A 56,345-nucleotide genomic window follows, 5' to 3' on the forward strand; every position below is an offset into this window, starting at 1 on the left:
TGCTCAACGCCTATGCCACGACACCGGAGTTGATGATCCTGGCGCGGGCGCTGCTCGGTGTGGCGGGCGCGACCCTGATGCCCGCCACCCTCGCCCTGATCCGCAACCTCTTCCACGACCCGCGCGAGCGCAGCCTGGCCGTGGGCATCTGGGGCGCGACCGCCTCCGCCGGCACGGCAGTCGGCCCGATCACCGGCGGTTTCCTCCTCGAACACTTCTGGTGGGGCTCGGTCTTCCTGATCAACCTGCCGGTGATGGCGGTCCTGGTCCTGGTCGGCATCCGCACCCTGCCCGAGTCGCGCAACCCGAACCCCGGCCCCTGGGACCTGATCAGCGTCGTCCTGTCGCTGGTCGGCGTGATCGCCGTGGTGTACGCGGTCAAGGAGGCCGCCACGCACGGGTTCACCCGGTCGGTGCTGGCCACGGCACTGCTCGGCGCGACGGCCCTCTGCGGCTTCGTCCACCGTCAGCTCACCATGCCGGCCCCGCTGCTCGACATGCGGCTGTTCCGGCGGCGCGGCTTCAGCGGGGCGGTCCTCGCCGACCTGCTGACCGTGCTCGGCATGTCCGGCCTGGTGTTCTTCCTCTCCCAGTACCTGCAACTCGTCCAGGGCAGGCGCCCGTTCGAGGCGGGCCTGGCCGAACTGCCCGCCGCGGTCGGCGCGGTGGCGGCCGGCCTGGTCGCGGGCCGCGCGGCCCGCCGCCTCTCGGTCCGCGCCGTGGTCTCGGGCGGCCTCGCGGCGGTCGGCCTGGCCCTGGCCGTGCTGACGGCACTCGGCCGGTCCACCGGCTACCCCGTCCTCGGTGCCGCGCTGCTGGTCGTGGGGATCGGCGCGGGCTTCTCCTTCACGGTCACCGCCGACGTGATCCTCTCCAGCGTGCCCAAGGAACAGGCGGGCGCCGCCTCGGCCGTGTCCGAGACGGCGTACGAACTGGGCGCGGCCCTGGGCATAGCCCTGCTCGGCTCCATCGTCACGGGCACCTACCGCGACTTCACCGCCCCGGCCGGCACCCCGGCACAGGCACACGAATCACTGGGCGCGGCTGTGGAGGCGGCAACAAGAATGCCCCCGCACAAGGCGGAGGCACTCCTGAACGCGTCCCGCGACTCCTTCGTCCACGGCCTGCACCTGGCGTCGGGCGCGGGGGCGGCAGTCCTGCTGGCAGCGGCGGTGGTGGCGTGGTTCTTGCTGAAGGGCCAGAAACTGGAAAGTGCGGGGTGAGGAAAGCCCCCCGAAGGGGCGCGGGGCCGTATCGATGTGCCGCTCCGCCGCGTGGGTGCGAGCAACCACGACGGAACGGCACCCGCAAGAGGTCCCGCGCCCCGTACGGCGACTAGGCGGCCTTCGCCTTCGTGGCATACATGTCCACGTACTCCTGCCCGGACAGCCGCATGACCTCGGCCATCACGGAGTCGGTCACGGCCCGCAGCACATACCGGTCCCGGTCCATCCCCTCGTACCGGGAGAACTCCATCGCCTCGCCGAAGCGAACCGTCACCTTGCCGGGCCGCGGAATCCCGGCCCCACCCGGCTGCAGCTTGTCGGTGCCGATCATGGCGAACGGAACCACGGGCGCGCCGGTCATCAGCGTCAGCCGCGCGATACCGGTGCGCCCCCGGTACAGCCGGCCGTCGGGCGACCGCGTGCCCTCGGGGTAGATGCCGAAGACCTTCCCCTCCTCCAGGATCCGCCGCCCGGTCATCAGCGCGGCCACGCCGCCGCTCGCGCCGTCCCGGTCCACCGGGATCATGCCGACGCCGGTGAAGAACCACGCCATCAGCCGGCCCTTGACGCCCTTGCCGGTGACGTACTCGTCCTTGCCGATGAAGAACACCTGCCGCTTGGTGACGATCGGCAGCACGATCGAGTCGATGAAGGTGAGGTGGTTGCCCGCCAGGATGACCGGCCCGTCGCCGGGGATGTGCTCCACGCCTTCCACCTGTGGGCGGAACATCAGGCGCATGATCGGTCCGAGCACTGCCTTGATGAGCGCGAAGCGGGACAACGGGTCCTCCGATGTCGAGGGGTCGATATGAGTCTGTGCAGGTGAGGACATTACTCGCGGCCCCGGGCCGGGCGCACATCGGGTACGGCCGGTTCACCGAGGTCTTACTAATTGTTGACACGGGTTTACCTGCGGTGACGTCTCGGGGGCCCGCCGTAACACCGCTGCGACGATGTGACGGAGATCGCGCGACACCCTCACCCACTCGGCTGCCCGGGCCGGCCGTCGGTGCGACGGACCGTCAGCACCCGCCGCAGACAGGACATGCGGCGTCACCCGGGTGTTCCTGAGAGGGACTCCCTTCGGTCATGTGTACGCCCCTACGATCGGCCCGGACCCAAGAGCGGACGGCAGGAGGGCGCTGATGGGCAGCGACCAGGCGAACGAGAAGACTCAGGGCACCGGGCGGCGGGCGATCCTCGGCGCGGCGGTGTTCGGCGTGAGCGGAGCGGCCCTCGGGCTGCCGGGCACGGCCGAGGCCGCCGAGGCCCGGCCGGCCGGACCGGGCGGCCGGGGCCTGAAGAGCCTGCCGGTGCCGACGATCGTCGGCCACCGGGGTGCCAGCGGCTACCGCCCCGAGCACACCTTCGGCTCGTACAACCTGGCCCTGGACCTGGGCGCCGACGTCGTCGAGGCCGGTGACCTGGTGCCCACCAAGGACGGGCATCTGGTCTGCCGGCACGAGCCGGAGATCGGCGGCACCACGGACGTCGCCTCCCACCCGGAGTTCGCCGACCGCAGGACCACCAAGATGCTGGACGGGGTCGCCACCACCGGCTGGTTCACCGAGGACTTCACGCTCGCCGAGCTGAAGACCCTGCGCGCGGTCGAGCGCATACCGGCCAACCGGCCGCACAACACCCTCTACAACGGGCGCTGGGAGATCCCCACGTTCGAAGAGGTCCTGAAGTGGCAGGACGAGCAGACCCGCAAGCGCGGCAAGCAGGTCTGGATCTACCCCGAGACCAAGCACCCCACGTACTTCCGCAAGCTGGGCCTGGGCCTGGAGGAGCGGGTGGCGAAGCTGCTGCGCAAGTACGGCAAGGACGGCCGGAACTCGCCCGTCATCCTGCAGTCCTTCGAGCCCAGCAGCATCCAGAAGCTGAACCAGCTGGTCGACAACCCGCTCGTCGTGCTGCTCTCTTCGGCGGACAGCCGCCCCTACGACTTCGTCGAGGCGGGCGACCCGCGCACGGTCGCCGACCTGATCACGCCCAAGGGCCTCAGGGAGATCGCCGGCTACGCCCAGGGCATCGGCCCGACCCTGGACCTGGTCATCCCCAAGAACGCGGACGGCACCCTGGGCAGGCCGACGACCCTGGTCTCCGACGCGCACAAGGTGGGCCTGATCCTGCACCCCTACACCATGCGCAACGAGAACCCCTTCCTCCCGGCCGAGTACCGCAAGGGCAGCGCGGCCGACGGCTACGGCGATCCCTTCGGCGCCTTCAGGACGTACTTCGCGACCGGCATCGACGGCGTCTTCACCGACAACGCCGACACCGGCCTGCTCGCCCGCGCGGACTTCCTGGCCGGCTGAGCACGTCAACCGATAGTCCTGTTGTCACCTCGTTCGGGGTGACTGTGCGCCGCCCCGGAAACCTGCTCCCGGGGCGGCGCGTCGTTCCGCATATGACGCACGACCTGGTAACCGCCCTGGGCCCGCTGCTCACCGCCGAGGCCTCGGCCGAGGCATATGCGGCCGGGAGCGAGCCGGGCGACCTGGAACAGGCCGTCTGGCTCCGCCTGCTGGAGCGGCTGGAGACAGAGGGACCGCCGCCGGACCCGCAGGGCTGGCTGCGCAGGGCCGTCCGCGCCGAGGCCCGCCGCAGCCGCCGTACCACGCGCCGGGAACGCCCGTACGGCGCCGAGCCGGCCGACGACGCACGCACCGATCCCGAGCAGCACGCCCTCACGGCCGCCCGGCACCGCGCCCTGCGCGACGCGGTGAGCCGGCTGCCCGGCCGCTGCCCCCGGCTCATCGAGGCCCTGCTGTCCCCGGAGGACCTGACATACCGGGAGATCGCGGGGGAGTTGGGTATCTCACAGGGCAGTCTCGGCCCGGAACGCTCCAGATGTCTGGGATGTCTGCGCCGATTGCTCACGCCGGAGGTTGCGTGCCTCGAAGCGCGGGGATAGGAGTGAGGGACGACAGGTGATCAGGTGAGCGGGAGGCGTGCGCACATGGGCATGAGCGTGACCATCTCGGTGGCGACCGAGCAGGACGCGGAGCAGATCTTCCGGCTCCAGTACCTGTGCTTCCAGAGCGAGGCGGCGCTGTACGGCAACTACCGCATCGACCCGCTCGTCCAAACACTGGACTCCGTCCGCCAGGAGGTCGCCTCCGACTGTGTCTTCGTCGCCCGGCTCGGCGAGGAGGTGGTCGGCTCGGTGCGCGGCAAGGTCGGCGAGGACGGCGCGGCCGCCATCGGCAAGCTCTGCGTCCACCCCCGCCTGCAGGGCCACGGCATCGGCGCCAGGCTGCTGCGCGCGGCCGAAGCGGCTCTGGTGGAGGAGCGGGGCGCCACCAAGTTCCGCCTCTTCACCGGCCACCGCAGCGAGGGCAACCTCCGCCTGTACCGCCGCTCCGGCTACGAGACGGTGGGCCGGTCCAAGGGCACGGACGGGGTCGAGATGATCATCCTGGAAAAGCAGGCGGGCGCTTACGCGGCTACTGCTTGACGGCGGTGCGCTGCGCCCTGCGCAGCCAGTACATCGCGGAGAGCGGCAACAGCACCGGGATGAAGATGTATCCCGCCCCGTAGTACGACCACACGGTCGCGTCCGGAAACGCCGAGCGGTCGACCAGAGTCCACGTACCGACGATCAGCACGCCCGCGAGCTCGGCGGCGCAGCACACCAACGCCGCCCGCCGAGCGGTCTCCCCGCCCCGGATCAGCGTGTACGTGATGAACCCGTACACCACGCCCGCCACCGCCGACAGCGCATAGGCGAGCGGCGCCCGGCCGAACTCCGTGCTGATCTGGTACGCCGAACGCGACACCGCGCCGACCACCATCACGCCGTAGAACCAGACGAGCAGCATGCCCGGCCCGCTGATCAACCGGATCGGCTTCTCCTCCACCGCCGTCACCTCAGCCTCCCCAGATGTCGAAGAGCCGCACTTCCAGTACGGCCAGCACCACTCCGCCGGCGGCGACCGTCACCGAGCCCCACTTGGTCCGCTCGGCCAGGGACATGAACCCCGCCGCCGGAACACACGCGAACGCGCCCAGCAGATACGCCACGAAGATCGTCGTGCCCTGCTCCGGCTTCTCGCCCCGTGCCAGCTGCACGATCCCGACCACCAGCTGGACCACGGCCAGCAGCGACACCACGGCCATGCCGATGAAGTGCCAGTCCTTGGTCGGCTGGTCACGGTAGGCGGCCCAGCCGCACCAGGCGGCGAGCAGCAGCGCGGCGACCCCGGTCACCAGCGTCAGGGCATTGAGCATGCGGTGACCTTATTACGGCCGAAACGGGCGCCGGCCGCCGACCCCGCCCGCAGGCCATGGGGTCTAGACCACACCGCAGGGTCCGGGCATGACGATCTGCGCAACACGCCCATGACCACCGTGGCGTTGGCCACAACCCACCGGGCGGAGGAAGTCGACGCCGGCCTCGTGGTGGAGGACCTGTCGGCCTTGTCCCCACTGGTCACCGAGCGAGGCGTGGAGATCCCCGTCCGCCGTGGAGCGCCCGAACGGGGCTGTCCGCCACTGTCCACTATCCGGACGGCGGCGACCGGTCAGGACCATACGTCTGCTTTACTGATCGCATGACCACGACGAGCTGCCGCACCCTTGCGACCGAGGCGACCATGACGCCCGGTGCTCGTTGTATGTGTCGCCTGATGTGTCGAATGTGCGCCTTCTAGAGGGCCCCCGCATCAGCTGAGCCTCGCGCCCCGAAGCGAGAGCCGTGGCATGTCCGTGCGCCGCAGTCCGTACGAGACGCACATCCACTTCCCATGCCTGAACCGCATGCACCCGTGCCCGGGCACACCCACGCCCGCGCACTCGACAGTGACGGAAATCCTGTGATCACCACCTCGGGCCTGACCAAGGTCTACCGCTCCCGCGGCCGTGACGTCACCGCCCTCGACGGCGTCGATCTCCACGTCCGCGAAGGCGAGGTCTACGGCGTCATCGGCCAGTCCGGCGCCGGCAAGTCCTCCCTCATCCGCTGCGTCAACCTGCTGGAGCGCCCCACCTCCGGCACCGTGACCGTCGCCGGACAGGACCTCACCGCCCTCGCCGGCCGCGGCACGCGCGCCGGCAAGGAGCTGCGCCGGGCGCGCAGCCGCATCGGCATGGTCTTCCAGCACTTCAACCTGCTCGCCTCGCGGACCGTGCAGGACAACGTCGAGCTGCCGCTGGAGATCCTCGGCACGTCCGGCAAGGAGCGCTCGCGCAAGGCGCTGGAGCTCCTCGACCTGGTCGGCCTCGCCGACAAGGCCAGGGCCTACCCGGCCCAGCTCTCCGGCGGGCAGAAGCAGCGCGTCGGCATCGCCCGCGCCCTCGCCGGCGACCCCAAGGTGCTGCTCTCCGACGAGGCCACCAGCGCCCTCGACCCGGAGACCACCCGCTCCATCCTCCAGCTGCTGCGCGACCTGAACCGGCAGCTGGGCCTGACCGTCCTGCTCATCACCCACGAGATGGACGTCGTGAAGTCGGTCTGCGACTCCGCCGCCCTGATGGAGAAGGGCCGGATCGTGGAGTCCGGCACGGTCAGCGAGCTGCTGGCCACCCCCGGCTCGGAGCTGGCCGCCGCACTGTTCCCGGTGAGCGGCGAGCGCACGGGCGCCGACCGGACCGTCGTCGACGTCACCTTCCACGGTGAGGCCGCCACCCAGCCGGTCATCTCCCAGCTCGCGCGCACCTACAACATCGACATCTCGATCCTCGGCGCCGCCATCGACACCGTCGGCGGCCTGCAGGTCGGCCGGATGCGCATCGAGCTGCCCGGCCGTTACGAGGACAACGTGGTGCCGATCGGGTTCCTGCGCGAACAGGGCCTGCAGATCGACGTGGTGGGCCAGGAGGCTCTGCTGGTGAAGGAAGGTGCCAAGTGACCTGGTCCGAGATGCAGCCGCTGCTGTCCCAGGCGTGTACCGAGACGTTCCGGATGGTGCTGTGGTCCACCCTGATCGCCGTCGCCGTCGGCCTGCCGCTCGGCATCCTCCTCGTCCTCACGGACCGGGGCGGCCTGCTGCAGAACGTCGTCGCCAACAAGGTGATCGGCCAGATCGTGAACATCGGCCGGTCCATGCCGTTCATCATCCTGATGGTCGCGCTGATGAGCTTCACGCGCTGGGTCACCGGGACGACCATCGGTACGACCGCCGCGATCGTGCCGCTCGCCATCGGCGGCATCCCGTTCTTCGCCCGGCTGGTCGAGACGGCTGTCCGCGAAGTGGACAACGGTCTCGTCGAGGCCGTGCAGTCCATGGGCGGCAACACCTGGACCATCGTCCGCAAGGTCCTCGTCCCCGAGGCCCTGCCCTCGCTGATCGCCAGCACCACCACCACGGTCATCGCGCTCATCGGCTACTCCGCCATGGCCGGCACGGTCGGCGGCGGCGGCCTCGGCGACCTCGCCGTCCGCTACGGCTACCAGCGCTTCGAGACCGAGCTGATGTGGATCACCGTCGCGATCCTCGCCGTCGTGATCTCCCTCATCCAGTTCGCCGGCGACTTCGCGGCCCGCTCCCTGCACAGCCGCGGCGGCCGCTCCGGCCCGGCGCCGAAGCTCCGCCTGCTGAAGGCCGAGGAGCCTGCCGCGGCCGACGTCGGCAAGGCCGCGTAGGCCGCGGCGCTTTCGAGACTCCCCGTTCACCCGTACACGGGGTCGCACCACCCTTAAGGAAAGGCACTTTTCGTGCGTAACACCGCCAAGCTCACCACCGCCGTCCTCGCCGCTGGAGCCCTCACCCTCGGGCTGACCGCCTGCGGCTCCGGCAGCTCCTCCGCCTCCCACGACTACAGCGGCCCGCTGGTCGTCGCCGCGAGCCCGACCCCGCACGCCGAGATCCTGAACTTCGTCAAGAAGAACCTGGCGAAGAAGGCGGGCCTCGACCTGGAGGTCAAGGAGTTCACGGACTACATCACGCCGAACACGGCGACCGAGGACGGCTCGGTGGACGCCAACTACTTCCAGAACCAGCCGTACCTGGACGACTTCAACAACAAGCGCGGCACCCACATCGTGCCCGTCGTCACGGTGCACCTGGAGCCGCTCGGCCTGTACTCCCACAAGGTCAAGAAGGCCGACGCGCTGAAGAGCGGTGCGACCATCGCCGTCCCGAACGACGCCGTCAACGAGGCCCGCGCCCTGAAGCTGCTGGCCGCCAACGGGCTCATCACCCTGAAGTCCGGCGTCGGCAACGAGGCCACCCCGCAGGACATCACCAAGAACCCCAAGCACCTGCAGTTCAAGGAGGTCGAGGCGGCCCAGACCCCGCGCTCCCTGGACGACGTGGACGCGGCCGTGGTGAACGGCAACTACGCCATCTCGGCCGGTCTGAAGCCCGCCACGCAGGCTGTCCTGCTGGAGTCCGCCAAGAACAACCCGTACGCCAACTTCCTGGCCGTGAAGAAGGGCAACGAGAAGGACCCGCGAGTCGAGAAGCTCGCCAAGCTCCTCACCTCGCCCGAGGTCAAGAAGTTCATCGAGGACAAGTACCAGGGCTCGGTCATCCCGTCCTTCTGAGCCGACTCGCACACTGCCGGGGTCCACTCCCTCACCGGGGGTGGACCCCGTCGTGCGGTTCAGTGGTTTCATGCTGCATGCTGGGCAGTTCAGCAGGCCCTGAAGGTTTTTCAGAAGTTACGGAGCGGCGCATGACTGGCACCTTTCCCAACATCTCCATCAGCACGGAGCGGTTGGTCCTGCGCCCCTTCGAGGAGTCGGACATCGAGGCCTTCGCCGAGATGATGAACGACGAGCTGGTCACCACCTGGACCTCCGTCCCCCAGCCCTACACCGAGGCCGACGCCCGGGCCTGGATCACGCAGATCGCCCCGGCCGAACGCGCCGGGGGCCGCGGCATCGTCTTCGCGGTCGACGAGTTCCTCACCCAGCGCCTCGTCGGCATCGTCCATCTTCGGAACACCGACTGGCGGGTGCGCTCGGCGGAGATCGCCTACGTCGTCGCGCCATGGGCCCGCGGCGAGGGCTACGCCTCGGAGGCAGCCCTGGCCACCGCGCAGTGGCTGTTCCACGACCAGAAGTTCGAACGCCTGGAGCTGCGCACCGCCGCCGACAACACCGCCTCCCAGCAGGTCGCCCAGAAGATCGGCTGCATCAGCGAAGGCGTCCTGCGGGGCGCCTGGATAGCGCGCAGCAGAACGGCCGACGGCACATGGAACGACGTCCGCACCGACGTCATCGTCTGGAGCCTGCTGCCGGAAGACCTGGCCGGGAGCGGCGAGCAGCTGGCCGACACCGGCGGTTTCACGCCGTACTCCGACTGGAACTGAGCCCCCCGGCCCCACCAGGTACGCTCAGGGAGCCCGCTATGGGCCCGCACCCCTGACGACCTGCGAAGACCTGGAGAGACGACGATGGCCGACCGGGTCACGGTGATCGGCTGGGACGGCTCGCCGCTGACCGACGCGGCACGCGCCGCCCTCGGCGCCGCCACGCTCGTGGCGGGCGCGGCCCACCACCTGGCGCTGCCCGAGGTCCCGCCCGCCGCAGAACGCGTCCGCCTGGGCAGCGTCGCGCTCGCCGCCCGCCGGATCGCCGCGCACCGCGGCACCGCCGTCGTGTTCGCCGACGGCGACCCCGGCTTCTTCGGCGTCGTACGCACCCTGCGCGCCCCGGAGTTCGGCCTGGAGGTCGAGGTCGTCCCCGCCGTCTCCTCCGTGGCCGCCGCCTTCGCCCGCGCCGGCATGCCCTGGGACGACGCCCAGGTGGTCGTCGCCCACCCGCGCACCCTGCGCCGGGCCGTGAACGTCTGCCGCGCCCACACCAAGGTCGCCGTCCTCACCGCACCCGGCGCCGGACCCGCCGAACTCGGACTCCTGCTGGAGGGCGTCCACCGGACCTTCGTCATCTGCGAGGAACTGGGCACCGAACGCGAGCAGGTCACCGTCGTCACCTCCGACAAGGCCGCCGACCACACCTGGCGCGACCCCAACGTGGTGATCGTCATCGGCGGACCCGTGGCAGCCGGTGACAGCGGCGGCTGGATCGCCGGGCGCGACCCGGGCGCCGGCCCGCGCGGCTGGGTGCAGCCCGACGCGTCGTACGGCGACGGACCCGGTGGCGGTCTCGGCGAGGGCGAGACGGAGCTGCTGCGCGCCGCCCAACTGGCCCGCCTCGGACCCCGGGTCGGCGACCTGGTCTGGGACATCGGCTGCGGCTCCGGCGCGTTCGCCGCCGAGGCCGCGCGCGCCGGAGCCGCCGTCATCGCCGTCGACCGGGACCCGGGGGCCTGCGCCCGGACCGACGCGGCCGCACGCCGGTACGGCGTCCAGCTCCACGTGGTCCAGGGCACCGCCCCGCACGTCCTGGAGAACCTGCCCGAACCGGACGTCGTCCGGGTCGGCGGCGGGGGAGCGGCCGTGGTCTCCGCGGTCGCCGACCGGCGCCCGCAGCGCATCGCCACGCACGCCGCCACGCGCGACGCGGCCGAACTCGTCGGACGCGACCTGACCGAGCACGGATACCGGGTCGAGTGCGCGCTGGTGCAGTCCGTCGAACTCGACACCCGCGCCTGGACCGAGACCGAGCGGAGCGTCGCGTTCCTGCTCACCGGGGTACTCCCGGATCGCGCCCCGTGATCCTGTTGTCGTACTGCGCGCGGTAGGCTGGCCGATCGTTGTGCCACACCGGGCGGCCCGGAACTTCGTTCGCCAATGTCCGGAAAGCACGCCCGTTTTGGGGTGGGTGTGGTACTGCGGAACCGGAGGACGCGCAACGTGGCGCAGTCCACAGCGGGCTGTCGCGGATCATGCTGTCGCGACGGCGTGACGGCCGGGACAATGCCACTGAATGGCTTTGTCGCCTTTTCCGGCGGGTCGTTCGTGCCGCTGGGCACGGACGCTCGTTCTTCACTACGGGCGGTCGGTGCGCCGTTCCGGGTGAGCTGGTCGTAGGAGCACTAAACCGATGGGCGAGGGGTACGCATGACCGACACCGGCCAGGTCCCGGCCGAGGGGCAGCCGGAGAGCGCAGGCATGGTGGAGCAGCCGGGCGTCGCCGCGCACGGTGCGTACACCTACCTCTCCGAGGCACCCGCCGAGGACGAAGACCTGCTGCTGCCGGGTGCCCAGGGCGCGTGGGGCAACGAGGTTGCGCCACCCGCTCCGGAACCGGTCGTCGAGGCCGTCCACGAGCCGGGCCCGCACGAGACGGCCGGCCGCGACAGCGGCTCCGTCGACCTCAGCGGCGTCCGCCTGCCGGACCCGGCGCCGGCGTCCGTGCCGCCGTCGCCGGTCTTCGCGGCCCCGCAGGAGCAGCCGGCCGCCCCGCAGCCGCCGCGCCGTCCGCTGCACCTCGGCCCGCCGATCCCCGACGCCTCCGCCAGCCCGGTCCGCTCCCTCGCCGACCGCGGCCCGGCCGGAGCGCCGGTACGGCAGCCCGGTCCGCCCACGACCGGCCCCGAGTACTTCGACGCCCAGCCGCTGCGCGAGATGGCACCGCAGAGCGCGGCTCCCTGGGGAGCGCCGCCCGCCGCCGCGGTGGCCGAGGCCGAAGCACCGGCACCGGCCGCGGTGGCCCAGGTCGGCACACAGGCACCGGCTGCCGAAACGGTTGACCCGGCCGCGGCCGCCGCGGACGCCGCCGACCGGACCGACCCGTCCGGCGCCGCCCAGGCCGCCGTCGCCCGCCTCGCAACCCAGGCGACCGCACCGGCACCGGGCGCAGCGCACGTGGTCCACGGCCACGACGGCGTACAGCCGGTGCATGCCCACGACGGTGTGTACGCGGCTCCTGCGGGGACGGTGCCCGAGGGCGTCCAGCCGCTGGTCGCGGGGCACGGGCCAGGGGGCGCTTTCGACCCTGCCGCGGCCGCAGGCCCCGAGGGTGTGCCCTCGTCTGTTCCCGGCCAGGGTGCCGAGGGTGTCCAGCAGCTCTCCGGCGAGGCGGGCGAGGCCGGTCAGGGCTTGGCCGGTGCGCAGCACGCGGACGCTGCGGGCGCCGTGGACAGTACCGCCGGTACCGGCGCGCCCGTGGCACAGGCGGAGGCCGGCCCGGCTGCCGAGGGTGCCGTGGTGACGCCCGAGGCCGAGCAGGCCGCCGCCGTGGAGCCCGACGCGCCAGCCGATCCGGCTGCGGCTGCCCCGGTCGCCGACGCCGCCCCCGCGCCGGGGACGGCGAACCCTGCCGATCCGGGTGCGGCTCATGCGGCCCAGGCCCCGGCCCAGTTCCAGGCGGTGCCGGGCGAGCCCGTGCCCGGTCAGGTGTCCGACGACGCTCGGGCGGCCACCGGCGCCGAGCCGTTCACGCCCGCTCAGCCGTCGGCTCCCGCTGGGCCCGGCGAGGCCTCGGAGCAGGGCGGGGGCGCGCCCCTCACCGACGCCGGACAGGCCGCCACGGCTGCCGCGGGGACGGTCGCCGCGCACGGCGCCGCCGAGCCGGCGGACCCCGCTCCCGCCCAGCAGGTGCCGGGCGCGGTTCAGTTCGCCCAGGAGATGGTCCCCGCCCAGGGCGAGGCCGTCGCCGCCCCGGCACAGCCGGACTCCAACAGCCCCGTCCAGGCGGACCCGAACGGTCCCGTTGCCGTGGAGCCGCAGCCGGGCATGGTGGTCGAGGGCCGGCCCCAAGTGACGGAGGGTCAGCCCTCCGCCGCCCAGGAGGCGTCCCCCGCCGATGCCGCACCGGCGCCCGAGCCCGCGGCCGTGCCCGAGCCCGGGGCTGCGGCCCACGCTCCGGAGACCACGCAGGCAGCGGCCCCCGCACCCTCCCCGGCGCAGGACGCCGCACCGGCAGCCGCCGCAGCTGACGGCACCGGCGCGCCGGAGCCGCAGCCCCACCCGGCGCAGGGCCCCCAGCTGGCGGAACCCGTCGCGGCCACGGCCGAGCCAGCGCCGGGCCCGGCCCGGCCCGCCGTCGTACCGCAGCCGCAGGCCCAGGAAGAGCCGATCGCCCAGGACACGGTCCAGCAGGTCGCTCAGGTCGCTGCCGCCGCAGGGACGACCCCCGCGCACGTCCTGGACGCGCCCGCCGGACCGCAGACGCAGCCCGCCGAGCCCTTCGCCGCGCCGGCCGCCGAGGGCGCACCGGTGGCGGCCGCCGCCGAGGCCGGGGCCACGGCGGGCGACCCCGCCGACGGTTCCCCCGCGCACCCGGACACCGCCGAGCGGGCCGAGCCGCTGCCGTCCAACGTTCCGCTCCAGGCGCACCCGGCGCAGCCGCTCGGGCAGTTCGTGCCGGTCGAGGGCCAGGTGCCCACGACCCCGCACCTGGCGCCCACCCCGCCGCAGCCCCTGGTCCTCCCCATCGAGGACGCGCAGGAGCCGGTGGCCATGGTGCCCGCGCCGCGCGAGGGCGAGCCCGCACCCGCGTCGGCCTCCGACGTCGTACAGCACGCGGAGGACCTGCAGACCAGGGCCGCCGACCCGGAAGAAGAGAGCACGGCCGCCGTGGCGGAAGCACCACAGTCCACCGGCCCGGCCGCGCCGGGCTACGACGACGCCGAGCGCGAGGCCGTCCTGAAGGTCATGCGCGAGCGCCGCGACATCCGCAACGGCTTCCGCAGCGACCCGATCCCGCACGAGGTGCTGCTCCGCGTCCTGGAGGCCGCCCACACGGCGCCCTCCGTGGGGCACTCGCAGCCCTGGGACTTCGTCGTCATCCGCTCCGCCGACACCCGGCGGACCATGCACGAACTGGCGATGCGTCAGCGTGAGGCCTACGCCAAGTCGCTGCCGAAGGGCCGGGCCAAGCAGTTCAAGGAACTGAAGATCGAGGCCATCCTCGACACGCCGGTCAACATCGTCGTCACCGCCGACCCCACCCGCGGCGGCCGGCACACCCTCGGCCGGCACACCCAGCCGCAGATGGCGCCGTACTCCGCCGCTCTCGCCGTCGAGAACCTCTGGCTCGCCGCCCGCGCCGAAGGCCTCGGCGTCGGCTGGGTCAGCTTCTTCGACGAGCGCGAGATGGTCCGCGCGCTCGGCCTGCCCGAGCACCTGGAGGTCATCGCCTACCTGTGCGTCGGGTATGTCGACGAGTTCCCGGACGAGCCCGAGCTGATGCAGGCCGGCTGGTCCAAGCGACGCCCCCTGTCCTGGGTGGTGCACGAGGAGACGTACGGCCGCCGCGCCCTGCCCGGAGAGGAACCCCACGACCTGCTTGCCGAGACCGTCGCACAGATCCGCCCGCTCGACGCCAAGGCCCTCGGCGAGGCCTGGGAGCGCCAGAAGCGCATGACCAAGCCGGCCGGTGCGCTCGGCATGCTGGAGATCATCTCCGCGCAGCTGTCCGGCCTGTCCCGGCAGTGCCCGCCGCCGATCCCGGAACCCGCCGCCGTCGCCATCTTCGCGGGCGACCACGGCGTGCACGCCCAGGGCGTCACCCCCTGGCCGCAGGAGGTCACCGCCCAGATGGTGGCCAACTTCCTGGGCGGGGGAGCGGTCTGCAACGCCTTCGCGAGCCAGGTCGGCGCCGAGGTGTGCGTCGTGGACGTCGGTGTCGCCGCCGACCTCCCGGCCACGCCCGGCCTGCTGCCCCGCAAGATCCGCGGCGGCACGTCCGACATGACCACCGGCCCGGCGATGACCCGCGAGGAGGCCAAGGCGGCCATCGAGGTCGGCATCGAGACCGCCCGCGATCTGGTGGCGGCCGGCAACAAGGCGCTGCTCACCGGTGAGATGGGCATCGCCAACACCACGGCCTCGGCCGCCCTCATCTCGGTCTTCACGGGCGCCGACCCGGCCGAGGTGACCGGCCGCGGCACGGGCATCAACGACGAGACCCTGGCCCGCAAGACCGAGGTCGTCCGCCGCGCCCTGGAACTCCACCAGCCGGACCCGGCCGACCCGGTCGGCGTCCTCGCGGCCATCGGCGGCTTCGAGCACGCGGCCATCGTCGGCCTGCTCCTCGGCGGCGCCTCGCTGCGTACGCCGGTGATCCTGGACGGCGTCAGCGCCGGCGCCGCGGCCCTGGTCGCCCGCGCGATCGCCCCCGAGGTGCTGGCGGCCTGCATCGCGGGCCACCGCAGCGCCGAGCCCGGCCACGTGGCCGCCCTGAACAAGCTGGGCCTGCGCCCGCTGGTCGACCTCGACCTGCGCCTGGGCGAGGGCACGGGCGCGCTGCTCGCGCTTCCGCTGGTGCAGAGCACGGCACGGGCGATGCACGAGGTGGCGACCTTCGATTCGGCGGGCGTCACCGAGAAGTAGGCGTCACGGCACGGGTGGTCCGGTGTTCAGCTGCCGGACCACCCGGTGCCCTCTGCCCTGCGCATAGCTAAAATCGCACGTCAGGGCCGCTCCGAAGGTGCAGCGCGCCCCCACCGCACAGCTGCACGAGGAGCCGCCCCTCATGGCCGAACACCCCGCCTACCCCGTAGGCCTCCGCCTCTCCGGCCGCCGTGTGGTCGTCCTCGGCGCCGGCACGGTGGTCCAGCGCCGCCTCCCGGCACTCATCGCGGCCGGCGCGGACATCGTCGTCGTGTCCCCCGAGGCGACCCCCTCCGTCGAGGCGATGGCGGACGCGGGAGAGATCACCTGGGAACGGCGCCCCTACACGGACGGCGACCTCGCGAACGCCTGGTACGCCCTCATCGCCACCAGCGACCCCCAGGCCAACGCACAGGCCTCTGCCGAGGCGGAGCGCCACCGCGTCTGGTGCGTGCGCTCGGACGACGCCGACCGGGCGACCGCCTGGACCCCGGCCACCGGTCACAGCGAGGGCGTCACCGTCGCCGTGCTCACCACGGACGTGCGCGGCCGCGACCCCCGCCACACCGCCGCCATCCGGGACGCGGTGGTGGAGGGCCTGCGCGACGGCACGCTGGTGGCGCCCCACCACCGCACCCGCACCCCCGGCGTCGCCCTCGTCGGCGGCGGCCCCGGTGACCCCGACCTGATCACGGTCCGCGGGCGCCGGCTGCTCGCCGCGGCGGACGTCGTCATCGCCGACCGGCTCGGCCCGCGCGACCTGCTCGCCGAACTCCCGCCGCACGTCGAGGTGATCGACGCGGCGAAGATCCCGTACGGCCGGTTCATGGCCCAGGAGGCCATCAACAACGCGCTCATCGAGCACGCCAAGCAGGGCAAGTCGGTCGTACGGCTCAAGGGCGGCGACCCGTTCGTGTTCGGCCGGGGCATGGAGGAGGTCCAGGCGCTCGCCGAGGCCGGTATCCCGTGCACGGTCGTCCCGGGCATCTCCAGCTCGATCTCGGTGCCGGGCGCGGCCGGCATTCCCGTCACCCACCGGGGTGTCGCCCACGAGTTCACGGTCGTCAGCGGCCATGTCGCCCCGGACGACGAGCGCTCGCTGGTCGACTGGCCGTCGCTGGCGAAGCTCACCGGCACGCTCGTGATCCTGATGGGCGTCGACAAGATCGGGAAGATCGCCGAGACGCTCGTCGCGCACGGCAAGTCGCCGGACACCCCGGTCGCGCTGGTGCAGGAGGGCACGACGGCCGCGCAGCGCCGCGTCGACGCCACTCTCGCCACGGTCGCCGAGACGGTACGGACCGAGGAGGTCAAGCCCCCGGCGGTCATCGTCATCGGCGAGGTCGTGACGGTCGGCCCGCAGCCGGCCGCCTGATCATCCACCGCTTGATCACGCGTAACCCGGGGTAACCCACCCGTTCCCAGCCGTTGGCAGCACACCCAGGACAAGGCAGTATCACCCTGTGGCCGATCTCATCACCGTCGAGGATCCCGACGACCCGCGCCTGCGCGACTACACAGGCCTGACCGACGTCGAGCTGCGCCGCAAGCGCGAGCCCGCCGAGGGCCTGTTCATCGCCGAGGGCGAGAAGGTCATCCGCAGGGCCAAGGAAGCGGGCTACGAGATGCGCTCCATGCTGCTCTCGGCCAAGTGGATCGACGTCATGCGCGACGTCATCGACGAACTTCCCGCCCCGGTCTACGCCGTGAGCCCCGAACTCGCCGAGCAGGTCACCGGCTACCACGTGCACCGCGGCGCGCTCGCCTCCATGCAGCGCAAGCCGCTGCCCACGGCCGGCGAACTGCTGCGCTCCGCACGCCGGGTCGTGGTCATGGAGTCCGTCAACGACCACACCAACATCGGTGCCATCTTCCGCTCGGCCGCCGCCCTCGGCATGGACGCGGTCCTGCTGTCGCCCGACTGCGCCGACCCGCTGTACCGCCGGAGCGTCAAGGTCTCCATGGGCGCGGTGTTCTCGGTGCCGTACGCCCGGCTGGAGACCTGGCCGAAGGGGCTGGAGTCGGTCCGCGAGGCCGGCTTCGCCCTGCTCGCGCTCACCCCGGACGACAAGGCCCGCACCCTGGACGAGGCGGCCCCGCACCGGATGGACCGGGTGGCCCTGATGCTCGGGGCCGAGGGCGACGGGCTGTCCACGCAGGCCCTGGTCGCCGCCGACGAATGGGTCCGCATCCCGATGTCCCACGGCGTCGACTCGCTCAACGTGGGCGCGGCCGCGGCGGTCGCCTTCTACGCGGTGACCAGCGGCCGCCCGGAGGCCTGACCTTCGGCCCGCTCCCCGGCCCGACTCTCCCCGGACCGCTTCACGGACCGCCGGTCAGCTCCCGAAGTCCCCGCCGGGCGTCGACCCGTACCGCTCGGACATGCCCCGGTCGGCGTCCGCCGACGGACGGCCCGGCTGCGCGTGCTGCTGGCGTCGGCCGCCCTCGTCGCCGAGGCCGCGGGCCGGGCCCTGGCAGCCCTGGGCCACCGCGATGCCGAGCGCCACGAGCAGCGTCACCACGACGAACACGAACAGCCGCTGGCGCAGCAGCCGGGGATTGGCGGGCCGCAGCCCGGTGCCCGTCGTACGCTGCGCCGACCGCCCGGAACCACCCCGGGCAGCGGGACGGCTCCCACCGCCCGAGCGCGGGCCGGCGCCGCGCGGCTCCGGGGTCGCTCGCGCCGAGCCCGGCCGCGCGGGGGCACCCGTACCGTTGCCGCGCTGGCCGCTGCCGGTCCGCGAGGGTGCCCCGCCGCGCGCCGGCGCACCACCCCGGGCGGGCGCACCGGCGCGCGGCACCGGAGTGCCGGGGGCGGTGCGCCGTTGGGTGCGCTGCTGCTCGGGGTAGGTGTCGACGAGCCGCCCGGTGGGCCGGTCCGCCTCCGCGGCGCGCGGCGACGGCGGCCGTACGCCGTCCAGGCCCTGCGCCTCACGGGCCGCGATCTCCTTGAGCCGCAGCGACAGCTGCAGCGTGCTGGGCCGGTCCTCCGGGTCCTTCGCCAGACAGGCCCGCACCAGCGGGGCGAGCGCGTCCGGTACGCCGTGCAGCTGCGCCTCCTCGTGCACCACCCGGTACAGCATCACCTCGGAACTGCCGTGCCCGAAGGGCGAGTCGCCGGTGGAGGCGTACGCGAGGGTCGCACCCAGGGAGAACACGTCCGTCGCCGGGGTGACGGCCGCGCCGCGCACCTGCTCGGGTGCGAGGAAACCGGGGGAACCGACCGCCGTACCGACATGGGTGAGCGTGGAGGCGCCCGTGGCCCAGGCGATGCCGAAGTCGATGATCCGCGGCCCCTTCGGGGACAGCAGGATGTTGGACGGCTTGAGGTCCCGGTGGACGACACCGGCCTCGTGCACCGCGACCAGGCCCTCGGACAGCGCCGCGCCGACCGCCGCGGTGTCGGCCGCGCTGAGCGGGCCCTCGTCGGCGACCTTGTCGTGCAGGGAGGGCCCGGGTACGTACTGCGTGGCGAACCAGGGCCGCTCGGCCTCCAGGTCCGCCGCGACCAGCCGGGCCGTGCAGCCGCCCCTAATGCGCCGGGCCGCCGAGACCTCGCGGGCGAACCGGGAACGGAACTCCTGGTCCTCCGCCAGATCGGGCCGGATGACCTTCAGCGCGACCCGCTGCCCCTTCTTGTCGGAGCCGAGGTAGACCACACCCATCCCGCCCGCGCCGAGCCGTCGGTGAAGCCTGAACGAGCCGACGACGCGCGGGTCCTCGCGCCTCAGGCGCATCATCGCCATGTTCATCCCCGCTGCCCGGTCCCTGTGACGTGGCACAGCTTACGTTTCCACGGCCGCCTGCGCGCAGAGGCCGCGCCCTCCGGGCCGGACGGATTGTGCCGACCGCCGGCATGACATGAAAGGCGGTCAGGAAGCAGGCGCGAACGGGGCCCTTGAGCCGCCCGTACCCTCAACCCGTCCTCGGCGTCCGGGCGTTGAGGTCGGCAGACGGCAGGTGGTGCCGGTGCGGGCGGCCGTCCGGCACCCGTCGCGGACCGGTCGCGGACCCGGGCGCGGGACGGGCCGGACACCGGACGCGGCGCATGTCCCACACCCGTCCGGAGTGATCGAAGTCACTCCTTGTGGCCGTCGGACGCTTCGGAAATGACCGGACACGGCGGCCCACCCTTCCGGGAAGACCCCGAGACCCCGACCCGCGTCTCCACCCAGGGGAGTACGTCCCGAGTTGTGGCTCATCCTCGGGGAGGCCCGGCAATCGATACGAAGGCATGACGCCCGGCAGCCGCCCCGCGCCTAGATTTGAGGTCAAGCGGCGGGTGCAGCACTCGTCCCCCGAGGTCAGACACCCGCCGCTGCCGACGACAACCAACACGGTCAGGAGAGGGACCATGGCCCACACGGCACCGCGACGCCCGGCGTTCGCACCGCGCCGGACGGGCCGCCGCCACCCCCTGGTGGCGACGCTCATGGCCCTTCCCCTGGCGGCCCTGCTCCTGCTCGTCTGCGACGGCTGGGAGACGGTGGCCACACAGGCGTCGTCCGTGGGTGCGATGCTGGGGCGCTGAGCGGCGACCCCAGGCCCGGAAGAGCGGTCCGGGCGGGGACATCCATCCAGGAAACCCCGTGGGGACGGGGGTGCGGCGGACGGCACAAATGCCGGCGCAGCTGGGGAGCTGCGCCGGCATGCGCCGTTTCCGGGCGCGGCCGCGGGGTCTCGCCGTGGGCGTGCGGTGCATGGCCGGATGCGGGTCCGTCGTGGCTCGTGGCGCCCACACGGCGCAGCCGCACATCGATACAGGTCCCGCGCCCCTGGCGAACTGCAGTGCCGGCGCCAGTACGCTCAGGTGCCAGTCCACCTTCCCGAGGCACCGTTGACCGCAGACAGCCCCGCCCTCATACCCGCGCTGACCGCAGAAGTCAGAGCCGTCGCCCACCCGGACCGTACCGGCGACGACCCCTGCGCCTGCGACAGCTCGCCCCTCGCCGACCGCCCCGACGCCACCGTCGTACGACACGCCGACACCGTCGCGAAGGCCCACGCCCCCGGCACCGACCGCGCCGAGCTGGCCCGGCGCCTCGCCGTGGCTGCCCGCCTCCCGGACGTGCTGCTGCCCCCGCTCTCCCCGGCCCCCGCCCCCGTACTGGGCCGCCTGGTGACCTTCTGGCCGTACGGTGCTCCCGTGGACCCCGACGACCGGGACGCGGCGCCCTGGGAGGACACCGCCGCCCTCCTCGCCCGCCTGCACCGCACGCCCGCGCCCGCCGGCCTGCCCCCGATGCGCGGCCCCGCCAAGGCCGCCCGCGCCGTCGCCCGGCTGTGCTCCGCCCTGCGCGCCGAGCCCCATCCGGCGGCCGGCCCCGTCCTCGCCGCCTGGGCCGCGCTCCCCGCCTGGGCCCGGGCCGAGGTCCCCATGCCCGGCCCGCCCGCCCTCTGCCACGGCGACCTGCACCTCGGCCAGCTCGTCCGCCATCCGGCACCGGACGGCCCCTGGCGCCTGATCGATGTCGACGACCTGGGAACCGGCGTCCCGGCCTGGGACCTCGCCCGTCCCGCCGCCTGGTACGCCTGCGGGCTCCTCCCGCCGGACGAGTGGACCCGTTTCCTCGGCACGTACCAGCGGGCCGGTGGCCCGGCCGTACCCGTGAAGGACGACCCCTGGGCCGCCCTGGACGTCCCGGCCCGCGCGCTGACCGTGCAGACGGCTGCCCTGGCCGTCGCCAAGGCCCTCGCCGCCGGCCGTCCGCTGGACGAGGTGGAACAGGCGGTCGTCGACGCATGTGCCCGAATGGCCCCGATTTCGCACGAGTTGGCGCCCGAAGTCAGGGACTAGGCTGCAACCGACCAGGGCTGGACGGAGTCTGTCCTGGGGAAACGCGAAGCAGGACCGACCGGCGAGGAGTTGAGCCGACCATGCATTGTCCGAAGTGCCACGCGCCGATGCACACCTACAACCGCAATGGCGTCCAGATCGAGCAGTGCAGCGGCTGCCGCGGCATCTTCCTCGACTACGGCGAGCTGGAGGCACTGACCCAGCTGGAGGCCCAGTGGTCCAAGCCCGCCCCGCCCGCCCCGCAGGCGTACCCGGCGGCGCCCGCGCCCGCCTGGGGTGCCCCGCACGGCGGTCACCACGGCGGCCATGGACACTACGACCATCACGGACACCACGGCCACCACAAGAGCTGGGCGCACATGCTCTTCTCCAGCTGAGCGCACGAAGAAGCCCCCGGCCGTACGAGACGGCCGGGGGCTTCCTGCTGTGTGGACGATACTGGGATTGAACCAGTGACCTCTTCCGTGTCAGGGAAGCGCTCTCCCGCTGAGCTAATCGTCCGCAGACCGTGACCCTGGAGTCACAGGCGGTGCGCGATACTGGGATTGAACCAGTGACCTCTTCCGTGTCAGGGAAGCGCTCTCCCGCTGAGCTAATCGCGCGGGCGGGGATCTCCGAGAAGACCCGTGGATCTTGCGAGAAGATCCAGTGGACGATACTGGGATTGAACCAGTGACCTCTTCCGTGTCAGGGAAGCGCTCTCCCGCTGAGCTAATCGTCCTTGGAGGTGGAGACGGGATTTGAACCCGTGTAGACGGCTTTGCAGGCCGTTGCCTCGCCTCTCGGCCACTCCACCAGGAGTGTAGGGGATCGGGATGACCCCTCTTCCTTCGAGCGGACGACGAGGCTCGAACTCGCGACCTCAACCTTGGCAAGGTTGCGCTCTACCAACTGAGCTACGTCCGCCTGTCGTTTCGGTCCGCTTGCGCGTCCCGGCGACGTGTTGAACTCTAGCGGATTCCCGGGCCAGCACAAAAACGCGTTTGCGCAGCGTGCTGCGCTGCCCCCGGCGGACCCCGCGGCCGGAGCCCCCTCCAGGACATCCCCGGGCCACCCGTCGGACACCCGACCTAGACTCGACCACGTGCTGCACCACCCTTCCGGCCTCCCTGCCCTGGCCCGTTTCGGCGACCGCGTCGCCACCGGCCTCCTCGATGTGACCAGCGATCCTGCCGCCCTGGAGTCCGCGGGCTTCTGGGCCGTCTGTGCGGACTTCGAGGGGCGGCTGACCTGCGCCCGCTTCGCGGACGTGCGCGAGGAGCCGGTGCCCGCGCCGGTGCCGGGCGGCTGGCGGGGTCCGGGGGCGGGGGAGTGGACCACTTCCCTGGACCGGACCGCGTACACGGCGGGCGTCCGCCGGATACGGGAGTACATCGCGGCCGGCGAGGTCTACCAGGCCAATCTCTGCCGGGTGCTGTCCGCGCCGGTCGCCCCGGACGCCGACGTGGACGCCCTGACCGGCCTGCTGGCCCGCGGCAACCCGGCGCCGTACGCGGGGACGATCCGGCTGCCGGAGCACGGCGTGGAGATCGCCACCGCCTCGCCGGAACTGTTCCTGCGCCGGGTCGGGCGTGTCGTGGAGTCGGGACCGATCAAGGGCACCGGACGCACGGAGGCGGACCTGCTGGAGAAGGACTACGCCGAGAACGTCATGATCGTGGACCTGGTCCGCAACGACATCGGGCGTGTCTGCGCCACCGGCAGCGTGAGCGTCCCCGATCTGTGCGCCGTGGAGAAGCACCCCGGCCTGGTCCACCTGGTCTCCACCGTGCGCGGCGAGTTGCGGGACGGGGCCGGGTGGCCGGACCTGCTGGCCGCCGCCTTCCCGCCCGGTTCCGTGACCGGCGCGCCGAAGTCCAGTGCCCTGCGGATCATCGAGGAACTGGAGACGGCCCCGCGCGGCCCGTACTGCGGCGGCGTCGGCTGGGTCGACGCCGACCGGGGCACCGGCGAGCTGGCCGTGGGCATCCGCACCTTCTGGATCGACCGGGAGGCCGGGATGCTGCGCTTCGGCACCGGCGCCGGCATCACCTGGGGTTCGGACCCGGAGGGCGAGTGGCGGGAGACCGAGCTGAAGGCGTCCCGGCTGCTCGCGGTAGCGTCGGGCTCGTACGACGCGAGTGGAGGTGTGTTCGCATGAAGATCTGGCTGGACGGCGGGCTGCGGGACCTGGACTCCGCCCGTGTCTCCGTCTTCGACCACGGGCTGACGGTCGGCGACGGCATCTTCGAGACGGTGAAGGCGGTTCACGGCAGGCCGTTCGCCCTCACCCGGCACCTGGACCGGCTGACCCGCTCGGCCCGGGGCCTCGGCCTGCCCGACCCCGACCACGACGTGGTCCGCGAGGCCTGCGCGGCGGTCCTGGAGGCGAACCCGATGCCGCTCGGCCGGCTGCGTATCACCTACACCGGCGGCCACGGCCCGCTCGGCTCCGACCGCGGGGAGCACGGCCCGACCCTCGTGGTCGCCCTCGGCGAGACCACTCGCCGCCCGGACTCCACCGCCGTGATCACCGTCCCGTGGACCCGCAACGAGCGCGGCGCCCTCACCGGCCTGAAGACCACCTCGTACGCCGAGAACGTCGTCGCCCTCGCCCGCGCCCATGAACACGGCGCCTCGGAAGCGCTGTTCGGCAACACGGTCGGACAGCTCTGCGAGGGCACCGGGTCGAACGTCTTCGTCGTCCTCGACGGCGAGATCCACACCCCGCCCGTCGCCTCCGGCTGCCTGTCCGGCATCACCCGCGCGCTGACCGTCGAGTGGACCGGCGCCAAGGAGACCGACCTGCCACTGGACGTCCTGCGGCGTGCCGACGAGGTCTTCCTCACCTCGACCCTGCGCGACGTCCAGGCCGTCCACCGGGTCGACGACCGCGAGCTGCCCGGCACGCCGGGCCCGGTGACCGCCAAGGCCATGCGGATCTTCGACGAGCGGTCCGGGCAGGACCTGGACCCCTGAGCCGGACCAGGGCCCGGCCTGCGGAGCCTGGTACCCGGTACCGGAAAACGGGCTGACTTGACGGTCGGCCGCGGGTAGAACACCGGTGATGACCACGACCCTGCGGCCGACCGAGCCGCTCCAGCACAACGCCGACGGCACCCGTTCGCGCCGCTACCAGGTGTGCGTGAACAGCCGCCCGGTCGGCGAGATCCACCTCGGCACCTCGCCGTCCCTCGGCGACTCGGTGGCCCGCGTCATCGACCTGCGGATCGCCGAGCCCGACCGGCGGCGCGGCCGGGGCACGGTGGCCGCGCTCGCCGCCGAGGAGGTCGCGCGCGGCTGGGGCTGCACGCAGATCGAGACCCTCGTGCCCGCCTCGGCCGGCACAGCCCTGCGGATGTTCGGAGCCCTCGGCTACACCCCGCGCAACCGCGGCATGGAGAAACGCCTCGGCACCACCCCGCCCGAACTGCCGCCCGGCAGCAGCGCGCGGCCCATGACCGAAGCCGAATTCGCAGCGTGGCACGCGTACGAGAGCGAGCACTACGCGCGCATGTGGACAGAGCGCGGCGTCCCCGAGGCCACGGCCCACGCCAAGGCCCGCCGCGACCACGAGATGCTGCTGCCGCACGGTCTCGCGACCGACGGCATGGTCTTCAGCGTCCTGGAGCACGAGGGGGCCCGGGTGGGCACGCTGTGGCTGGCCCTGCGGGACGACAAGGCGTTCGTGTTCGACGTCGAGACCGACGCGGCCCACCGCGGCCGGGGACACGGCCGTACGCTCATGCTGCTGGCCGAGCGCCAGGCGATCGAGACCGGTCGGCCGGTGATCGGCCTCAACGTGTTCGCGGGCAACACCCCTGCCGAGCGGCTGTACGAGTCACTCGGCTACGAGACGACGAGCCACGCCCTCTCCAAGCCCCTGCTGTAGGCACCGGGCCGTTGTGCGGAGCGGCTCAGGCCTCCTGGCCGCCCAGCAGCCGGTCGGTGATCTCCTCGATGCGCTCGCGCAGCCCCTCCTGGCTCTTACCGCCGTCGAGGCGTTCGCCGCTGATGACGTACGTCGGGGTGCCGGTCACCCCGATCGCCTTGCCCTCGGCCTGGTCGGCGTCCACGATCAGGATGTGCCGGCCGTCGATCAGCGCGGTGTCGAACTCCTCGTCGTCCAGGCCGAGTTCGCGGGCCACCTCGACCAGGAAGGACTCGCCCCTGCGGTCCAGTTCCTCGACGCGCTCCAGCACGGCCTCCACGTACGGCCAGCCCTTGCCCTGCGCCAGCGCCTCCTCGGCGGCCTGCGCGGCGGCGAAGGCGTGCTTGTGCTTCTCCAGCGGGAAGTGCCGCAGCCGCAGCTCCAGCCGGTCGCCGTAGCGGGCGCGCAGGGCGCGGACGTCGTCCAGGGCGGTGCGGCAGTCGGGGCACTGCAGCTCGCACCACACGTCGAGGACCAGGGCATCGGTGCGTGCGGGGGAGGAGTCGCTCATGCCGACCAGTCTCCCAGGCCGGACGCGGGCGACCCAATCGGGACGGTACGGCTCGGGACGGTACGGCTCTTTGCGGCACGGCACGGCACGGCACGGCACGGCACGGCACGGCACGGCACGGCTCGGCACGGCTCGGCTCGGCACGGGCCGGTACGGCTGTGGGGCGCCGCAGCGGCACTCCAGTAGGAGAGGACCCGGAGATGTCCCTGATGTCCCGTGGGGGCATGGCATCGAGAGGACCGGCCGGTGCAGGATGGAGGGGACGGAGGCGGCCCGGTGTGCCGCGTCCGCCGAGCGTCGCCTGCCACCCGACCGAGCCCGCCAGGAGGACCGGATGATTGCCGAGACCGTCTGCTCCGCCGTGTCCGCGGCGGGCCTGGGCATCGCGGTGGTCACGGCCTACCGCAAGCGTTTCCTCGCGGCGACCCGCATCGCGGCCTACTCGCTGGTGCCGGTGGGCCTGGTGATGACCGGAGTCGTCGGCTGGCTCGCCGACACCGCCTTCAGCCCCACCGCCTGGGCGGGCTTCGGGGTGCTGGGCGCGGCCTGGCTCCTGTTCGCGGGCACCCGGGCGGTCGAACGCCGGCGCGGTGGCACCCGCGCCGAGCGCAAGGCGGCCCGCGGCGACGACCGGACCGGGGCTGTGGCCCCGGGGGCCTCCGCGCCTTCCCTGGGCCCGGGCACCCGGCCCGCGACCGGCTCGGCCACCGCCCCGCGCGCCACCGGCTCCTCCGACGACTTCAGCGACATCGAGGCCATCCTCAAGAAGCACGGCATATGACGGCCGCAGGCCGCGGGGTGCCGACATGACCCCGTCGGCGCTCGCTCCCGGACCGACCCCCTCGGACTGAAACGACACAGAGCGTCGCGCGGACATCCCGAATCGTTCACAACTCGAAGCAAGTCGGGCGAGACGGCGCGATATGCGGCAACTCCCGCATCCCGCGGGTGGGTTGATCGCGCACGGGGCCCGTCGTACGCCATGATCTGCGGCGAGATGCTGGACACGAGACAGAGCGAGGCCGCGCCGCCGAAGGACGAGCCGCGCGGGTGCCTTTTCGCCCTATCCCAGCCACCGCTGATGATCTTCCTTGCGGTGATCGGGTGTCTGCTCCTCATGGCTGCGCTGCACGACCTGCTGTTGCTGTGAGCCGTACACGTCCGTCCCGGCGCCACCCGCCGGGACCGACGTCGCCCCCCTGCCGGTCTTTGCTGCCGGCGGGTCGGCGGGGAACGTCAGCCCGTCGCTTCCTTGCGGCGGGCCCGGTACGCGGCGACGTGCAGTCGGTTGCCGCAGGTGCGGCTGTCGCAGTAGCGGCGCGAGCGGTTGCGGGAGAGGTCGACGAAGGCGCGCCGGCAGTCCGGTGCCTCGCAGCGCCGCAGCCGCTCCTGCTCCCCGGCCACCACGAAGAAGGCGAGCGCCATTCCGCAGTCGGCGGCGAGATGGTCGGCCACGGAGGCGCCGGGTGCGAAGTAGTGCACATGCCAGTCGTAGCCGTCGTGGTCCGTCAGACGCGGGGTGGTGCCCGCCGCGGCGACCAGCTCGTTGATCAGCCCGGCGGCGGAGCGGGCGTCGGTCGCGGCGAAGATCGCCGCGAAGCGCCCCCGGACCCTGCGCACCGCCGAGAGATCGAACTCCGACAGCACACCGACATCGCTGATCTCGTGGTTTCGTACGAAATCCGCGAGAGCCGGGACATCGGGCAGTCCGTCGGCCGCCGCGTCGTCCTCCGGCGCGGTGTTCACCAGATCCACCACGGTGTCGAGGGCGCACCGGGTGTCGTGGGTGATCAGCACGTTTCGCTCCCTGGCCTGAGGGTCGGGCGGACGCCCGCCGATGGTGGCCGATGGTAGCGACAACCCCGCCCACCGCACCGGACTCCGTCCGACCTCGGTTGCCGGTAGAACGCCTCCGCGCCCGAGGTGGTTCCCGCCCGGGGCGGCGTGCGCAGGTCATACCCATGGCGGAACCGGGCGCGCAGGTTGGCGCCGTCCACGTGAATCACTCACGGTGACGGCGCCGGGTTGTGCCGTATGCGGTTGTCTTGGCCCGAGCCGTCTCCCCGAGTGGACGGCGCCGGGCTGCTTTCGGCCGCGACCTAGCTCTCCGCCAGGATGTGCGAGAGCTCCTGATCCAGATCGAAGTGCCGGTGTTCCGTGCCGGGCGGCACGGCGGCGTCTGTTCGCTTCAGGAAGGACTCAAGGGCCCGCGCCGGGGCCTCGAGCAGGGCCTCCCCCTCCGGGGAGCTGAGGGCGATGCACACGACGCCCTGACCGTGGCTGCGCGACGGCCAGACACGGACGTCGCCGGTCCCGGTGGGCCGGTGGAGCCCCTCGGCGAGGAGGTCGCGGGCGAACACCCACTCGACGGTCTCCTCGGCTCCGGTGTGGAAGGTGGCGTGCACGGCGTAGGGGTCGGCCGTGTCGTACCGCAGGCCTGCGGGGACAGGCAGGGAGGACTCGCTCGACACAACGAGGCGCAGGTGCAGCTCGCAGCTGACCGTGGTGTTCATAAGCGCCAGGGCCTTTCGCTCAGTGTGCGCTCGGGGATTCGCACGTCGGCGAAATCGACATGCCACCTACGATGCCGTTGTAAACCCCTCTGAGTGTTTTGCGTGTCTTTACGTAACTCTTCCGGCCGAGAACTCGTACGAGATCTACGACCATTCCAGTGACTGGATTCACTCCGGTAGGGTTTGTCTGTATGAATACGGGGAGTGACGAGCCGGGCGAGGTCGTCGTGGCGGCGGACAAGGCGAGAACGGATCGGCAGAAAGCCGGGCAGACCGGACACGGGGCGGGCGACGGGCTGGGCTCACGGGCGCCGGAATTCATCAAGGCCCGCCGACTGCTGCACCTGAGCTGGCAGGTCGGTGTCTTCGTGGTGGGCCTTGCGGTCGTCGTCGCCGGGATCGTCATGCTGCCGCTGCCGGGACCCGGCTGGGTGGTGATCTTCGGCGGCATGGCGATCTGGGCGACCGAGTTCGTCTGGGCACAGCTCGTGCTCCGCTGGACCAAGCGCAAGGTCACCGAGGCCGCGCAGCGGGCCCTCGATCCCAGGGTGCGCCGTCGCAACATCACGCTTACCGTGATCGGGCTCGTGATCGTTGCCGGGCTCGCCGGGATCTACGTGTCGAAGTTCGGCCTTGTCATGCCATGGAAGATCAAGGATCAGTGACCCGACTCCGCCGCCCGGTCGCCCCGGCGCCCCGGCCTTTGGTCGGAAGCACCGCCTGACATGGGGTAATGTTCTTCCTGCGCCCGGGCGATTAGCTCAGTGGGAGAGCGCTTCGTTCACACCGAAGAGGTCACTGGTTCGAACCCAGTATCGCCCACCCGGACCGACGGCCCACCTGCGAAAGAGCAGGTGGGCCGTCGGCGTATGCGCTTCCGACCCGGTTGGCCTCCGGGTGCGAGTGCCGGCTGCGGGCCCCGTGCTCCGACTCCGGATGCGAGTGACGGCTCCCGGGTCTCCGCCGAGGCCGGCGATCGATGCCGCTGCAGGTCGTGCGGAGCTTCTTTGCGCCGAGGCCGCGTGAGCAGCTCGCCCTTTGCCGAACCGGCAACATCACTCGCGCTCACCGGTTCGCCCACCGCACCATCGTCGACACCGACCGCCATCGCACCGGCGCGGCCGCCCGGTCGCCGTCGCGCCGCGTCCACAAGCCGCCCGCCGCCACCTCCTTCGCATCGCTCGGCCCGATCCGTACCTGGCCCGCTTGCCCACGCCATCGAACTCCCCATGCCATCGAACTCCGAAGAACCGCCACGCCACCAGCGCCCAGGAGTCCCCATGCCACCCGAGACCACCCCGGAAGGCCCCACACCCGCGCCCAAGACCCCCGCCCCCGCCCACCGCCTGGTGCCGTCCCCAGCCGGCCGCCTGCATCTCGTGGAGCAGGGCCGCGGCCCCCTCGTGTTGCTGGTGCACGGGTTCCCGGAGTCCTGGTACTCGTGGCGGCACCAGTTGCCGGCCCTGGCCGCCGCCGGTTACCGCGCCGTGGCCGTCGACGTCCGGGGTTACGGCCGTTCGTCCAAGCCGGCGGCCGTGGACGCGTACCGGATGGTCGAACTGGTGGCGGACAACGTCGCCGTGGTGGAGGCCCTCGGGGAGGAGGCCGCGGTGGTCGTCGGGCACGACTGGGGCGCCGCGATCGCTGCCACCTCCGCCCTGACCAGGCCCGATGTCTTCCGGGCCGTGGCCCTGCTCGGCGTGCCGTACACCCCGCCCGGCGGCCCGCGGCCCAGCGAAGTCTTCGCGCGGATGGGCGGGGAGGAGGAGTTCTACGTCTCGTACTTCCAGCAGCCGGGCCGGGCCGAGGCGGAGATCGAGCCGGACGTGCGCGGCTGGATCGCGGGCTTCCACGCCGCCCTGTCCGCAGGCACCATGGCGGCGCCGGGCGCCCCCGACCCGCACTTCGTCGGCCGCGGCGGCACCCTGCGCGAACGCTTCCCCACCGGCCCGCTGCCGGCCTGGCTGGGCGAGGGCGACCTCGACTTCCTGGCCGGGGAGTTCGAGCGCACCGGGATGACCGGGGCGTTGAACCGTTACCGGAACATGGACCGGGACTGGGCGGACCTGGCCGGTCACGAGGGTGCCCCGATCACGCAGCCCTCGCTGTTCATCGGCGGCGCGCTGGACGCCTCGCTCGCGTGGCTGGCCGACGCGGTCGAGGCGTACCCCGAGACCCTGCCCGGCCTGCTCGGCTCGCACGTCCTCGACGGCTGCGGCCACTTCGTCCAGCAGGAGTGCCCGAAGGAGACGAACCGGATCCTGATCGACTGGCTCGCCTCCCTACCCGCCCGAGCTCCGGCCACCAGTTCCGCCTGAGCTCCGCCCGCCCCGCACCCGTGGCGCTTGGGTTCCGCTCGTCCTGCCCCCGTGGCGCTTGGGTTCCGCTCGTCCTGCACCCGTTCTGCCTGGTCTCCGGCCGGCCGCGTGCCGATCGGCCGGGCACGCGGCCACCCCGCAGCGTTCCGCCCGACACCCGGCCGCCCCGCGTCGATCGTCCGGGCAACCGGCCACCCCACCCTCTCGCTGCCGACCCTCACCCCCTCACAGCCGCCCCCTCACGGCTGCCCCCACACGGCTGCCTCCTCACGGCCGCCCCCCTCACGGCTGGACCCCAGCCGCCCTCGCACCCCACCGCCGACCCCCACCCACCCCCGCACCCCTCCATCGGCCCCCACTCGCACCCCTCACCCGCCCCGCAGCCCCCGCACCGCCCGTTCGGCCCGTCGGTCACGCCGCCCCCACCTGCGAGAACAGCCGCCACGTCACCCCCGCGCCGCCCCGCCCGCAAGAAAATCCTGTCCGAATCATTGACGCACCCCCGACCCCTCCGTAACTCGTGCCAGCAAGCGCTACTTGAACCGATTCATGACGATGCTCGTGACGGCGGAGACGACGTCGGGAGGAGGGCCCGACCATGGGAACCAGCAGGAATCCTGAGAGGCGTACGATCCTGAAGGCGGCCGGGGCCTCGGCGGCCGCGCTCGGGCTCGCCGCGACGACCGGGTGCGGAGGCGGAAGCCGTTCCGGGGACGGGACGGTGACGATCCGTTACTCCTGGTGCGGCGCCGAGGAGCGGGCAAAGAAGATCTACCGGACAATCGCCCTCTTCGAGAAGAAGTGCCCGAAGATCAAGGTCAAGACCGACTTCCAGACGTACGCGTCCTTCTGGAGAAGTTGCAGACCCAGGCCGCCGGCGGAAATCCCCCGGACGTTTTCCAAAATGCCGTCACCTTTCTTCGGAAGTACGACAAGCGGGGAATTCTGCTCGCCCTCAAGTCACAGGCGCAGGCAGGCAACCTGACCCTGGATCACTTCCGGGAGGGCGTGACGAAGGTCGGCGAGGTCGACGGAAAGCAACTCGGAATTCCCGTCGGGGCCCTGAAGACCATCGACGACAGGACGAAGGTCCCCGGGGACACCGGCTACTTCGCCATCATGTACCTGTACGACTCGGTTTCGACAAGGCCGACCTGACGGAGTGCTGGACCGACGGCTACAACCGCGTCAAGGCGGGCATCGTCACCGAACCCGAAGGTCGTCCAACAGGACACGCCCAAGTCCTCGCTCTCGGCCGGCCACGGCGCCTCGGCGTTCACCTGGGACAACTTCACCGTCCGTTACTCCGCCGAGGGCAACAGCACCTACGGCCCCGCACCCGTCCCCACCACGGACGGCAAGCACACCGGCCACGAGAACCTGGCGCTGCTCGGCGACGAGGTGCCGTCGTAACAGGTGGGTGGGGAGCGCCGACGCACGGGCGGCGGCGCTCCCCGAAGAGTGTGGCCCGCGTCACGGCGAGGTGCATGAGTACCCGTACTCAGATTTGTGCGTACGGCCGGGCAGACTCACGCCATGGACTGGACCCACTACCGCTTCCGCAGCCTGTGGTCCCTGCCCGCCCCGCCGGCCGTCGTGTATGCGGTGCTGGAGCGGCCCGAGGACTATCCGTGCTGGTGGCCGCAGGTCCGCTCGGTGACCAGGCTGGACGCGGACACCGGCGTGATCACCGTCCGGTCCGTCCTGCCGTACGACATGACCTTCACCGCCCGGCAGAGCCGCCGCGACCCCGGTGCCGGTGTGCTGGAGGTCACCCTGTCCGGTGACATCGAGGGCTGGGCGCGCTGGACGGTCACGGCCGAGGGCTCGGGGACCCTGGCCTGTTACGACCAGGAAGTGGACGTGCGCAAGACGCTGCTGCGCCGGCTCGCCGTACCCGGCCGCCCGGTCTTCCGCGTCAACCACCGCCTCATGATGCGGTCGGGACGGCGCGGGCTGCTGCGCCGCCTCCAAGCGGTTTGAAGGATCGGCGCCGAGGCCTGTATTGTTCAGTGCGTTCCCGGGCGATTAGCTCAGTGGGAGAGCGCTTCGTTCACACCGAAGAGGTCACTGGTTCGAACCCAGTATCGCCCACCCGGAGAGGCCGGTCCGCAACAGCGGACCGGCTTTCTGCATGCTGAGCGGGCTCACGCCGCCGCCGGCAGCTCCGGCCTGAGCGGCCAGTCGGTGCTGACTATCTCCTCCGAGCCGCTGCGCGCGAACCACGCCTGCAGCCCGCGGGCCTGTGCCGCGTGCCAGCCCGTCTGGAGGGTGTGCAGCTCGGCGGGGGTCAGGCGCTCCAGACGGGTCGCGAAACGGCGGCCCAGGGCCCGTACGACGTCCAGTGCGGCCAGCGCGTCCGCCCCGGCGTCATGCGCGCCCTGCAGTGTCACGCCGTAGTGGTCGCACAGGTCGGTCAGCGTGCGGCGGCCCTTGCGGTAGCGGTCCAGATGCTTGTCCAGCACCCTCGGGTCCAGCACCCTGAGCGGGGCCGACTCGAACCAGCGGTCCAGCGACGACGCCCGGTGCCGGCGCAACTCCCGGTCCAGCAAGGTGAGATCGAAGGGCGCGTTCATCACCACCAGCGGGCGGCCCATCGCCGCGTGCTCCGCCAGCTGCTCGGCTATCTCGTACATCACCGGCGCCGGCCAGCGGCCGTTGCGCTGCAGGTGCTCCTCCGTCAGACCGTGCACCGCCGTGGCCTCCTCGGGCACCGGGACACCCGGGTTCACCAGCCAGCGGGTGACCCGGGGCCGGGTCCCCGGCGCGTCCTGGACGACGACGGCGGCCGACACGATCCGGTCGGTCTCGACGTCCACGCCCGTCGTCTCCGTGTCGAAGGCGGCCAGCGGCCCCTCGTACCAGTACGTCATCCCAACCCAACTCCTCGTTCACCCAGGGCAGGTGACGTTCCGTCTTCTGCCCGTTTGGTGATACCCGGGCCGTTTGCGCCGTACGCCGGTGGGAGACAACAGGAGTACGGGTCTTTGCAGTTCAGCGGCCCGCAGCGGGGAAACTCTTGGCTTGGAAGGCTGTTGGTCATGGCCATAGCGCAGCCCGAGCGGGGCGGGCTGCTGCCCGATCGCACGGGCCCCCTTCGCGGCACGCTCGCCACCACCGCCTGCATGGAGACACTGCAGGTCGGCTACTTGCACGCGGTCGCCGCCGCGGCCGGCTGCTCGCTGTCCCAGCCCTTCCCGGACAACGGCATCGACTGGCACGTCAGCCACAGCGCGGCCGGACACACCGTCGACGACGAGGTCACCATCAAGGTGCAGCTGAAGGCCACGTACCAGGTCGCGCCGAACCCGCCGGGGCGCTCCTTCTCCTTCACCCTCGACAACGACCATCTGCGCAAGCTCGCCCGCACACCCGTCTCGGTGCACAAGATCCTGGTCGTCATGCTCGTCCCGCGCTCGCAGGACGACTGGCTGCGCGCCAGCCACGACCGGCTCGACCTCAGGCACTGCTGCTACTGGGTCAACCTCGCCGGCCACCCCATCACCGGCCGGCACCGGACCACCGTGCGGATACCGACCACACGCATCTTCGACGACCGGGCGCTCTGCGAGATCATGACGCGGGTCGGGACGGGAGGCAGGCCATGAGAAGCCGTCCGTACGAGGAACTGCCGCGCCAGGTCCGGCCGCATCCCGACGACCTCTCCTGGAACCGGCCCCCGGAACCCGCCGAGGTCGACCCCGCCGTGCTCGGCGCCCTGCTGCACCGGCACGGCTGGCAGCGGCGCGGCGGAGCCCCCGGGCGCTACGGCCGCTGGACCCCGCCGGGACCGGGCGCCGGCGGGACCAGCCTGCTGGTGCCCGAGAGCCGCGCCTTCCCCGACAGCGACGACCTGCTCGGCGAGGCCCTCGACGCCCTCGCCCGCAGCGCCACGCCCGCCGCCCGCGAGGTGCTGATCTCCCTCGCCGTGCCCAGCGACGAGATCCGCTGGTGGCGCGACACCCCGGGCGGACCCGTCGGCGCCGCGCCGTGGACCGCCGACGAGCAACTGCGCGCAGCCGCCCGGCAGATGCTGCTCGCCGCCGCGCTCGCCACACGCGCGCGTGCCGGTTACTACGGCGCCCGCCACCGCCGCTCCGCCGCCGCACTCCTTCAGGACGTCCTCGTCGGCCCCGCCGCCGAGGGCCGGCACCTCACCGCCTTCGTGCCCGTGCCCACCGGCCGCCCGCTCGCCGTACGCCTGTACCAGGCCCTCAACGCCGCACGCGAGGCCGTCGACTACCAGCGGGCCACCGGCGGCATGGACGCCTTCGACGGTGCGGTCGAGGCCGGCGTCAGCCGCGAACTGACCGAGGCGCTCGCCGCGCTCGTCCGGGGCACCGAGGGCGCCCGGATCGCCGTCGCCTGGGCACCCGGCGCCGGCGTCCCCGAGGGCTGCGCCCCCTCCGCCGAGCCCGTCGAGTTCTCACCCGGCGACCTGCCCGTGCTGCGCGAGGCCGCCGCCCGCTATCTGCGCGAGGAACCCTCCATGCCGGTCCGCGTCACCGGCGCCGTCGTCCGCATGCGCCGTTCCGGACCCGGCGGCGAGGGCACCGTACGGCTGCGCGTCCTCGCCGGCGCCGACGTCACGCACGTCCGCGTCACCCTGGACGAGGAGGACTACCGCATCGCAGGCCACGCCCACCTCGTCGGGCTCCCGGTGCGCGTGCACGGCCGGCTGGAGCGCCGGGGCGGCTTCCGCCGGCTCACCGGCGCCTCCGGGGTCGTCCCCGTCCAGGTCGACGAGGGCGAGCGGGACCGGCTGCTGAAGTCCCTCCAGGAGAACCTCGACTTCTTCGAGGAGGCCTGCGGGGAGGCGTACGGGGACGAGGACGGGGAGGCGTACGGGGACGAGGACTGAGGAGTATCGGACAGGGAACTGTGGGTGACCGTTTCGCGGTCGGTGCCGTGGGGTCGGTACGATCGCCTGTGCGCGCGCTCCTGGTATGGCGCCGCACCCCACCTTCAGTCAGGAGAGACCGGTGTCAGACGTCCGTGTGATCATCCAACGCGATTCCGAGCGGGAAGAACGCGTGGTGACGACGGGCACTACGGCCGCCGACCTCTTCGCGGGCGAGCGCTCGATCATCGCCGCGCGTGTCGGGGGCGAGCTGAAGGACCTCGCCTACGAGGTCGAGGACGGCGAGACCGTCGAGGGCGTCGAGATCTCGTCCGAGGACGGCCTGAACATCCTGCGCCACTCCACCGCGCACGTCATGGCGCAGGCCGTGCAGGAGCTGTTCCCCGAGGCCAAGCTGGGCATCGGCCCGCCCGTCAAGGACGGCTTCTACTACGACTTCGACGTCGAGAAGCCGTTCACGCCCGAGGATCTCAAGGCCATCGAGAAGAAGATGCAGGAGATCCAGAAGCGCGGGCAGCGCTTCGCCCGCCGTGTGGTCACCGACGAGGCCGCCCGCGAGGAGCTGGCCGCCGAGCCGTACAAGCTGGAGCTGATCGGCCTGAAGGGCTCGGCCTCCTCCGACGACGGCGCGGACGTCGAGGTCGGCGCCGGCGAGCTGACGATCTACGACAACCTGGACGCCAAGACCGGCGAGCTGTGCTGGAAGGACCTCTGCCGCGGTCCGCACCTGTCCTCCACCCGCCTGATCCCGGCGTTCAAGCTGATGCGCAACGCGGCCGCCTACTGGCGCGGCAGCGAGAAGAACCCGATGCTCCAGCGCATCTACGGCACTGCCTGGCCGTCCAAGGACGAGCTGAAGGCGTACCTGGACTTCCTCGCCGAGGCCGAGAAGCGCGACCACCGCAAGCTCGGCAGCGAGCTGGACCTGTTCTCCATCCCGGAGCAGATCGGCTCCGGCCTCGCCGTCTTCCACCCCAAGGGCGGCATCGTCCGCCGGGTCATGGAGGACTACTCGCGGCGCCGCCACGAGGAGGAGGGCTACGAGTTCGTCTACACCCCGCACGCCACGAAGGGGAAGCTCTTCGAGACGTCCGGGCACCTGGACTGGTACGCCGAGGGCATGTACCCGCCCATGCAGCTCGACGAGGGCGTGGACTACTACCTCAAGCCCATGAACTGCCCGATGCACAACCTGATCTTCGACGCGCGCGGCCGCTCCTACCGCGAACTGCCGCTGCGCCTCTTCGAGTTCGGGACCGTGTACCGGTACGAGAAGTCGGGCGTCGTGCACGGCCTCACCCGTGCCCGCGGCTTCACGCAGGACGACGCGCACATCTACTGCACCCGTGAGCAGATGTCCGAGGAGCTGGACAAGACGCTCACCTTCGTCCTCGGCCTGCTGCGCGACTACGGCCTGACCGACTTCTACCTGGAGCTGTCCACCAAGGACCCGGAGAAGTTCGTCGGTTCCGACGAGGTCTGGGAGGAGGCGACCGAGACCCTGCGCCAGGTCGCCGAGAAGCAGAGCCTGCCCCTCGTCCCGGACCCGGGCGGCGCCGCCTTCTACGGCCCGAAGATCTCCGTCCAGGCCAAGGACGCGATCGGCCGCACCTGGCAGATGTCGACCATCCAGCTCGACTTCAACCTGCCCGAGCGCTTCAACCTGGAGTACACCGGCCCGGACGGCTCCAAGCAGCGTCCGGTCATGATCCACCGCGCGCTGTTCGGCTCCATCGAGCGGTTCTTCGCCGTGCTGCTGGAGCACTACGCGGGCGCCTTCCCGGCCTGGCTGGCCCCGGTCCAGGCGCTCGGCATCCCGATCGGCGACGCGCACGTGGAGTACCTGGAGAAGTTCGCCGCCGCGGCCCGGAAGCAGGGCCTGCGCGTCGAGGTGGACTCCTCCTCGGACCGCATGCAGAAGAAGATCCGCAACGCCCAGAAGCAGAAGGTGCCCTTCATGGTCATCGCGGGCGACGAGGACATGTCGGGCGGTTCGGTGTCGTTCCGCTACCGCGACGGCTCCCAGGAGAACGGCATCCCGTTCGACGAGGCCATCGCGAAGATCGCGCAGGTCGTTCAGGAGCGGGTCCAGGTCTGATCCGGCGCCCGCTCCGTACGAGGGCCCCCGGGGAGGTTCACCTCCCCGGGGGCCTTTCGTCTCCCTCGCGGGTGAAGGTCTGCATCAGCCAGGACGAGAACGAGCCCGTCACCGCGCCGAGCAGGGCGAGGCCGCCGATCATCATCCCGATGGCGATCGTCCGGCCCATCGGGGTGACCGGGGTGATGTCGCCGTACCCGACCGTGGTGAGGGTCGAGGCCGCCCACCACACGGCGTCCCCGAACGTGCGCATGGTGGCGCCCGGGGCGCCGCGCTCCGCCTGGTAGACCGCGAGAGCACCGGAGAAGCCCAGCAGCAGGGTGGACAGTCCGGCGTAGGAGATCACGCGTGCGTGCAGGGAGAGCCGGGGCTGTCCGGCCTTGCGCTGTACCGCGTCGTACAGCGGAACGATCCGCAGCGGGCGCAGCAGCGGCAGGATGACCACCACCGTGTGCAGCACGTGCGTGGGGACGAAGCGCAGTCCCTGCCCGCTGAGCCGCCAGCGCACCCCGTAGTCCGCGGCGAACAGCACCCAGAGGGCGAGCATCACCAACTTGCACACGCCGTGCCAGAAGTCGGGCAGGTCCGGCATCAGGACATGGGTGGCATACGCGGCCAGGAAGACCAGCGACGCCAGGAAGAGGGGGATCTCGGTGCGCTGCTCCCAGCGCTTCACACGGCTGTCGTCGACCACCGGCCAAGCTTGGCCGGTGACCTTTCTCCCGCCGCCCCGGCGACACGCCGCGAACGGGCGAAGCCATATGCTGCCTAGCATGACGAGTGAGCCGGAGCAGCAGATCGGAGTGGGGACGCAGGACGCGTTCCAGCGCCTGTGGACGCCCCACCGGATGGCCTACATCCAGGGCGAGAACAAGCCGAGCGGCCCCGGGGCCGACGACGGCTGCCCCTTCTGCACGATCCCGGCCAAGTCCGACGAGGACGGACTGATCGTCCGGCGCGGCGAGCACGTCTACGCCGTCCTGAACCTCTATCCGTACAACGGCGGCCATCTGATGACGGTCCCGTACCGCCATGTCGCCGACTACACGGACCTGACCGGTCCGGAGACCGCGGAGCTGGCCGAGCTGACCAAGCAGGCGATGACGGCCCTGCGCACCGCGTCCGGCGCGCACGGCTTCAACATCGGCATGAACCAGGGCACGGTCGCGGGTGCCGGCATCGCCGCCCACCTGCACCAGCACATCGTCCCGCGCTGGGGCGGCGACACGAACTTCATGCCGGTGGTCGGCCACACGAAGGTGCTGCCGCAGCTCCTGGCCGACACCAGGAAGATGCTGGCGGAGGCCTGGCCGGCGTAGCCGCCGGGTGCCCTCTGCCGAGGGCACCGCTCACGCGTCGTACAGGTCGGCCTTCTTCGGCGTGGGGTCCTGGACCAGGCCGCTGAGGATGCCCGACCGCGTGCCGAACTTCTCCGTGTCCACGCCGTTCTCCTCCAGCACCCTGATCGCCGCCGAGTGCACCACCCGCAGCACCGGCGTGGCCGCGCGCAGCGCGTCGTCGGCCATGAAGCGGTGCCGCCAGGGCTGGTCGGCCCAGGCATGCCGCAGCCCGAACGGCTCCGGCAGGACGAGCGAGCCGCCGAGCCAGTTCAGCAGCGGCGGGTACCAGGTCAGCGGGGCGCGCGAGGCGAGCCGTACCACCTCGTCGGTGGTGACCAGCGGCAGCAGGATCTTCCTGGTCTCCCAGGGCTTGAGGGACTTGGAGACCTCCTTGCTCGGCGGCTCCGGTTTGGAGGTGAACAGCGGGTTCACCGGCCCCAGCGCGTGCCCGGTCACCTCGATGCGCAGCGTCTCGTGCAGCACCGTCACCGTGATCAGCATGGTGAGGACCAGCTGCCCGTCCCACAGCGTCCACTGCACGCCCAGGTAGTGCCGGTCGCCGCTGCCGAACTGCTGCTTGTTGCAGATCTCCTGTATCGCGTGCGGCTTGACCTGGAAGGCCTCGACGTCGGTGCCCTCGGGCCGGGACACCTCCGCGGCCTTCTCGCCGATCGGTGTGACGATCCAGTGCTTGATGGACGGCTTGGGGAAACCGCCGGTGTTGAGCGGGCCGCGCTCCAGCAGGGCGAGCTGGTCGTGGATCGCGCGTATGACGTCCCAGCTGCGGAAGGGGTGGATCTCCCGGCTCGGGTCGGCGGGCACCAGATCCTCGGCGAGCTGCCAGGCGCCCCAGCGGGTGCCCATGCCGAGTATGCCCTTGGGGCCGGCGTAGAAGACCGAGTTGGACTGCTGCTCGGCGCTGAGCCGGGCCAGCGACTGGCGCAGCTCCTCGGCCGCCGTCTGGTTGGGTCCGCGCGGCACGGCCTCGGGGACCTTCGCACCGACGCTGGTGCCCGAGAGCAGGCCGCCCCAGCGGGCTCGCAGATCCTTGGCCGTGCGCTCACAGATCCGCTTGGCCCAGAACCAGCCGAGCACGGGGAGCACGACGCACGCCCGGGCGTACCACGCCCAGAAGCCGGTGAACGGCATCTTGATCAGGAACAGCGCGGCGAGCACGCCGACACCCAGGAGCAGCGCGGTGGCGAGCGCGCCCACCCGTTTGTCCTCGCGCGTGGCGACGAACGTGCGCAGCTGGAAGACGAGCAGCCAGGCGATCAGCCCGGGCAGGAAGAGCACTCCGCACAGGACCGTCACGGCGGTCAGGCGGTTGTCGCGCTCCCTGCGGATGTTGTTGGCCGCGAGGCAGTGCTCGACGACGAACTGGGGCTCGGTGCCGAAGGACTGGATGAGCGGCTTGCGGCCGGGAGCGAGCATCCGGGCGACCACGGCCCGCGAGAACGCCTCACCGAGGTTGGGCCGCAGCAGTGCGATCCTGCCGGGCTTGAGGGTCGACTCGTGCCACTCGTTGTCGGCCTTCTTGATCTCCTCCATCGGGCTGTCCCGGTACGCCGCCGAGGCCAGCGCGGAGGTCGCCGCCTGCCCCTCGTCTCCCGAGACGGGCACCTGGGGTCCGTCCCACTCCGTTCCCAACGACATTTCCGCCCCCATCGCCGCCGGTGTCGCTTCTGCGGCCTTCCCGACTTCCTCGCTCCGCACACCTGTTGAACAGGCCGTCGCGTCGATTACCCGTCACAACCGGACGACTGCGGCACGACGCGATCAGGTGATCAGCGTATCCGCCGCCACCGACAACCGGCGGGCGGACGGCCGAAGCCGCCCGCCCGCGCACCCGGCTAGCGGGTGCTGAACTACCCGTTGTCACCCGCCTGTTCACGGATCCGTTCGGCGATCTGCGGCGGCATCGGCTCGTGCCGGGCGTAGGAGCGGTCGAACCGTGCCGTGCCGTGCGACAGCGAGCGCAGGTCGACGGCGTACCGGCCGATCTCGAACTCGGGGACCTCGGCCTTGATCACGGTCCGCCCGGAACCCACCTGTTCGGTGCCGAGCACCCGGCCGCGCCGGCTGGACAGGTCGCTCATGACGGCGCCCACGTAGTCGTCGCCGACCAGCACGGACACCTCGGCCACCGGCTCCAGCAGATGGATGCGGGCGTCGGCCGCGGCCTCGCGCAGCGCGAGCGCGCCCGCGGTCTGGAAGGCGGCGTCGGAGGAGTCCACCGAGTGCGCCTTGCCGTCCAGCAGCGTGACCCGCACGTCCACCAGCGGATATCCGGCGGCGACACCCTTGGCGGCCTGGGCCCGTACGCCCTTCTCCACGGACGGGATGAACTGCCGCGGTACGGCGCCGCCGACCACCTTGTCCACGAACTCGACGCCCGAGCCGCCCGGCAGCGGCTCCACCTCGATCTCGCAGATGGCGTACTGCCCGTGCCCGCCGGACTGCTTCACATGCCGCCCGCGCCCGGTCGCCTTGTTCGCGAACGTCTCCCGCAGGGAGACCTTGTGCGGGACGACGTCGACCTGGACGCCGTAGCGGCTGCGCAGCCGTTCCAGGGCGACGTCCGCGTGGGCTTCGCCCAGGCACCACAGAACCACCTGGTGGGTGTCCTGGTTCTGCTCCAGCCGCATGGTCGGGTCCTCGGCCACCAGCCGGGCGAGGCCCTGCGAGAGCTTGTCCTCGTCGGCCTTGCTGTGCGCCTGGATGGCGAGCGGCAGCAGCGGGTCGGGCATCCGCCAGGGCTCCATGAGCAGCGGGTCGTCCTTCGCGGAGAGCGTGTCCCCGGTCTCGGCCCGGCCGAGCTTGGCCACGCACACCAGGTCGCCGGCGACGGCGCGCGTCACCGGGCGCTGCTGCTTGCCGAAGGGCATGGACAGCGCGCCGACCTTCTCGTCGACGTCGTGGTCCTCGTGGCCGCGGTCGGCCAGCCCGTGCCCGGAGACGTGCACCGTCTGGTCGGGGCGCAGGGCGCCGGAGAAGACGCGCACCAGCGAGACGCGTCCGACGTAGGGGTCGGAGGAGGTCTTGACGACCTCGGCGACGAGCGGGCCGTCGGTGTCGCAGGGCTTCAGCTCGCGCGACTTGCCGTCGAGGGTCGTCACCTCGGGCAGCGGGTGCTCGAAGGGGGTCGGGAACCCGCCCGTGACCAACTCCAGCAGCTCGACCGTACCGAGCCCCTGTTTGGCGCCGTCGGCGGCGGGGGCGGCCGCCAGGACGGGGAAGAACGAGCCGCGGGCGACGGCCCGCTCCAGGTCCTGGATCAGCGTCTTGACGTCGACCTGCTCGCCGCCGAGATAGCGGTCCATGAGGGTCTCGTCCTCGCTCTCGGCGATGATCCCCTCGATGAGCCGGTTGCGGGCCTCCTCGATGTCCGGCAGCTGGTCCTCGCCGGGCTCGGAGTCCTTGCGCTCCCCGGTCGAGTAGTCGAACAGCTTCTGCGACAGCAGCCCGACCAGCCCGGTCACGGGCGCGTGCCCATCGGGACCCTCGGGCCCGCGCAGCGGCAGGTACAGCGGCAGTACGGCATCGGGGTCGTCCCCGCCGAAGGCCTCCGCGCAGATCCGGGTCATCTCCTCGAAGTCGGCGCGCGCCGCCTCCAGGTGCGTGATCACGATCGCGCGCGGCATGCCGACGGCCGCGCACTCCTCCCAGACCATCCGGGTGGAGCCGTCCACGCCGTCCGAGGCCGAGACGACGAAGAGGGCCGCGTCCGCGGCGCGCAGACCGGCCCTGAGCTCCCCTACGAAGTCGGCGTACCCGGGGGTGTCGAGCAGGTTGATCTTGATGCCGTCCCATTCGACCGGCACCAGGGAGAGCTGTACGGAGCGCTGCTGCCGGTGCTCGATCTCGTCGTAGTCCGAGACGGTGCCGCCGTCCTCCACGCGGCCCGCCCGGTTCACCGCCCCCGCGGTCAGCGCGAGGGCCTCCACCAGAGTCGTCTTGCCCGAACCGGAGTGGCCGACCAGCACCACGTTCCGTACGGATGCGGGCTGGTCGGCCTCCAGAGCCCTGCCGGCGGCCCCGGGGTGGTGTGTTTGAGTCTTGTCGCCCATGATCCTGCCTCCCGTGCACGGTGAGGTCACTGTGGGCGCGGACACGCGGGACCCGCGTGCACTGGCGGCTCCGGCGACGCCCGCGGTTATTCGAGCTTTCCACTCCCGTCACGTTGCGTCCATACGAACGACAGCCGCGGCCGCCGATCGCGCCGCGCGCGCCCCGCGCACGGCGGCACACACCGGTTCGCGCCACGGGCCGCGGGTGCCCGCCCGCCGCGCATGCGCGCGCGTGACTACGATGGGCCAGCCGGAGGCCACCAGGGGCCGCGGCGACACCGACCGTCGGGAAGGCCATGCTGAACAAGTACGCGCGTGCATTCTTCACGCGTGTCCTCACACCGTTCGCCGCGTTTCTCATCCGCCGGGGCGTGAGCCCCGACACGGTCACGCTCATCGGCACGGCCGGTGTGGTCGCGGGCGCGCTGGTCTTCTACCCCAGGGGCGAGTTCTTCTGGGGCACGGTCGTGATCACTCTGTTCGTCTTCTCCGACCTGGTCGACGGCAACATGGCCCGCCAGCTGGGCCGCTCCAGCCGCTGGGGCGCCTTCCTGGACTCCACCCTCGACCGGGTCGCCGACGGCGCGATCTTCGGCGGGTTCGCGCTCTGGTACGCGGGCAACGGGAACAACAACGTCCTGTGCGCCGTCTCGATCTTCTGCCTGGCCAGCGGGCAGGTGGTGTCGTACACCAAGGCGCGCGGCGAGTCGATCGGGCTGCCGGTCGCCGTCAACGGCCTCGTCGAACGCGCCGAGCGGCTGGTGATCTCGCTGGTCGCGGCCGGTTTCGCGGGCATGCACAAGTTCGGTGTGCCGGGCATCCAGTGGCTGCTGCCGATCGCCCTGTGGATTGTCGCCGTCGGCAGCCTCGTCACGCTGATCCAGCGGGTCGTCACCGTGCGCCGCGAGTCCGCCGAGGCGGAGGCCGCCGCGGCCCGGCAGAGCCCCAGTGAGGCCGCGAAGTGAGCGCCGCCGAACGGCTCACCGACGGGCTGTACGGGCTCGGCTGGGGCACCGTCAAGAAGCTCCCCGAACCCGTAGCGGTCCGTCTCGGGCACACCATCGCCGACCTCGCCTGGAAGCAGCGCGGCAAGGGCGTACAGCGCCTGGAGTCGAACTACGCGCGCGTGCTGCCCGACGCCGGACCCGAGCGCCTGCGCGAGCTGTCCCGCGCGGGCATGCGTTCGTACCTGCGCTACTGGATGGAGTCCTTCCGGCTGCCCGCCTGGAGCCGGGAGCGCGTGAAGTCGGGCTTCGACCCGAAGGACATACATTTCCTGACCGACGGGCTCGCCTCCGGCCAGGGCGTGATCCTCGCGCTGCCGCACATGGCCAACTACGACCTCGCGGGCGCCTGGGTCACCACCAAGCTGGAGACGCCGTTCACCACGGTCGCCGAGCGGCTCAAGCCCGAGACGCTGTACGACCGTTTCGTCGCCTATCGCGAGGGCCTCGGCATGGAGGTCCTGCCGCACAGCGGCGGCTCCGCGTTCGGCACCCTGGCCCGCAGGCTGCGCGACGGCGGCCTGGTCTGCCTGGTCGCCGACCGGGACCTGTCCGCCTCCGGCGTCGAGGTCGACTTCTTCGGCGAGAAGACCCGGATGCCCGCGGGCCCGGCCCTGCTCGCCCAGCAGACCGGCGCGCTGCTGCTGCCGGTCACGCTCTGGTACGACGACTCGCCCGTCATGCAGGGCCGTGTGCACCCCCCGGTCGAGGTGCCCGAGTCAGGTACCCGGGCCGAGAAGACGTCTGTCATGACACAGGCGCTGGCCGACGCCTTCGCCACCGGGATCGCCGACCATCCGGAGGACTGGCACATGCTGCAGCGGCTGTGGCTCGCCGACCTCGACCCCGCGAAGGGACCCTCGTGAGAATCGGGATCGTCTGCCCGTACTCCTGGGACGTGCCCGGCGGCGTCCAGTTCCACATCCGCGACCTCGCCGAGTACTTCCTCCGCCTCGGCCACGACGTGTCCGTCCTCGCCCCGGCCGACGACGACACCCCGCTGCCGCCGTACGTCGTCTCGGCCGGCCGCGCCGTCCCGGTGCCCTACAACGGCTCCGTGGCCCGCCTGAACTTCGGCTTCCTGTCGGCCGCGCGGGTACGGCGCTGGCTGCACGAGGGCGCCTTCGACGTGGTCCACATCCACGAGCCGACCTCTCCCTCGCTGGGCCTGCTGACCTGCTGGGCGGCCTCCGGCCCGATCGTGGCCACGTTCCACACCTCCAACCCCCGCTCACGCGCGATGATCGCCGCGTACGCCATCCTCCAGGCGGCCCTGGAGAAGATCAGCGCCCGGATCGCGGTCAGCGAGTACGCCCGGCGGACGCTGGTCGAGCACCTCGGCGGGGACGCGGTCGTCATCCCCAACGGCGTCGACGTGGACTTCTTCGCCTCGGCAGAGCCCAAGGCGGAGTGGCAGGGCGACACCATCGGCTTCATCGGCCGTATCGACGAGCCCCGCAAGGGCCTGCCGGTCCTCATGAAGGCCCTCCCGACGATCCTTGCCGCCCGCCCGCGGACCCGCCTGCTGGTCGCGGGCCGCGGCGACGAGGAGGCGGCCGTCGAGGACCTGCCGAAGGAACTGCGCGCGCGTGTGGAGTTCCTCGGCATGATCAGCGACGAGGACAAGGCGCGCCTCCTGCGCAGCGTCGACCTGTACGTCGCCCCCAACACCGGCGGCGAGAGCTTCGGCATCATCCTGGTCGAGGCGATGTCGGCGGGTGCCCCCGTGCTCGCCTCCGACCTGGACGCCTTCGTGCAGGTCCTCGACCAGGGCGCGGCGGGCGAGGTCTTCGCCAACGAGGACGCCGACGCACTCGCCGACGCCGCCGTACGGCTCCTGGCGGACCCGGCCCGCCGCACCGAACTGCGCGACCGCGGCAGCGCCCACGTGCGGCGCTTCGACTGGTCGACGGTCGGCGCGGACATCCTGTCCGTCTACGAGACGGTCACGGCCGGCGCGGCGGCGGTCGCGGCGGACGAGCGCACGACGGGACTGAGGGCACGCTTCGGACTGGCCCGCGACTGAGGCCGCGGCCATGGGCCGGGCCGGACACGATCAACCGCAGCGGCCCTCGGGCGGGCGCGCCGAGCCGCCCGGCGGGCGGCCGGAGCCGGGGTGGGATCGCCGTGAGGGGCCGGTTCCCGCAGCCGATAGCCTTCCGGCGTGACCGCAACCCTCATCTGGATCCTCGTCGCAGTCGTCGCGATCGGCGTGTACCTGAGCTGGACGGCCGGGCGGCTGGACCGGCTGCACGTGCGGATGGACGCCGCGCGGGCCGCGCTCGACGCGCAGCTGCTGCGCCGGGCCTCCGTGGCCCAGGAACTGGCCACCTCGGGCGTGCTGGACCCGGCCGCCTCGATCGTGCTGTACGAGGCCGCGCACGCCGCCCGGCAGGCCGAGGAGGAGCAGCGGGAGGTCGCCGAGAGCGAGCTGAGCCAGGCGCTGCGCGCGGTCTTCGAGGATCCGGCCCAGGTGGAGGCCGTACGGGAGGCCCCAGGAGGGGAGGAGGCGGCCCATGAGCTGGCCGAGGCCGTCCGCAGGGTCCCCATGGCCCGCCGCTTCCACAACGACGCCGTAGGAGCCGCACGCAGGCTCCGCGAGCACCGCAAGGTCCGCTGGTTCCGGCTGGCCGGCCACGCCCCGTTCCCCCTGGCCTTCGAGATGGACGACGAGCCCCCCGCGGCCCTGGTGGAGCGGGCCGCCTGAACCCCGGGAGAACTCCTCGCTGCACGAAAAGGATCCACCGGCTTGCCATTGGCCCTTGCTGTGGCCTGGTCCACTCACGTTTCCTCGATGCTGCAGAGAAACCCTCTTTCACTTCAGTGAGGTCACCCGTGTCCACCATCGAGAACCAGGCTCCCGAGACCGGCACCGCGCGCGTGAAGCGTGGCATGGCCGAGCAGCTCAAGGGCGGCGTGATCATGGACGTCGTCACGCCGGAGCAGGCGAAGATCGCCGAGGACGCGGGCGCCGTCGCGGTCATGGCCCTGGAGCGGGTCCCGGCCGACATCCGCAAGGACGGCGGCGTGGCCCGCATGTCCGACCCGGACATGATCGAGGGCATCATCAACGCCGTCTCGATCCCCGTCATGGCCAAGTCCCGCATCGGCCACTTCGTCGAGGCCCAGGTGCTGCAGGCCCTCGGCGTCGACTACATCGACGAGTCCGAGGTCCTCACCCCGGCCGACGAGGTCAACCACTCCGACAAGTGGGCCTTCACCACCCCGTTCGTGTGCGGTGCCACCAACCTGGGCGAGGCCCTGCGCCGCATCGCCGAGGGTGCCGCGATGATCCGCTCCAAGGGCGAGGCCGGCACCGGCAACGTCGTGGAGGCCGTCCGCCACCTGCGCCAGATCAAGAACGAGATCGCCAAGCTGCGCGGCTTCGACAACCACGAGTTGTACGCCGCCGCCAAGGAGCTGCGCGCCCCGTACGAGCTGGTCAAGGAGGTCGCCGAGCTGGGCAAGCTCCCCGTGGTCCTCTTCTCCGCCGGCGGCGTGGCCACCCCGGCCGACGCGGCCCTGATGCGCCAGCTCGGCGCCGAGGGCGTGTTCGTCGGCTCGGGCATCTTCAAGTCCGGCGACCCGGCCAAGCGCGCCGCCGCCATCGTGAAGGCCACCACCTTCTACGACGACCCGAAGATCATCGCGGACGCGTCCCGCAACCTGGGCGAGGCCATGGTCGGCATCAACTGCGACATCCTCCCCGAGTCCGAGCGCTACGCGAACCGCGGCTGGTAATTCCCACCTCCAGAGGACTGCACGAAACACATGACTGACGCACCCGTGATAGGCGTCCTGGCCCTCCAGGGCGACGTACGGGAGCACCTCATCGCCCTGGCCGCGGCCGACGCCGTGGCCAGGCCGGTGCGGCGCCCCGAGGAACTCGCCGAGGTCGACGGCCTCGTCCTGCCCGGCGGCGAGTCCACCACCATCTCCAAGCTGGCCATCCTCTTCGGCGTGATGGAGCCCCTTCGCGCGCGCGTGGCCGACGGCATGCCCGTCTACGGCACCTGCGCGGGCATGATCATGCTCGCCGACAAGATCCTCGACCCGCGCTCGGGCCAGGAGACCATCGGCGGCATCGACATGATCGTGCGCCGCAACGCCTTCGGGCGGCAGAACGAGTCGTTCGAGGCCGCGGTCGACGTGAAGGGCGTCGCGGGCGATCCTGTGGAGGGCGTCTTCATCCGCGCCCCCTGGGTGGAGTCCGTGGGCGCCGGGGCCGAGGTGCTCGCCGAGCACGACGGCCACATCGTCGCCGTCCGTCAGGGCAACGTGCTCGCCACGTCGTTCCACCCGGAACTGACCGGCGACCACCGCGTGCACTCCCTGTTCGTCGACATGGTGCGCGCCAACCGGGCGCCGGAGTCCTTGTAGGATCTCTGACGTTCGTACAGAGATTGGTTACGCGAAGGAGACAGGCAGATGTCCGGCCACTCTAAATGGGCCACGACGAAGCACAAGAAGGCCGTGATCGATGCCAAGCGCGGCAAGCTCTTCGCGAAGCTGATCAAGAACATCGAGGTCGCGGCCCGCATGGGCGGCGTCGACCTCGACGGCAACCCGACGCTCTACGACGCCGTCCAGAAGGCCAAGAAGCAGTCGGTGCCGAACAAGAACATCGACTCCGCGATCAAGCGTGGTGGCGGTCTCGAGGCCGGCGGCGCCGACTACGAGACGATCATGTACGAGGGTTACGGCCCGAACGGCGTCGCCGTGCTCATCGAGTGCCTCACCGACAACCGCAACCGCGCCGCCTCCGACGTCCGCGTGGCCATGACCCGCAACGGCGGCTCCATGGCCGACCCGGGCTCGGTGTCGTACCTGTTCAACCGCAAGGGCGTGGTCATCGTCCCCAAGGGCGAGCTGACCGAGGACGACGTGCTCGGCGCCGTCCTGGACGCCGGTGCCGAGGAAGTCAACGACCTCGGCGAGAACTTCGAGGTCATCAGCGAGGCCACCGACCTGGTCGCGGTCCGCACCGCCCTCCAGGAGGCGGGCATCGACTACGAGTCCGCCGAGGCCAACTTCGTCCCGACCATGCAGGTCGAGCTGGACGAGGAGGGCGCCAAGAAGATCTTCAAGCTGATCGACGCACTCGAGGACAGCGACGACGTGCAGAACGTCTTCGCCAACTTCGACGTGAGCGACGAGATCATGGAGAAGGTCGACGCGTAACGCCGCGCGGGTTCAGCGGATTTCCGGCGGGCCGGTGGGACACGTCCCACCGGCCCGCCGTCATTGTCAGTGGCACCCGATAGCCTGCACGAACTGGGGGTAGCGCCCAGCGGTGGCCGGGGGACGAACGAGTCGGCGAAGGAGGGGCCCGGTGCGGGTGATGGGGGTGGACCCGGGACTGACCCGGTGTGGTGTCGGCGTCGTCGAAGGCGTCGCGGGCCGCCCGCTCACCATGCTCGGCGTCGGTGTCGTACGCACGCCCGTGGACGCCGATCTCAGCCACCGCCTCCTCGCCGTCGAGCAGGGCCTGGAGCAGTGGCTGGACGAGCACCGGCCCGAGTGCGTCGCCGTCGAGCGTGTCTTCAGCCAGCACAACGTGCGCACGGTGATGGGCACCGCCCAGGCCAGCGCCGTGGCCATGCTGTGCGCCGCCCGCCGCGGCATCCCGGTCGCCCTGCACACCCCCAGCGAGGTCAAGGCCGCCGTCACCGGCAGCGGCCGTGCCGAGAAGGCGCAGGTCGGGGCCATGGTGACCCGGCTGCTCCGGCTGTCGGCACCGCCCAGGCCGGCCGACGCCGCCGACGCCCTCGCGCTCGCCATCTGCCACATCTGGCGCGCCCCCGCCCAGAACCGGCTCCAGCAGGCGGTCGCCCGCCACACAGTCAACGCAACGAAAGGCCGTACGGCATGATCGCCTTCGTCAGCGGCACGGTCGCCGCGCTCGCCCCGGACGCCGCGGTCGTCGAGGTCGGCGGCGTGGGCATGGCCGTCCAGTGCACGCCGAACACGCTGTCCACGCTCCGCATCGGCCGGCCCGCCAAGCTGCACACCTCGCTCGTGGTCCGCGAGGACTCGCTGACCCTGTACGGCTTCGCCGACGACGACGAGCGCCAGGTCTTCGAGCTGCTGCAGACCGCGAGCGGAGTCGGCCCGCGCCTGGCCCAGGCCATGCTCGCGGTACACACCCCGGACGCCCTGCGCCGCGCCGTCGCCACCGGTGACGAGAAGGCCCTCACCGCCGTCCCCGGCATCGGCAAGAAGGGCGCCCAGAAGCTGCTGCTGGAGCTGAAGGACCGGCTCGGCGAGCCCGTCGGCGCGCCCGTGGTCGGCGCCCCGGTCACCCAGGGCTGGCGCGACCAGCTGCACGCGGCCCTCATCGGCCTCGGCTACGCCACCCGCGAGGCCGACGAGGCCGTCACCGCGGTGGCGCCCCAGGCAGAGGCCGCCGGCGGCACCCCGCAGGTCGGACAGCTGCTGAGGGCCGCCCTGCAGACCCTGAACCGCGCCCGCTGACCCCACGCGAACCCGGCCCGCCGAACCGCGCCCGCTGACCCACGACGATCGAGGCACACCACATGAACTGGGACGACACGACCGACACCCCCGCCCCCGAGCGGCTCGTCGGTGCGTCCGCCGACGGGGAGGACCAGGCCGTAGAGGCCGCCCTGCGCCCCAAGGACCTCGGCGAGTTCATCGGCCAGGAGAAGGTCCGCGAACAGCTCGACCTCGTCCTGCGGGCGGCACGCGCGCGGGGCGCCACCGCCGACCATGTGCTGCTCTCCGGCGCACCCGGCCTCGGCAAGACCACCCTGTCCATGATCATCGCCGCCGAGATGGGCGCCCCCATCCGCATCACCTCCGGTCCCGCCATCCAGCACGCCGGCGACCTCGCCGCGATCCTGTCCTCCCTCCAGGAGGGCGAGGTCCTCTTCCTCGACGAGATCCACCGCATGTCCCGGCCCGCCGAGGAGATGCTGTACATGGCGATGGAGGACTTCCGCGTCGACGTCATCGTCGGCAAGGGCCCCGGCGCCACCGCGATCCCGCTGGAGCTGCCGCCGTTCACCCTGGTCGGCGCCACCACGCGCGCGGGCCTGCTGCCGCCCCCGCTGCGCGACCGCTTCGGCTTCACCGCGCACATGGAGTTCTACGAGCCGCACGAGCTGGAGCGTGTCGTACACCGCTCGGCGAGCCTGCTGGACGTCGAGATCGAGCCGGACGGCGCCGCCGAGATCGCCGGCCGATCCCGGGGCACGCCCCGCATTGCCAACCGCCTGCTGCGCCGCGTCCGCGACTATGCGCAGGTCAAGGCGGACGGCCTGATCACCCGTGACATCGCCGAGGCGGCCCTTGCCGTCTACGAGGTCGACGCGCGTGGCCTCGACCGTCTCGACCGCGCCGTCCTGCAGGCCCTGCTGAAGCTGTTCGGCGGCGGCCCGGTCGGCCTGTCCACGCTGGCCGTCGCGGTGGGGGAGGAGCGGGAGACCGTCGAGGAGGTCGCCGAACCGTTCCTCGTCCGGGAGGGACTGCTGGCCCGCACCCCGCGCGGCCGGGTCGCCACACCGGCCGCCTGGGCGCACCTCGGCCTGACCCCGCCCCCCTCGGCGAGCGGCGGGACGACCGGGGGAAACGGACAACAGGACCTGTTCGGGACCTGAGGGCGCGATGATGTACGAGTGACGGCGAGGGCATTGGCCCGGGCAGGAACTCAGGTGCCATGCTGAGCGTTGTTCCATGCGCGCGGACTCGCTTAGACTCCGCCGATGCCGCCCTTGCGGGCGGCGCCGACCCACACCCCCATCCCATAGGCCGCTTCCCGTCGCGGTCGCGCGAAGGAAACCCCGTCCCGTGAATGCCTTTACCCTTCTCCCCTTCATCGTGCTCATCGCGGCCATGTTCCTGATGACACGCTCGGCCAAGAAGAAGCAGCAGCAGGCCGCCACCATGCGGAACGAGATGCAGCCCGGCTCCGGTGTCCGCACCATCGGGGGGATGTACGCGACGGTCAAGGAGGTCAACGAGGACACGGTCCTTCTCGACGCCGGCCCGGGCGTCGAGCTCCTCTTCGCCAAGAACGCGATCGGCGCCGTCCTCACCGACGACGAGTACAACCGCATCGTCCACGGCGTCGAGCACGACCTGAAGTCCGACGCCGACATCGTCCCGGACGACGCCTCCTCCCTCACCGAGCCCGACGAGTCCGACTCGCCCGCTGCCGCCGCCTCCGACGACAAGGCCGTCGACCTCGGTAAGAAGGACGCCGACGAGGACGGCACCGACACGGCCGAGGCCGCCGAGGCCAAGGCGGAGGACGAGCCGAAGAAGACCGACGGCGACTCCGACGCGAAGTAGTCACGCCCCGGTGGTGCGCCGCGCGGCATGATCCCGCCCCGCACCACCGGGCGCGTCTGTTTCCCGAACGGAACAGCCCGACACCATGTCATGGCCGACCGCGCCGACCGCGCGGGCCGGCCCGAGAGGGAGTACGAGAAGGTGGCAGCACCTAAGAGGGGCCGGAGCGCGAGTGCCCAGAGCAAGCCAGGGCGCTCGCTGGCCCTCATCCTGATCGCCATCGTGGCGCTGACCGGAGGCATGTTCCTCTCCGGGAACACCACTCCGCGTCTCGGCATCGACCTCGCCGGTGGTACGAGCATCACGCTCAAGGCGAAGGCCGACCAGGGGTCCGCGATCAACAAGGCCAACATGGACACCGCGGTCGACATCATGAACCGCCGCGTCAACGGCCTCGGCGTCTCCGAGGCGGAGGTGCAGACCCAGGGGACCGACAACATCATCGTCAACATCCCCAGGGGCACCAATTCCAAGGAAGCCCAGCAGCAGGTCGGCACCACCGCCAAGCTGTACTTCCGCCCGGTGCTGGCCAGCGAGCCCAGCGGCGGCTCCACGCAGAGCCCGTCGCCGAGCGCGTCCCCGAGCGGCAGCTCCTCGCCGAACCCGAGCACGAGCCCCTCCAGCAGCGCCTCCTCCAAGCAGAAGGCGTCCTCGTCCTCCACCGCGTCCCCCACGGCCTCGGCGACCTCCCAGGGCCGCGCCGTCACCGACGCGCTGAAGGCCGGCTCCACGCCCTCGCCGAGCACCTCCGCCTCCGGCAGCTCCAAGCCGTCGGCCACCCCCTCGGCCTCCTCCAGCGCCGCCACCACCGCCGCCAAGCTCCAGGCCCAGTACGCCGCCCTGGACTGCTCCAAGCCCGCCGAGCGGGCCAAGGTCGGCGGCGCCGCGAAGCCCGGCGAGCCCACGATCGCCTGCGGCCAGATCCGGAAGGTCTGGTACAAGTACGTGCTCGGCCCGGCGGCCGTCGACGGCACCGAGGTGAAGAAGGCGCAGGCCGTCTTCGACACCCAGGGCGCCTCCGGCTGGCAGGTCCAGATGACCTTCAGCAACAGCGGCGCCAAGAAGTTCGCCGACATCACCGGCCAGCTGGCGAAGAACCAGTCCCCGCAGAACGAGTTCGGCATCGTCCTGGACGGCGAGGTCGTCTCCAGCCCGTTCGTGCAGCAGGCCATCACCGGCGGCCAGGCCGAGATCTCCGGCAGCTTCACCCAGCAGGACGCCCAGAGCCTCGCCAACATGCTGTCGTACGGCGCCCTGCCGCTGTCCTTCCAGGAGCAGTCGGTCACCACCGTCACCGCCGCCCTCGGCGGCGAGCAGCTGCACGCAGGTCTGCTCGCCGGCGCGATCGGCCTCGCGCTCGTCGTGCTCTATCTGGTGGTCTACTACCGCGGCCTGTCGCTTGTCGCCATGGCCTCGCTGCTGGTCTCTGCGATCCTGACCTACGTGATCATGTCGCTGCTCGGCCCGGCCATCGGCTTCGCGCTGAACCTGCCGGCCGTCTGCGGTGCCATCGTCGCCATCGGTATCACCGCGGACTCGTTCATCGTGTACTTCGAACGCATCCGGGACGAGATCCGCGAGGGCCGCTCGCTGCGACCCGCCGTCGAGCGGGCCTGGCCGCGAGCCCGGCGCACCATCCTGGTCTCCGACTTCGTGTCCTTCCTCGCCGCCGCCGTCCTGTTCATCGTGACCGTCGGCAAGGTCCAGGGCTTCGCGTTCACCCTCGGCCTGACCACCGTGCTCGACGTCGTCGTCGTCTTCCTGTTCACCAAGCCGCTGATGACGCTCCTCGCCCGCCGCAAGTTCTTCGCGAGCGGCCACAAGTGGTCCGGCCTCGACCCGAAGAGCCTGGGTGCCAAGCCGCCGCTGCGCCGCACCCGCCGTCCCGCCGGCCCCGCCGCCGGCTCTGTCGACCCGAAGGAGGCCTGAGATGTCGAAACTCGGCAACCTCGGCGCTCGACTCCACCGCGGCGAGATCTCGTACGACTTCGTCGGCAAGCGCAAGATCTGGTACGGCGTCTCCATCCTGATCACCATCACGGCCATCCTCGGCCTGGCGGTGCGCGGGCTGAACATGGGCATCGAGTTCAAGGGCGGCGCGGTCTTCACCACGCCGACCCACATGAGCGCCTCGGTGACCCAGGCGGAGACCTACGCCAAGGACGCCTCCGGCCATGAGGCGATCGTGCAGAAGCTCGGCAACGGCAGCCTGCGCATCCAGATCGCCGGCATCGACACCGGCCAGTCCGACAAGATCAAGCAGGAACTGGCCAAGGACCTGAACCTCAACCCCGAGAAGCTCGCCGCCGACCTGGTCGGCCCGAGCTGGGGCCAGCAGATCGCCAACAAGGCCTGGGAGGGTCTCGGCATCTTCATGGTGCTCGTGGTGATCTACCTGGCCATCGCCTTCGAGTGGCGCATGGCCGTCGCGGCCCTGGTCGCGCTGATCCACGACATCACCATCACCACCGGTATCTACGCCCTCGTCGGCTTCGAGGTCACGCCCGGTACGGTCATCGGTCTGCTGACGATCCTCGGTTACTCGCTCTACGACACGGTCGTCGTCTTCGACAGCCTCAAGGAGCAGACCAAGGACATCACCAAGCAGACCCGCTTCACCTACAGCGACATCGCCAACATGTCGATCAACGGCACCCTGGTCCGTTCGATCAACACCACCGTGGTGGCGCTGCTGCCGGTGGCGGGCCTGCTGTTCATCGGCGGCGGCTTCCTCGGCGCCGGCACGCTGAACGACATCTCCCTGTCGCTGTTCGTCGGCCTCGCTGCCGGTGCGTACTCCTCGATCTTCATCGCCACGCCGCTCGTCGCCGACCTCAAGGAGCGCGAGCCGGCGATGAAGGCCCTCACCAAGCGGGTCCTGGCCAAGCGCGCCCAGGCCTCCGCCGAGGAGGACCTCGCCGCGGAGCGCGCCGTCGCCGACGACTCCGCCGATGCGGCCCCCGCCGTCGTGGGCCCCCGTAACCAGCCCGCGTCCCGCAGCCGGGGCCGTGGCAGGCCTTCCGGGAAGCGCCGATGACCGACATCAGGGAACTGCTGCTCAGCCGCATCCGGGACGTCGCCGACTACCCGGAGCCGGGCGTGATGTTCAAGGACATCACCCCGCTCCTGGCGGACCCGGCCGCGTTCACGGCGCTCACCGACGCGCTGGCCGAGATCGCCGCGAACACCGGCGCGACGAAGATCGTCGGCCTGGAGGCCCGGGGCTTCATCCTGGGCGCCCCGGTCGCCGTCCGCGCGGGCCTCGGCTTCATCCCGGTCCGCAAGGCGGGCAAGCTCCCCGGAGCGACGCTGCGCCAGGCCTACGACCTGGAGTACGGCTCGGCCGAGATCGAGGTGCACGCGGAGGACCTGGCCAGCGGTGACCGGGTGCTGATCGTGGACGACGTCCTCGCCACGGGCGGTACGGCCGAGGCCGCGATCCAGCTGATCGAGCGCGCCGGCGCCGAGGTCTCCGGGCTGGCGGTGCTGATGGAACTGGGCTTCCTGGGCGGCCGGGTCCGGCTGGAGCTGGCGCTGGGCGGGGCCCCGCTGGAGGCACTGCTTCAGGTCTGATCCTGACGACGCACAAGCGGCCTCGGCTCCGCCGTGGGCCGCTTTGTGCTTTTCTCCCGCGGCTCTCGTCGCCGGGTGCGGGCGGCCCCTGCGGGGCGGTGCCCGCCGCCGACGGCCGCGGGCACCTGGCCGACCACCAGCCAGAACCCCCTTGCGGTCCGCACCCGGCTCCCGAACACCCCCGCCCGGGCAGCCACCATCCACCACCCTCGGACCTCAACGGACGACAGCCGTCCGCCACCAGCCGCCTCCGTGGAAGGCGCTCCATCCGGGGCCCCGCATCCGGTGGCGCAAGCCGCCCGGTCCGCCTGTCACCGGGCCGCTGTCCCCGTCGGCCGCCTAGGGCGATGGCGTTCCCTCGGGGCCACCGTGTTCGGTGGTGTAATCGGCGCAGGTCGGGCTGCCGGCGGCCGTTGTCCCCGGTGGTCGTCGGCGGTGGTGGTGTTCCTCTCGGGGTCATGGCGTTCGGTGATGTAATCGGCGCAGGTCTGGTTGCCCGGGCGCTGCCTTCGACAGCCGCCTCCGTGGAAGGCGCTCCATCCGGGGCCCCGCATCCGGTGGCGCAAGCCGCACGCTCCGGCTGCCAGCGGCCGCTGTCCCCGTCGGCCGCCGACCACGAAGGCGCTCCATCCAGGGCCACCCGCACGAGGCGACGAAAGCCGCGCGCTCCGGCTGCCA

The 56,345-nt window shown here is 71.8% G+C and carries 52 protein-coding genes, 7 tRNA genes and 1 pseudogene (1 of these 60 running past the window's edge); 44 read left to right on the forward strand and 16 right to left on the reverse strand.

Annotated elements, in window-relative coordinates; genetic code table 11:
* On the forward strand, positions 1-1,223 hold the 3' portion of the coding sequence (locus LMU33_RS08450) for an MFS transporter (protein ID WP_228618796.1). The gene continues 301 nt to the left of window position 1, outside the view; only the last 1,223 of its 1,524 coding nucleotides appear in the window; its start codon lies off the left edge, out of view; its stop codon occupies positions 1,221-1,223.
* A gap of 112 nt (positions 1,224-1,335) precedes the next feature.
* On the opposite strand, the gene LMU33_RS08455 is transcribed toward LMU33_RS08450, so the two are convergent.
* The gene (locus LMU33_RS08455; protein WP_228618797.1) at positions 1,336-2,007 is read right to left on the reverse strand and encodes a lysophospholipid acyltransferase family protein; all 672 of its coding nucleotides are present in this window, start codon (positions 2,005-2,007) and stop codon (positions 1,336-1,338) included.
* A 364-nt stretch (positions 2,008-2,371) separates the two neighbouring features.
* Between LMU33_RS08455 and LMU33_RS08460 the strand changes: the two genes are divergently transcribed.
* From LMU33_RS08460 to LMU33_RS08470, 3 genes are all read left to right on the forward strand, one after another.
* Complete coding sequence (locus tag LMU33_RS08460) at positions 2,372-3,547, forward strand: glycerophosphodiester phosphodiesterase (RefSeq protein WP_228618799.1); 1,176 nt, start codon at positions 2,372-2,374, stop codon at positions 3,545-3,547.
* A gap of 92 nt (positions 3,548-3,639) precedes the next feature.
* Positions 3,640-4,146 (forward strand): RNA polymerase sigma factor, encoded by a 507-nt coding sequence (locus LMU33_RS08465; protein ID WP_228618801.1) that lies wholly within the window; start codon positions 3,640-3,642, stop codon positions 4,144-4,146.
* A gap of 45 nt (positions 4,147-4,191) precedes the next feature.
* A complete protein-coding gene (locus LMU33_RS08470; protein WP_228619083.1) occupies positions 4,192-4,689 on the forward strand; it encodes a GNAT family N-acetyltransferase in 498 nt (165 codons plus the stop codon).
* Here the strand turns inward: LMU33_RS08470 and LMU33_RS08475 are convergent.
* Positions 4,679-5,101, reverse strand: a complete 423-nt coding sequence (locus LMU33_RS08475; protein WP_228618803.1) for a hypothetical protein — start codon at positions 5,099-5,101, stop codon at positions 4,679-4,681. The genes LMU33_RS08470 and LMU33_RS08475 overlap by 11 nt on opposite strands.
* Before the next feature lies 1 nt (position 5,102).
* A complete protein-coding gene (locus tag LMU33_RS08480) occupies positions 5,103-5,462 on the reverse strand; it encodes a hypothetical protein (RefSeq protein ID WP_228618805.1) in 360 nt (119 codons plus the stop codon).
* A gap of 584 nt (positions 5,463-6,046) precedes the next feature.
* On the opposite strand from LMU33_RS08480, the gene LMU33_RS08490 reads away from it, so the two are divergent.
* From LMU33_RS08490 to LMU33_RS08525, 8 genes are all read left to right on the forward strand, one after another.
* On the forward strand, positions 6,047-7,081 hold the full coding sequence (locus LMU33_RS08490; RefSeq protein WP_228619085.1) for a methionine ABC transporter ATP-binding protein: 1,035 nt from the start codon (positions 6,047-6,049) through the stop codon (positions 7,079-7,081).
* Positions 7,078-7,815 carry a methionine ABC transporter permease gene (locus tag LMU33_RS08495; RefSeq protein ID WP_228618807.1) on the forward strand — a complete coding sequence of 246 codons (738 nt, stop codon included), beginning with the start codon at positions 7,078-7,080 and terminating at the stop codon, positions 7,813-7,815. The genes LMU33_RS08490 and LMU33_RS08495 overlap by 4 nt, the downstream gene beginning before the upstream one ends.
* 72 nt (positions 7,816-7,887) lie before the next feature.
* A complete protein-coding gene (locus tag LMU33_RS08500; RefSeq protein ID WP_228618808.1) occupies positions 7,888-8,718 on the forward strand; it encodes a MetQ/NlpA family ABC transporter substrate-binding protein in 831 nt (276 codons plus the stop codon).
* A gap of 131 nt (positions 8,719-8,849) precedes the next feature.
* Positions 8,850-9,488: a GNAT family N-acetyltransferase gene (locus LMU33_RS08505; RefSeq protein ID WP_228618810.1), complete on the forward strand. Its 639-nt coding sequence runs from the start codon at positions 8,850-8,852 to the stop codon at positions 9,486-9,488.
* A gap of 84 nt (positions 9,489-9,572) precedes the next feature.
* On the forward strand, positions 9,573-10,796 hold the full coding sequence (gene cbiE, locus LMU33_RS08510; RefSeq protein ID WP_228618812.1) for a precorrin-6y C5,15-methyltransferase (decarboxylating) subunit CbiE: 1,224 nt from the start codon (positions 9,573-9,575) through the stop codon (positions 10,794-10,796).
* A gap of 345 nt (positions 10,797-11,141) precedes the next feature.
* Positions 11,142-15,359: a nicotinate-nucleotide--dimethylbenzimidazole phosphoribosyltransferase gene (cobT, locus tag LMU33_RS08515; protein ID WP_228618814.1), complete on the forward strand. Its 4,218-nt coding sequence runs from the start codon at positions 11,142-11,144 to the stop codon at positions 15,357-15,359.
* A gap of 142 nt (positions 15,360-15,501) precedes the next feature.
* Positions 15,502-16,734, forward strand: coding sequence for a uroporphyrinogen-III C-methyltransferase (gene cobA, locus LMU33_RS08520; RefSeq protein WP_228618815.1), 1,233 nt, complete (start codon positions 15,502-15,504; stop codon positions 16,732-16,734).
* Between the two features lie 88 nt (positions 16,735-16,822).
* Positions 16,823-17,641 (forward strand): TrmH family RNA methyltransferase, encoded by an 819-nt coding sequence (locus LMU33_RS08525; protein ID WP_228618817.1) that lies wholly within the window; start codon positions 16,823-16,825, stop codon positions 17,639-17,641.
* 54 nt (positions 17,642-17,695) lie between these two features.
* Here the strand turns inward: LMU33_RS08525 and LMU33_RS08530 are convergent, their stop codons facing one another.
* The gene (locus LMU33_RS08530) at positions 17,696-19,111 is read right to left on the reverse strand and encodes a protein kinase domain-containing protein (RefSeq protein WP_228618818.1); all 1,416 of its coding nucleotides are present in this window, start codon (positions 19,109-19,111) and stop codon (positions 17,696-17,698) included.
* A 602-nt stretch (positions 19,112-19,713) separates the two neighbouring features.
* On the opposite strand from LMU33_RS08530, the gene LMU33_RS08535 reads away from it, so the two are divergent.
* The 3 genes from LMU33_RS08535 to LMU33_RS08545 all read left to right on the forward strand — a co-directional run bounded on the left by LMU33_RS08535 (position 19,714) and on the right by LMU33_RS08545 (position 21,533).
* A complete protein-coding gene (locus LMU33_RS08535) occupies positions 19,714-19,890 on the forward strand; it encodes a hypothetical protein (RefSeq protein ID WP_228618820.1) in 177 nt (58 codons plus the stop codon).
* A gap of 306 nt (positions 19,891-20,196) precedes the next feature.
* Entirely contained in the window at positions 20,197-21,156 is a 960-nt protein-coding gene (locus LMU33_RS08540; RefSeq protein ID WP_228618821.1) for a phosphotransferase family protein, read from the forward strand.
* 80 nt (positions 21,157-21,236) lie between these two features.
* Positions 21,237-21,533 carry a TFIIB-type zinc ribbon-containing protein gene (locus LMU33_RS08545; protein WP_228618822.1) on the forward strand — a complete coding sequence of 99 codons (297 nt, stop codon included), beginning with the start codon at positions 21,237-21,239 and terminating at the stop codon, positions 21,531-21,533.
* Positions 21,534-21,585: 52 nt separating this feature from the next.
* On the opposite strand, the gene LMU33_RS08550 is transcribed toward LMU33_RS08545, so the two are convergent.
* The 5 genes from LMU33_RS08550 to LMU33_RS08570 form a co-directional block, all read right to left on the reverse strand.
* A tRNA-Val gene (locus LMU33_RS08550) sits at positions 21,586-21,657 on the reverse strand.
* Positions 21,658-21,686: 29 nt separating this feature from the next.
* Positions 21,687-21,758, reverse strand: a tRNA-Val gene (locus tag LMU33_RS08555).
* A gap of 47 nt (positions 21,759-21,805) precedes the next feature.
* Positions 21,806-21,877, reverse strand: a tRNA-Val gene (locus tag LMU33_RS08560).
* A gap of 1 nt (position 21,878) precedes the next feature.
* A tRNA-Cys gene (locus LMU33_RS08565) sits at positions 21,879-21,952 on the reverse strand.
* 37 nt (positions 21,953-21,989) lie between these two features.
* Positions 21,990-22,062 (reverse strand) — tRNA-Gly (locus tag LMU33_RS08570).
* Between the two features lie 178 nt (positions 22,063-22,240).
* Here LMU33_RS08570 and LMU33_RS08575 point away from each other — a divergent pair.
* The 3 genes from LMU33_RS08575 to LMU33_RS08585 all read left to right on the forward strand — a co-directional run bounded on the left by LMU33_RS08575 (position 22,241) and on the right by LMU33_RS08585 (position 25,027).
* Positions 22,241-23,296 (forward strand): chorismate-binding protein, encoded by a 1,056-nt coding sequence (locus tag LMU33_RS08575; protein WP_228618824.1) that lies wholly within the window; start codon positions 22,241-22,243, stop codon positions 23,294-23,296.
* Positions 23,293-24,114: an aminotransferase class IV gene (locus tag LMU33_RS08580; protein ID WP_228618826.1), complete on the forward strand. Its 822-nt coding sequence runs from the start codon at positions 23,293-23,295 to the stop codon at positions 24,112-24,114. The genes LMU33_RS08575 and LMU33_RS08580 overlap by 4 nt, the downstream gene beginning before the upstream one ends.
* A gap of 88 nt (positions 24,115-24,202) precedes the next feature.
* Positions 24,203-25,027: a GNAT family N-acetyltransferase gene (locus LMU33_RS08585; RefSeq protein ID WP_228618827.1), complete on the forward strand. Its 825-nt coding sequence runs from the start codon at positions 24,203-24,205 to the stop codon at positions 25,025-25,027.
* 25 nt (positions 25,028-25,052) lie between these two features.
* Here LMU33_RS08585 and LMU33_RS08590 read toward each other — a convergent pair whose 3' ends face one another.
* A complete protein-coding gene (locus tag LMU33_RS08590) occupies positions 25,053-25,577 on the reverse strand; it encodes a DsbA family protein (protein ID WP_228618829.1) in 525 nt (174 codons plus the stop codon).
* Between the two features lie 334 nt (positions 25,578-25,911).
* Here LMU33_RS08590 and LMU33_RS08595 point away from each other — a divergent pair, with 334 nt between their 5' ends.
* Both LMU33_RS08595 and LMU33_RS08600 read left to right on the forward strand, forming a co-directional pair.
* Positions 25,912-26,358 (forward strand): hypothetical protein, encoded by a 447-nt coding sequence (locus tag LMU33_RS08595; protein ID WP_228618831.1) that lies wholly within the window; start codon positions 25,912-25,914, stop codon positions 26,356-26,358.
* A 216-nt stretch (positions 26,359-26,574) separates the two neighbouring features.
* Complete coding sequence (locus LMU33_RS08600) at positions 26,575-26,727, forward strand: hypothetical protein (protein ID WP_165289388.1); 153 nt, start codon at positions 26,575-26,577, stop codon at positions 26,725-26,727.
* 86 nt (positions 26,728-26,813) lie between these two features.
* Here the strand turns inward: LMU33_RS08600 and LMU33_RS08605 are convergent, their stop codons facing one another.
* Together LMU33_RS08605 and LMU33_RS08610 are read right to left on the reverse strand one after the other, a co-directional pair.
* Positions 26,814-27,374, reverse strand: a complete 561-nt coding sequence (locus LMU33_RS08605; RefSeq protein ID WP_228618833.1) for a CGNR zinc finger domain-containing protein — start codon at positions 27,372-27,374, stop codon at positions 26,814-26,816.
* A 302-nt stretch (positions 27,375-27,676) separates the two neighbouring features.
* Positions 27,677-28,090 (reverse strand): SsgA family sporulation/cell division regulator, encoded by a 414-nt coding sequence (locus LMU33_RS08610; protein WP_004002642.1) that lies wholly within the window; start codon positions 28,088-28,090, stop codon positions 27,677-27,679.
* Positions 28,091-28,281: 191 nt separating this feature from the next.
* Here LMU33_RS08610 and LMU33_RS08615 point away from each other — a divergent pair, with 191 nt between their 5' ends.
* The 6 genes and pseudogenes from LMU33_RS08615 (at position 28,282) to LMU33_RS08640 (ending at position 32,502) form a co-directional block, all read left to right on the forward strand.
* On the forward strand, positions 28,282-28,755 hold the full coding sequence (locus LMU33_RS08615; RefSeq protein WP_228619086.1) for a TIGR02611 family protein: 474 nt from the start codon (positions 28,282-28,284) through the stop codon (positions 28,753-28,755).
* A gap of 85 nt (positions 28,756-28,840) precedes the next feature.
* Positions 28,841-28,912, forward strand: a tRNA-Val gene (locus LMU33_RS08620).
* A gap of 458 nt (positions 28,913-29,370) precedes the next feature.
* Positions 29,371-30,408, forward strand: a complete 1,038-nt coding sequence (locus tag LMU33_RS08625) for an alpha/beta hydrolase (protein WP_228618834.1) — start codon at positions 29,371-29,373, stop codon at positions 30,406-30,408.
* 598 nt (positions 30,409-31,006) lie between these two features.
* Positions 31,007-31,779 (forward strand): annotated as a pseudogene (locus tag LMU33_RS08630) (ABC transporter substrate-binding protein); the annotation flags it as partial.
* 165 nt (positions 31,780-31,944) lie between these two features.
* A complete protein-coding gene (locus LMU33_RS08635) occupies positions 31,945-32,391 on the forward strand; it encodes an SRPBCC family protein (protein WP_228618836.1) in 447 nt (148 codons plus the stop codon).
* Positions 32,392-32,430: 39 nt separating this feature from the next.
* Positions 32,431-32,502, forward strand: a tRNA-Val gene (locus tag LMU33_RS08640).
* Between the two features lie 53 nt (positions 32,503-32,555).
* Here LMU33_RS08640 and LMU33_RS08645 read toward each other — a convergent pair.
* Entirely contained in the window at positions 32,556-33,281 is a 726-nt protein-coding gene (locus LMU33_RS08645; RefSeq protein ID WP_228618838.1) for a 3'-5' exonuclease, read from the reverse strand.
* A 168-nt stretch (positions 33,282-33,449) separates the two neighbouring features.
* Here LMU33_RS08645 and LMU33_RS08650 point away from each other — a divergent pair, with 168 nt between their 5' ends.
* From LMU33_RS08650 to thrS, 3 genes are all read left to right on the forward strand, one after another.
* Complete coding sequence (locus tag LMU33_RS08650; protein WP_228618839.1) at positions 33,450-34,016, forward strand: DUF4365 domain-containing protein; 567 nt, start codon at positions 33,450-33,452, stop codon at positions 34,014-34,016.
* Complete coding sequence (locus LMU33_RS08655) at positions 34,013-35,269, forward strand: hypothetical protein (RefSeq protein ID WP_228618841.1); 1,257 nt, start codon at positions 34,013-34,015, stop codon at positions 35,267-35,269. The genes LMU33_RS08650 and LMU33_RS08655 overlap by 4 nt, the downstream gene beginning before the upstream one ends.
* A gap of 121 nt (positions 35,270-35,390) precedes the next feature.
* Positions 35,391-37,367 carry a threonine--tRNA ligase gene (gene thrS / locus LMU33_RS08660; protein ID WP_228618843.1) on the forward strand — a complete coding sequence of 659 codons (1,977 nt, stop codon included), beginning with the start codon at positions 35,391-35,393 and terminating at the stop codon, positions 37,365-37,367.
* A 37-nt stretch (positions 37,368-37,404) separates the two neighbouring features.
* Here thrS and LMU33_RS08665 read toward each other — a convergent pair whose 3' ends face one another.
* Positions 37,405-38,061 (reverse strand): potassium channel family protein, encoded by a 657-nt coding sequence (locus tag LMU33_RS08665; RefSeq protein WP_228618844.1) that lies wholly within the window; start codon positions 38,059-38,061, stop codon positions 37,405-37,407.
* A gap of 67 nt (positions 38,062-38,128) precedes the next feature.
* On the opposite strand from LMU33_RS08665, the gene LMU33_RS08670 reads away from it, so the two are divergent.
* Positions 38,129-38,686, forward strand: a complete 558-nt coding sequence (locus tag LMU33_RS08670; RefSeq protein WP_228618846.1) for an HIT family protein — start codon at positions 38,129-38,131, stop codon at positions 38,684-38,686.
* Between the two features lie 30 nt (positions 38,687-38,716).
* Here the strand turns inward: LMU33_RS08670 and LMU33_RS08675 are convergent, their stop codons facing one another.
* Positions 38,717-40,363, reverse strand: coding sequence for an AbeC-like domain-containing protein (locus LMU33_RS08675; protein WP_228618848.1), 1,647 nt, complete (start codon positions 40,361-40,363; stop codon positions 38,717-38,719).
* A gap of 212 nt (positions 40,364-40,575) precedes the next feature.
* Positions 40,576-42,777 (reverse strand): elongation factor G-like protein EF-G2, encoded by a 2,202-nt coding sequence (locus LMU33_RS08680; protein ID WP_228618849.1) that lies wholly within the window; start codon positions 42,775-42,777, stop codon positions 40,576-40,578.
* 296 nt (positions 42,778-43,073) lie between these two features.
* On the opposite strand from LMU33_RS08680, the gene pgsA reads away from it, so the two are divergent.
* The 14 genes from pgsA (at position 43,074) to LMU33_RS08750 (ending at position 55,667) form a co-directional block, all read left to right on the forward strand.
* Positions 43,074-43,742, forward strand: a complete 669-nt coding sequence (gene pgsA / locus LMU33_RS08685) for a phosphatidylinositol phosphate synthase (RefSeq protein WP_228618851.1) — start codon at positions 43,074-43,076, stop codon at positions 43,740-43,742.
* Positions 43,739-44,647 (forward strand): phosphatidylinositol mannoside acyltransferase, encoded by a 909-nt coding sequence (locus LMU33_RS08690; RefSeq protein ID WP_228618853.1) that lies wholly within the window; start codon positions 43,739-43,741, stop codon positions 44,645-44,647. Before pgsA ends, LMU33_RS08690 begins: the two co-directional genes overlap by 4 nt.
* Entirely contained in the window at positions 44,644-45,807 is a 1,164-nt protein-coding gene (locus LMU33_RS08695; RefSeq protein ID WP_228618855.1) for a glycosyltransferase family 4 protein, read from the forward strand. Before LMU33_RS08690 ends, LMU33_RS08695 begins: the two co-directional genes overlap by 4 nt.
* A gap of 138 nt (positions 45,808-45,945) precedes the next feature.
* On the forward strand, positions 45,946-46,488 hold the full coding sequence (locus LMU33_RS08700) for a LemA family protein (protein ID WP_228618856.1): 543 nt from the start codon (positions 45,946-45,948) through the stop codon (positions 46,486-46,488).
* Positions 46,489-46,616: 128 nt separating this feature from the next.
* On the forward strand, positions 46,617-47,522 hold the full coding sequence (gene pdxS, locus LMU33_RS08705) for a pyridoxal 5'-phosphate synthase lyase subunit PdxS (protein ID WP_228618858.1): 906 nt from the start codon (positions 46,617-46,619) through the stop codon (positions 47,520-47,522).
* Between the two features lie 30 nt (positions 47,523-47,552).
* Positions 47,553-48,161 (forward strand): pyridoxal 5'-phosphate synthase glutaminase subunit PdxT, encoded by a 609-nt coding sequence (gene pdxT / locus LMU33_RS08710; RefSeq protein WP_228618860.1) that lies wholly within the window; start codon positions 47,553-47,555, stop codon positions 48,159-48,161.
* Between the two features lie 48 nt (positions 48,162-48,209).
* Positions 48,210-48,962: a YebC/PmpR family DNA-binding transcriptional regulator gene (locus LMU33_RS08715; RefSeq protein WP_228618861.1), complete on the forward strand. Its 753-nt coding sequence runs from the start codon at positions 48,210-48,212 to the stop codon at positions 48,960-48,962.
* 151 nt (positions 48,963-49,113) lie between these two features.
* Positions 49,114-49,653 carry a crossover junction endodeoxyribonuclease RuvC gene (ruvC, locus tag LMU33_RS08720; RefSeq protein ID WP_228618863.1) on the forward strand — a complete coding sequence of 180 codons (540 nt, stop codon included), beginning with the start codon at positions 49,114-49,116 and terminating at the stop codon, positions 49,651-49,653.
* On the forward strand, positions 49,650-50,255 hold the full coding sequence (gene ruvA / locus LMU33_RS08725) for a Holliday junction branch migration protein RuvA (RefSeq protein WP_228618865.1): 606 nt from the start codon (positions 49,650-49,652) through the stop codon (positions 50,253-50,255). Before ruvC ends, ruvA begins: the two co-directional genes overlap by 4 nt.
* A gap of 62 nt (positions 50,256-50,317) precedes the next feature.
* The gene (gene ruvB / locus LMU33_RS08730) at positions 50,318-51,400 is read left to right on the forward strand and encodes a Holliday junction branch migration DNA helicase RuvB (RefSeq protein ID WP_228618866.1); all 1,083 of its coding nucleotides are present in this window, start codon (positions 50,318-50,320) and stop codon (positions 51,398-51,400) included.
* A gap of 190 nt (positions 51,401-51,590) precedes the next feature.
* On the forward strand, positions 51,591-52,094 hold the full coding sequence (gene yajC, locus LMU33_RS08735) for a preprotein translocase subunit YajC (RefSeq protein WP_228618868.1): 504 nt from the start codon (positions 51,591-51,593) through the stop codon (positions 52,092-52,094).
* A 141-nt stretch (positions 52,095-52,235) separates the two neighbouring features.
* Entirely contained in the window at positions 52,236-54,023 is a 1,788-nt protein-coding gene (gene secD / locus LMU33_RS08740; RefSeq protein ID WP_228619088.1) for a protein translocase subunit SecD, read from the forward strand.
* Between the two features lies 1 nt (position 54,024).
* A complete protein-coding gene (gene secF, locus LMU33_RS08745; protein ID WP_228618870.1) occupies positions 54,025-55,131 on the forward strand; it encodes a protein translocase subunit SecF in 1,107 nt (368 codons plus the stop codon).
* Positions 55,128-55,667, forward strand: coding sequence for an adenine phosphoribosyltransferase (locus LMU33_RS08750; RefSeq protein WP_228618871.1), 540 nt, complete (start codon positions 55,128-55,130; stop codon positions 55,665-55,667). Before secF ends, LMU33_RS08750 begins: the two co-directional genes overlap by 4 nt.
* The last annotated feature ends 678 nt before the right edge of the window (positions 55,668-56,345 follow it).

The organism is Streptomyces barringtoniae (genome assembly GCF_020819595.1).
Classification (GTDB): Bacteria; Actinomycetota; Actinomycetes; order Streptomycetales; family Streptomycetaceae; genus Streptomyces; species Streptomyces barringtoniae.

What these genes read in the sequence shown, in the direction of transcription:
- LMU33_RS08460 (WP_228618799.1), top strand. Translation starts at nt 2,372, where the DNA reads ATGGGCAGCGACCAGGCGAACGAGAAGACTCAGGGCACCGGGCGGCGG.
- LMU33_RS08465 (WP_228618801.1), top strand. Translation starts at nt 3,640, where the DNA reads ATGACGCACGACCTGGTAACCGCCCTGGGCCCGCTGCTCACCGCCGAG.
- LMU33_RS08470 (WP_228619083.1), top strand. Translation starts at nt 4,192, where the DNA reads ATGGGCATGAGCGTGACCATCTCGGTGGCGACCGAGCAGGACGCGGAG.
- LMU33_RS08480 (WP_228618805.1), bottom strand. Translation starts at nt 5,462, where the DNA reads ATGCTCAATGCCCTGACGCTGGTGACCGGGGTCGCCGCGCTGCTGCTC.
- LMU33_RS08505 (WP_228618810.1), top strand. Translation starts at nt 8,850, where the DNA reads ATGACTGGCACCTTTCCCAACATCTCCATCAGCACGGAGCGGTTGGTC.
- cbiE (WP_228618812.1), top strand. Translation starts at nt 9,573, where the DNA reads ATGGCCGACCGGGTCACGGTGATCGGCTGGGACGGCTCGCCGCTGACC.
- cobT (WP_228618814.1), top strand. Translation starts at nt 11,142, where the DNA reads ATGACCGACACCGGCCAGGTCCCGGCCGAGGGGCAGCCGGAGAGCGCA.
- cobA (WP_228618815.1), top strand. Translation starts at nt 15,502, where the DNA reads ATGGCCGAACACCCCGCCTACCCCGTAGGCCTCCGCCTCTCCGGCCGC.
- LMU33_RS08530 (WP_228618818.1), bottom strand. Translation starts at nt 19,111, where the DNA reads ATGAACATGGCGATGATGCGCCTGAGGCGCGAGGACCCGCGCGTCGTC.
- LMU33_RS08535 (WP_228618820.1), top strand. Translation starts at nt 19,714, where the DNA reads ATGGCCCACACGGCACCGCGACGCCCGGCGTTCGCACCGCGCCGGACG.
- LMU33_RS08545 (WP_228618822.1), top strand. Translation starts at nt 21,237, where the DNA reads ATGCATTGTCCGAAGTGCCACGCGCCGATGCACACCTACAACCGCAAT.
- LMU33_RS08580 (WP_228618826.1), top strand. Translation starts at nt 23,293, where the DNA reads ATGAAGATCTGGCTGGACGGCGGGCTGCGGGACCTGGACTCCGCCCGT.
- LMU33_RS08585 (WP_228618827.1), top strand. Translation starts at nt 24,203, where the DNA reads ATGACCACGACCCTGCGGCCGACCGAGCCGCTCCAGCACAACGCCGAC.
- LMU33_RS08590 (WP_228618829.1), bottom strand. Translation starts at nt 25,577, where the DNA reads ATGAGCGACTCCTCCCCCGCACGCACCGATGCCCTGGTCCTCGACGTG.
- LMU33_RS08595 (WP_228618831.1), top strand. Translation starts at nt 25,912, where the DNA reads ATGATTGCCGAGACCGTCTGCTCCGCCGTGTCCGCGGCGGGCCTGGGC.
- LMU33_RS08600 (WP_165289388.1), top strand. Translation starts at nt 26,575, where the DNA reads ATGCTGGACACGAGACAGAGCGAGGCCGCGCCGCCGAAGGACGAGCCG.
- LMU33_RS08610 (WP_004002642.1), bottom strand. Translation starts at nt 28,090, where the DNA reads ATGAACACCACGGTCAGCTGCGAGCTGCACCTGCGCCTCGTTGTGTCG.
- LMU33_RS08615 (WP_228619086.1), top strand. Translation starts at nt 28,282, where the DNA reads ATGAATACGGGGAGTGACGAGCCGGGCGAGGTCGTCGTGGCGGCGGAC.
- LMU33_RS08625 (WP_228618834.1), top strand. Translation starts at nt 29,371, where the DNA reads ATGCCACCCGAGACCACCCCGGAAGGCCCCACACCCGCGCCCAAGACC.
- LMU33_RS08635 (WP_228618836.1), top strand. Translation starts at nt 31,945, where the DNA reads ATGGACTGGACCCACTACCGCTTCCGCAGCCTGTGGTCCCTGCCCGCC.
- LMU33_RS08645 (WP_228618838.1), bottom strand. Translation starts at nt 33,281, where the DNA reads ATGACGTACTGGTACGAGGGGCCGCTGGCCGCCTTCGACACGGAGACG.
- LMU33_RS08650 (WP_228618839.1), top strand. Translation starts at nt 33,450, where the DNA reads ATGGCCATAGCGCAGCCCGAGCGGGGCGGGCTGCTGCCCGATCGCACG.
- LMU33_RS08655 (WP_228618841.1), top strand. Translation starts at nt 34,013, where the DNA reads ATGAGAAGCCGTCCGTACGAGGAACTGCCGCGCCAGGTCCGGCCGCAT.
- LMU33_RS08670 (WP_228618846.1), top strand. Translation starts at nt 38,129, where the DNA reads ATGCTGCCTAGCATGACGAGTGAGCCGGAGCAGCAGATCGGAGTGGGG.
- LMU33_RS08675 (WP_228618848.1), bottom strand. Translation starts at nt 40,363, where the DNA reads ATGTCGTTGGGAACGGAGTGGGACGGACCCCAGGTGCCCGTCTCGGGA.
- LMU33_RS08680 (WP_228618849.1), bottom strand. Translation starts at nt 42,777, where the DNA reads ATGGGCGACAAGACTCAAACACACCACCCCGGGGCCGCCGGCAGGGCT.
- pgsA (WP_228618851.1), top strand. Translation starts at nt 43,074, where the DNA reads ATGCTGAACAAGTACGCGCGTGCATTCTTCACGCGTGTCCTCACACCG.
- pdxT (WP_228618860.1), top strand. Translation starts at nt 47,553, where the DNA reads ATGACTGACGCACCCGTGATAGGCGTCCTGGCCCTCCAGGGCGACGTA.
- LMU33_RS08715 (WP_228618861.1), top strand. Translation starts at nt 48,210, where the DNA reads ATGTCCGGCCACTCTAAATGGGCCACGACGAAGCACAAGAAGGCCGTG.
- ruvA (WP_228618865.1), top strand. Translation starts at nt 49,650, where the DNA reads ATGATCGCCTTCGTCAGCGGCACGGTCGCCGCGCTCGCCCCGGACGCC.
- ruvB (WP_228618866.1), top strand. Translation starts at nt 50,318, where the DNA reads ATGAACTGGGACGACACGACCGACACCCCCGCCCCCGAGCGGCTCGTC.
- secF (WP_228618870.1), top strand. Translation starts at nt 54,025, where the DNA reads ATGTCGAAACTCGGCAACCTCGGCGCTCGACTCCACCGCGGCGAGATC.
- LMU33_RS08750 (WP_228618871.1), top strand. Translation starts at nt 55,128, where the DNA reads ATGACCGACATCAGGGAACTGCTGCTCAGCCGCATCCGGGACGTCGCC.